We start from the raw sequence: 55,312 nt of genomic DNA on the forward strand, positions 1-55,312 counted from the left end.
AACCTGGGCGCGACCGGTACCCACGCCCTGACCGTGGGCGGCACGGTCCAGCCGGCCACCCTGGGCTGGACCGCCTCCTTCCCCGGCCCCGGCTGGGCGCACCTGGCGGGCTTCGGCGGCTATGTGATGTCGGGTTCGGGCACCTTCCGGGCGCTGCGGGAGGCCCGCACGGGCCGGTGGAGCGACATCAACCGGGGCTCTTCCACCACGGCCCTCACCCGGCGCTATCTGACCCTCTGGTACGACCACGGGACGAACCCGTCCGCCGGGAGCTACGTCTACCAGCTGATGCCGGGCGCCTCGGCCGCCCAGACCTCGGCCCGGTCCGCAACCACCGGGTGGCTGACGGTGCTCGCCAACAACACGACCGCACAGGGAGTGGCGGTGGGCTCGCTCGGCTTCACCGGGGTGAACTTCTGGCAGCCCGCCACGGTCGGCGCCCTGCAGTCGAGCGCGCCGTGCTCGGTCACGGTGCGGGAGCCCGGCGACGGCACGGCCGTGGTCTGCGTCTCGGACCCGACCCGCACCCTGACGGGACTGACCCTCACCTGGAACCGGCCCGTCAGCCAGGTGCTGTCGCAGCCCGCGAGCGTGGTCTCGGTGAGCACCGGGGCCGGGCTCCAGCTCGGCTTCGGCAGCCTCACGGCCCTGGAGGGGGCGAGCCAGGTGGTGAGGGTGAGGCTGGGGTGATCTCCGGAGATCCCGCGGGGCGGTAAAAGCGGAGCCCACAGCGTGACATAGCGTGCCCTGTATGGATCAGGAGCACATATCCGGGGACGGGAACGGGACCGGGAACGGCGAAGGCGCGGGCAGGCGGCGGTTCCTCGCCCTGGCGACGGTGGCGGCCACCGCCGCCGGGCTGGGAACCGTGGCCGGCTGCGCGAACGGGGACGGCGGGGAGGCGGACGGGGCGGGGCCCGGGGAGAGCCCGGCGCCGTCCGGCTCCCCCGCGAAGAAGGACGGGCCGCAGGGCTTCGACGTCCGGGCCGAGAACGCCCGCCCCGGGAACGCCGACTGGCAGGTCACCAAGGCCGGCCCCGCCCGCGCCATCGAGGGCTTCGCCGACCGGGTCAGCGTGCTGCCCGGCGAGTCCTTCGGCCTGCACGTCTCCACCACCGCGCCCCGGTTCACCGTCTCCGCCTACCGCATGGGCTGGTACGGCGGCGCCCGGGCCCGCCTGGTCTGGCGCTCCGAGGCCCTGCCCGGGGTGCGCCAGCCCGACCACACGGTGGACACCGCGACCCGTACGGTCCGCACCCGGTGGGCCCGTAGCACCACCGTCGAGACCAAGGACTGGCCCGAGGGCTGCTACCTGCTGCGCCTCGACGCGCAGGGCGGCGAGGGCCAGCGGTTCGTCCCCGTCACCGTGCGCTCCGCCGCCACGGCCGGGCGTACCGTCGTGGTCAACGCCGTGGCGACCTGGCAGGCGTACAACCGCTGGGGCGGTTACGGCAGTTACGACGGTCCGAGCGGCGGGTACGCCTCGCGCTCCCTCGCCGTGACCTTCGACCGGCCCTACGAGTACGACGACGGCGCGGGCCTCTTCCTCGTGTACGAGGCTCCGCTGCTCGCGCTCGCCGAGCGGCTCGGCATCCCCCTGGCGTACACGACGACCACCGACGTGGCCCGGGAGAAGCGCCTGCTGGAGGGAGCCTCCGCGGTCCTCTCCCTCGGGCACGACGAGTACTGGTCGCCCGAGCAGCGCGCGCACATCACGGCGGCCAGGGACGCGGGCACCAACATCGCGATCCTGGGCGCGAACTGCTGCTACCGCCGGATCCGGCTGGAGGCCTCCGACCTCGGACCGGACCGTACGGTGGTCTGCTACAAGTCCTCCTACGCGCAGGATCCCGGCTTCAAACGCGGCCACCCCGCCACCGTCGACTTCCGTTCCCCGCCGGGCGCCGACCCGGAGAGCTCACTGCTCGGCGTGATCTACGACGGCTACCCGGTGGACGCCCCGTACGTCGTGACCCACCCGGGCCACTGGCTCTTCGAGGGCACGGGCGCGAAGGCCGGCGACAGCTTCCCGCACCTGGTCGGCGTGGAGTACGACAAGGTCAACACCGGTTTCACGACCCCGCGCCCGATCGAGATCTTGGCCCACTCCCCCGTGGTCTGCGACGGCCGCCCCAGCCACCAGGACACGGCGTACTACACGACGCCGAGCGGCGCCGCCGTCTTCGCGACGGGGACGATGCGCTGGGTGGAGGCCCTCGACGCGACGGGCGACGGCAGCAGCAAGGCCAACCACGGCCTGGACGCGCGCTCGGGCGCCCTGACCACCCGGGTGACGGAGAACCTGCTCCGCGCCTTCGCGGCCGGCCCGGCGGGACGGACGCATCCGGCGCAGGACAACGTGAAGGCGGTGTACGGCGGGTAGGCTCCCACCAAGCCGGTCCAGGGCCTACCCGAACACCAGGTCGCCCCAGCCCGCGGCGATGTCCGCTTCAGCAGCCTGCTCGTTCCCCATCCTCCGGAAGGTAGACGATGTTCGGCGCGCCGGTCGTCGGGTGGGGGGCGATGCGGGTGCGGACCCCGTAGACCTCGGCCAGCAGCTCTTCCGTCAGGACCTCCGCCGGGGTGCCGGAGGCGGCCACGCGGCCGCCCGCCAGGACGTACAGGCGGTCGCAGTACATCGCCGCCAGGTTGAGGTCGTGCAGGACCAGCAGGGTGGTGGCCGGCAGCGCGCGGACCAGGCCGAGGACCTCCAGCTGGTAGCGGATGTCCAGGTGGTTGGTCGGTTCGTCCAGGGCGAGCAGGCCGGGGTCCTGGACGAGCGCGCGGGCCACCAGAGCGCGCTGGCGCTCGCCGCCCGACAGCCCGTCGAACCGGCGGCCCGCGAGGGCGGCCGCGCCCACGGTGTCCAGGGCCCGCGCGACGCGGCGTACGTCGTCGGGTCCGTCCTGCTCCCAGAACCGCTTGTGCGGGCTGCGCCCCATGGCCACCACCTCGCGCACGGTCAGCCCGAAGGTGCCGGCCGCGTCCTGGGGCACCACCGCCACCCGCCGGGCGCGGTCCTTGACGCCCAGCGAGGCCGCGTCCACGCCGTCCAGCAGGACGCGCCCGCCGGTCGGACGCAGGGTGCCGTAGACACAGCGCAGCAGCGTCGTCTTGCCGCTGCCGTTGGGGCCGACGACTCCGACCGTCTCGCCGGGGCGGGCGGTGAGGTCGATCCCGTGCAGCAGCGGCTGCCCGTCGATCTCGTAACGCACGGCCTCGACGGCGAGTTCCGCCGGTTCCGCCGGTCCCTTCGCCACCGTCGGTCCCTCCCTTCCCGCCGTCATCCCACGACTCCTTCGGTACGGGTGGACCTGCGCAGCATCCACAGGAAGAACGGCCCGCCCACGAGCGCCGTGACCACGCCCACCGGGATCTCCTCCGGCGCCGCGGCGGTACGGGCGATCAGGTCGGCCAGGGTCAGGAACACCGCCCCGCCCAGCGCGGCCACGGGCAGCAGCGCCCGGTGCCCGGCGCCGACGACCATCCGGGCGGCGTGCGGGACCATCAGCCCGACGAAGCCGATCGCCCCGCTGTAGGCCACCAGTACGCCGATGACGAGCGAGGTCAGGACGAACACGGCGGCCCGGAACCGGCTCGTGTCCAGGCCGAGGGTCTGGGCTCCCTCCTCCCCCGCGAGCAGCAGGTCCAGCGGCCTGGCCAGGGCGACCAGCAGTCCGGTACCCAGGACCAGCGCCCCGGCGGGAAGGGCCAGTTCGCTCCAGCGCGCGCCCCCGAGCCCGCCGAGGGTCCAGAACAGCACGCTGCGGATCTGGTCCGGGTGCGCGGCCAGGACCAGGACGAGGCTGGTCAGGGCGGACAGGACGTACTGGACGGCGACTCCGGCGAGGATCAGCCGGCCGGTGGTCATGACCCCGCCGCGCCGGGCCATCGCGTAGACGGCGACGAGTGCGCCCATCGACCCGGCGAACGCGGCGAGCGGTACGGCTGTTCCGCCCGCGAAGCCGAGGAATCCGGCGCCGAAGACGATGACCACGACCGCCCCGGCCGAGGCCCCGGAGGAGGCCCCGAGCAGGAAGGGGTCGGCGAGCGGATTGCGCACGAGGGCCTGGAGCACGGTTCCCGCGACGGCGAGTCCCGCGCCCACGACGGCCCCGAGCAGGACGCGCGGCATGCGGACGTCCCACACGATCGCCCCGAAGGCGCCCGATCCCGCCCGGGGCCCCGGTCCGGCGAGCACGATGTCGAGCACCTGTCCCGGGGGGATCCGTACCGGCCCCAGGGCCAGCCCCGCCAGGGCCGACGCGGCCAGGGCGGCGGTGAGCAGGGCCAGTACGACCGGGGTACGGGTGAAGGCGCGGGCGACGCGAAGCCTCACGCGGCGTCGGGGTGGAGCTGGCCGCCGAGCGACTCGACGGCGTCTGCGACGCGTACGCCGAGCACGGCGGAGGACAGCGGCAGCACGACGAACCGCTGGTTCTTGATCGCGGGTACCTGGGCCAGCGCCGGGTCGTTCAACAGGCGCTGCTTCTTGGCCTCGACGGTGGTGCCGCCGTAGTCGTAGATGAGGACGACCTCGGGCTTGCGCTCGATGACCTTCTCCCACGACACGTCGCCGAAGGTGTCGTCGAGGTCGGCGAACACGTTCGTCCCGCCCGCCAGCGAGACGATCTCGTTGCCGATGCCGCTGCCGCCCGAGGTGGAGGCGGAGTCCTCGCCCGCGTCGTAGACGAAGACGGCGGGCTTGGCCTTGTCCTTCACGCGGGCGCCGACGGCTTCGATGCGGCGCTGCTCGTCCGCGAGGAGCCGCTCGCCGCGCTCGGGCACGCCGAAGGTCCGGGCCACCTCGGTGATCTCGGTCCTGAGCTGGTCGAGGCCGACCTTGCCCTCGGTGCAGTACTCCACGCTGAGGCGGGAGTTGATGCCGGACTGCGCGAGCCCCTCGCGGTCGCGGCCCTGCGCCTTGTCGAAGGCGCTGGAGTAACCCCCGTACACGAAGTCGGGGTTGGCGCCGAGGAGGATCTCCTTGGAGGGGTACTCCTTCGCCAGCACCTTGATCTTGTCGTAGGCGGGCCGGTAGGCAGGCAGGACGGCGTCGTCCAGGTAGGCCGTCCCGACCGTCCGCCCTTCCAGCCCGAGGGCCAGGAGGATCTCGGTGGCGTGCTGGTTCATGGCGACGGCGCGCTGCGGCGGCGCCTGATAGGTGCTGGTGACACCGCAGTTGGTGACCGTGTACGGGAAGCCGGGAGCCGCTCCCGCCGCCGCCTTGCCGTCCTGGGGTGTGGGCGATCCCCCGCACGCGGCCAGCGGCATCAGGAGGGGGAGGGGCAGGAGCGCGCGCAGCAGCGCACGGCGGTACGAAGGCATGGTGGAGCCTCTCCGGGGGATCCGCGTCCCCTGGTCGAAACGAAAGAGGCGGTGCGTCAGTGTCTGACTCCCGGGTCCCCGCACGGGGACGTCCGGTCACAGTGGCGGGACCGCACCGGATTCACACCGGTTTCCTGTCCTGCACCGCCTGGATGGTCCGGCCAGTCTGCCAGAAGCCCCGCGGCGTCAGCGCGCCGGGCTTCTGGCAGCTCCGGCCGCCCTCCCCCTCCGTCCCGTCCGGGAGGCGAGGGTCCGCAGGGCCGCGTCCGACGAGGACCCCGGCTCGGCCGTGTAGAGGTAGAGGGTCTGGTCGGGGTCGTCCGGGAAGGCCAGGGACTCGTACTCCAGGGCCAGTTGACCGACGCCGGGGTGCTGGAAGCGCTTGGTGCCGTGGGTGTGCTCGAGCACGTCGTGGCCGGCCCACCAGCGCCGGAAGTCCCGGTCGAGCGCGGCCAGTTCCTCGACGAGCGGGCTCAGACCGGGATCGTACGGGTGCCGGCCCGCATAGAAGCGCAGCGCGGCGACGGCTGCGCGTGCGGCGCTCTCCCAGTCGGCGAAGAGCGCACGGGCGGCGGGCTCGAGAAACACGAACCGCGCGAAGTTGCGCCGCGGCCGATCCGGCGCGTCGGCCTCCCCCTCGCCCGCCTCGGGGGCACCGAAGCCGGCGTACAGGGCCTCGGCGAGCCGGTTCGCGGCCAGGACGTCGAGCCGACGCCCCATGATCATCGCCGGGGTGCCTTCGTCGAGGGCGTCGAGCACCCGGTACAGCCCTGCCCGCACCAGCTGCGGGCCGCCGGCTCCCACGGGGCCGGCTGCGTCGACCCCACGCCCGGCTCCGGGGGTGCGCTGCGGCCGGGCCAGGTCGAAGAGGTGGGCCCGCTCGGTGGCGTCGAGCCGCAGCGCCCGGGCCACGGCGTCGAGCACCTCCGCGGACACCTGCAGGGTCCGGCCCTGCTCCAGCCGGGTGTAGTAGTCCACGCTCACCCCGGCAAGCTGTGCCACTTCTTCCCGCCGCAGCCCGGGCACCCGCCGCCTCCCGGGATGAGCGGCGACCCCCACCTCCTCAGGACCGATCCGGGCCCGGCGGGAACGCAAGAAGTCCCGCAGCTCGACACGGGGCTCCCGCCCGGCACTGGCACTCATCCCCCCAGGCTAGGCGCTCCTCCCGCCTTCCCCCGGCAACTCCGCCCCGGGTCGGGCCGGGTCGGACCGCAACGCCCTTCTCGATCAGGGCGTGGCCGAATCCGGCGCGCCTTCTTCGGTCTTGAAGGTGCGGAACCCGCGCCGGTGGTAGTTGGGCAGCGCGTTCGGATGGTCCGCCGTCGATGTGTGCAGCCATACGCGGCGCACGCCCGGCACCAGTGCCCAGCCCTGCTGGATCGCGAGCGTCAGCGCACGACCGCCGAGCCCCTTCCCGGTGAACTCCGGCAGCAGACCGAACGTCCTGATCTCGACGTCGGCACCCGGGTGGAGGTCGTAACAGACCACCCCGACCGGCTCGTCCGCCCAGGACAGGAGCCGGCACGTCCGGTCCTGGTGCTCGGCGAACCACGTCCGCCACTCTCCCGGGCCACGGCTCGCACTGCGCCACTGGTACGGCGCACCGATCCTGGCCATCAGGTCGGGCACCAGCGACAGGTCCCCGCCCAGGGCGACGAGTGCGAGGCCTGGAACCGGAGTCCCGGGAACGAGCTGACCCGCGTCGGTCATCTCCACGTACGTCACGGTCTTCGTCATCCGGAAAAGGCTACGTCCGCCGGGACTCTCGTGGCCCCGGGACAGCGAAAAGGGACTCCCGGAGAGTTGTCCGGGAGTCCCTTGTCCGTGAAATGCCTGGTCAAGCCTGGCAGGGGTGGCAGGGCTCGAACCTACGACAACCGGTTTTGGAGACCGGTGCTCTACCAACTGAGCTACACCCCTTCGGTGGGACCAACCATGTCATGGCGCACGCCGAAGATCCACTGAATTCGATGATCAACCGCGGGGAATTTCCTCCCGGGTCCGCGCGCCGGCGGATCCGAGCCAGTCGATGAGCGGGCCGTCTTCGCTGGTCAGGGCGATGTCGAGCGGGGTCAGGCCGCCGTGGCCGATCCAGTTGATGTCCGCCCCTTGAGACAACAGGTATTGGGCTGTGGACAGTTGGCCCCCGTGGCACGCCCCCCAGAAGGCGCTGGTGATCTCCTCGGGATCCGCGCCCGCGGCGACCGACTCCTCGACCGCGGCGAGCAGTCCGAGGGTGGCCGCGTCCTGGAGGGTGGGGCGGGCGCCGAGTTCGAGGAGCCGGCGGGCCGCCCGCCACTGTCCGAAGCCGGTCGCGTCGGCCAGTGGGGCACCGCCTCCCAGCACCGAACCCGGGGCCTCGATGTCGGCCCCGGCCCCGATCAGGGCGTCGATCGCGGCGACGTCGTCGTTGCTCGCGGCCCAGTGCAGCGGGGTCTCCCGGTGCGCGCCGACGAAGCGGGCCGCCGGATCGGCTCCGGCCTCGACGAGGGTACGGATCACCTCCGCGGTCCGCGGGTAGTGCCCGGGCCAGTCCACGGCGACGTGCAGCAGGCTCCGCTCGCCCGCCGCCTCACCCCGCTTCACGATCCGGCCCCCTGCCAGCCCGGGGTGCGCGGCCAGCAGCCGCCGGAGTCCGTCGAGGTCACCGCCCCGGATCGCGGCCGTGACGGCGGTGGCGAGCGGGTCGTCCGACGCGAGGGAGAGCATGCGGCCCAGCCTACGATCCCCACCCGGCCGGCCCGCCGACGACGCGGGCCACAGCCCCAAGGCGCGGGTCCCAGGCCTCGGGGCGCAGGCCTCGGGCCTCGGGCCTCGGGCCTCGGGCCCCAGGCCTCAGGTCGCGGGCCTCAGGTCGCGGGTCGCGGGTCGCGGGGCCGTCCTCCGCGGAGGATCGTGGACGGGGTGAAGGACGGTGCGGCCTCAGCCTCAGCCTCGACCTCGGGTTCCGTCCGGCGGGGCGCGGACCGGCCGGGCCCCGCCGGACGCCGGTCGCGTCCGCCCGCCGTCCTCGCTGTCCTCGCCGTCCTCGCCGTCCTCGCCGCGCTGCTCCTCGGCCCCGCCCTCCCGGCCGCCGCCGGCCACGGCCCCGACGCGTCCGGTGAGACCGTCTCCCTCACCGGGACCGCCCCCGGCGAGCGGCTCGACGTGACCCTCACGCGGGTGGTCGATCCGGCGGGCCCGGGCCCCGGGCCGACCCCGGGCCCCGCGCCCGGCGACGCCGACCGGCTGGTCTCCGTACAGCTGCGTCTGGAGAACACCGGGACGGCCGTGTACGAGGATTCCCCGGCCGCCTCCACCCATCTGCTGGACTCCGAGGGGCGCCGGTTCGACGGGGGCGCTCCCGCGGAGGCCGGTGCCGCCTTCGCCGGCACGGTCACCCTCGGCCCCGGCTCCGCGGTGACCGGCTCGGTCGCGTTCAGGGTGCCGAAGGACGCGGAGCTCGCCGCGGTCCAGTTCGCCCTCGACGGCGGCCTGGCCAACGACGTCGGCCAGTGGAGCCTGCCCTGAGAGCCGGACGCCCGACGCCCTCCCGTCCGTACCGACTTGCCCAACCCCCTTGACCCGCTCTGGTCCAGACCAATAGTTTCCGCATGCACAGCGCACGCGCCCCGGCACCACTCACCGCATCCGCAAAGGAAGCCCATGCGCCGCAGCATGCTCGGCAGGCTGGCCGTCGCCGCCTGCTCCCTCTCCCTGCTGACCGCCTTCGCCCCCGCCCACGACGGCTCCGCCCACGACGGCTCCGGCCACGGCGGCTCCGGGCACGGACGCTCGTACAAGAAGGTCGGCTACTTCACCCAATGGGGCGTCTACGGACGGGACTTCCAGGTCCAGGACCTGGAGAAGAACGGCAGCGCGAGCAAGCTCACGCACATCAACTACGCCTTCGGCAACATCAGCGCGGACGGCAAGTGCTTCACCGGCAACATCCCCGGTGAGGCCGACGCCTGGGCCGACTACGTGCGTCCGCTGGACGCCGAGAACTCGGTGGACGGCATCGCCGACGACTGGGTGCAGCCGCTCGCCGGCAACTTCAACCAGCTCCGCGAGCTCAAGGCCAAGCACCCGAACCTCAAGGTGCTCATCTCGCTGGGCGGTTGGAGCTGGTCCACCCACTTCTCGGACGCCGCGCTCACCCCGGCCTCGCGCAAGGCCCTCGTCTCCTCCTGCATCGACCTGTACATCAAGGGCAACCTCCCTCAGGACGGCAGCCGCGGCGGCGCCGGTTCGGCCGCCGGTCTCTTCGACGGGATCGACCTCGACTGGGAGTGGCCCGGCTCCTCGGGCGACACCGACACCAAGTTCCGTCCCGAGGACAAGAAGAACTTCACCGCGCTGGTCGGCGAGTTCCGCACGCAGCTCGACGACTACGCCCGCAGCCAGAAGCGCAAGGCGAAGTACGAGCTGTCCGCCTTCGTCCCGACCGCCCCCGCCAAGATCGACGCGGGCTTCGACGTCCGCCGGATCATGCGGGACCTGGACTTCGTGACCCTCCAGGGCTATGACTTCCACGTCTCCGGCGAGTCCACCACCGCCCAGCAGTCCGCGCTGTACGCGAGGAACGACTTCAGCGTCGACGGCACCGTGGACGCCTGGAAGCGGCGCGGCGCGCCCGCGCACAAGCTCGTGATGGGCATGCCGTTCTACGGGCAGGGCTGGACCGGCGTCAGCGGCGGCGGGGACGGCATGGGCCAGCCCGCGACCGGGCCGGCGCCGGCCGCCTGGGCCAACGGGTACGCGGACTACAAGGAGTTGAAGGCGCTCGAGGCGTCCGGAACGTACAAGCTGCACCGGGACCGCCGCAACGGCCACGCCTGGCTGTTCGACGGGACCACCCTCTGGACGTACGACGACCCGCAGGTGCTGCGCGCCAAGACCCGGTACATCCGCGAAGAGGGCCTCGGCGGCGCGATGTTCTGGTCCCTGGACGCGGACACGGCCGACGGCGAGCTGATGACCGCGGTCGACGAGGGCCTGCGCGGCCGCCACTGACGGCCCTGCCCCCGAACAGCGCCGCCGGGCCGCGGAAGAACGACCCGGCCCGGCGGCGCCCCAACCCTTACGATCCCCCGCATGAAGACGCAGACGGTACGAGCGGTCAACGCGCTCACCTCCCACTGGGCCGGGCACGCGGCGGCGGACGGAACGGGCACGGTGTTCACGGCCGCCGGCGTGTGGCCGCTGCTGGCCCTGCTCGCCGACGGTGCCGCAGGCCCCGCCCGCACCGAGCTGGAGGAGGCCCTCGGCATACCCGCCGACACGGCTGCCGGGGCTGCCCGGGAGCTGCTGACCGCCCTGGACGGCGTACGGGGCCTGCGCGCGGCCACCGGCTTCTGGGCCGCGCGGGACGTCCTCCTGGAGGAGGCGTGGTCGGCCGGGCTCCCCGCCGGGAACCGGGGCACCCTCACCGGCGACGAGGACACCGACCGCAAGGCCCTGGACGCCTGGGCCTGCGAGCACACCGACGGCCTCGTCGAGAAGATGCCGGTCCCCCTCGACGAGGAGACGCGCTTCGTGCTCGCCTCCGCCCTCACCCTGCGCACCCGATGGATCCAGCCCTTCGAGGCCTGGCCGACCGAGATCGGCGAAGGCCCCTGGGCGGGTCGGGAAGTGCAGGGCCTCGTCCGCAGTACGGCCCTCCTCGACCGGGTCCGCGTGGCCCGGGCGCCCGGGGGCCCGGTGACCCTGCTGGAGGTGGTGGGCGACGGCGGGGTGGACGTGCACCTCGTCCTGGGCGAGCCGCAGGCCCCGCCGGGCCGAACCCTCCGGGCGGGCATCGCGGCCGTCACCCGGGAGATCCCGTCGACGGACGCGAGCCTGCTGCCCGAGGGGAACCCGGGGCCGGGACTGGAGATCCGGAGCGTCCGCTCGGAACACCGCGAACACCGGCTCGTCGTCCGCACCGTGGCCTTCGAGGTGGAGGCGGAGCACGATCTCCTCGACCGGGCCGCCCTGTTCGGCCTGGAGACCGCCCGCGACATCCGCACCGGCCACTTCCCGGGCATCAGCGCCGAGCCCCTCGCCGTCGGCTCCGCCCGGCAGTCGGCCGTGGCGCGCTTCCACTCCGAGGGTTTCGAAGCCGCCGCCGTGACGGCCTTCGCGGCTGCCGCCGGCGGCGCGATGCCCCGCGAGAGGTACCGCGTCCGGCAGGCCGAGGTCGGCTTCCACCGCCCCTTCGGCTTCCTCGCCGTCCACCGGACCTCGCGCCTGGTGCTCGCCGCGGGCTGGGTGGCGGACGCCCTCCCGTCCGAGGAGCTGGACGACGCGGCGAAGGAGGCGGAGGAGGCTGCGGCCTGGGCGGAGCTCGATGCCGAGGAACGGGATGGAGAGGAACGGGGTTGAGTCGCTCCCGCTCCGCCCGGCCCTCCCCCGTACGCTCCGTTCCATGGACAACTCGACGGTGGAGGCGGTCAACCGCCTGACGGCACGGTGGGCGGCACGATGGTCGGCGCAGGCCGCGGACACGGCATCGGCCACGGGCGCCGCCGAGGGCACGGTGTTCACGGCGGCCGGGGTCTGGCCGCTGCTGGCCCTGCTCGCGGACGGCGCCGACGGCCCGGCCCGCACCGAACTGGCCGAGGCCCTCGGCATACCCGCCGGCGGGGCGGCGGAAGCCGCCCGGGAACTCCTGGCCGCGCTGGACGGCGTACGGGGCCTGCGCGCGGCCACCGGCGTGTGGGCGCGGCGGGACCTCCCGCTGGAGTCGGCGTGGTCGGCCGGGCTCCCGGCCGGGACCCGGTCCGTCCTGACGGGGGACGGGGACGCCGACCGCAAGGCCCTGGACGCCTGGGCCTGCGAGCACACCGACGGCCTCGTCGAGAAGATGCCGGTGGAGGTCGGGCCGCACGTCGACCTGGTGCTCGCCTCCGCGCTCGCGCTTCAGCTGACCTGGGAGCAGCCGTTCGCCGAGCAGTCCGTGCGACCCGCGCACGGCCCCTGGAACGGCCGATCCCTGCGCGGGCTTGCCGTCACCCATGCCTTCCCCGAGCGGATCCGGGTGGCCCGGGGGCCCTCCGGCCCCGTCACCCTGCTCTCCGTGCCGGGCGCGCCCGGCGCCCACGGCGCGGACGTGCACCTGCTGCTCGGAGAGCCCGGGGCCGCCCCCGCCGACGTCCTGACGGCCGGGATCTCCGAGGTCACCGGGGCGCTGGCCTCCTCGGCCGCGGGGGAGCTTCCCGACGGCGCGGCGGGACCCGGACTGTCGCTGAGCACGGTGGACTCGACGAGCCCCCGACCCGTGGTCCGGATCCGCACGGTGGCCTTCGACGTCAGCGCCGAGCACGACCTCCTGCAGGACGCCGGGCTGTTCGGGCTCGCCTCCGCGGCCGCCCGCCCGGGCCACTTCCCCGGCATCTCCTCCGTCCCGCTGGCCGTCGGCTCCGCCCGCCAGTCGGCGGTGGCCCGCTTCCACGCCGAGGGGTTCGAGGCCGCGGCGGTCACGGCCGTCGGCATGCTGCGCGGGGCCGCGAGGCCGCGGTCGTACCGGGTCCGGCAGGCCGAGTTCGAGGTGGACCGGCCCTTCGGGTTCCTGGCCGTCGACCGGGAGTCGGGGCTCGTGCTGTTCGCGGGCTGGGTCACCGACCCGGATACCCTCACCCGATGACCTCCGACAAGATCACCGCGACCGACTCCGGCACCTGGCTCCTCGGCGACCTCCCGGTCCGCCGCATCGGCTTCGGCGCCATGCGCCTCACGCACCTCGCCGACGGCACCCCCAGCGACCGGGACCGGGTGACCGGCGTCCTGCGGCGGGCCGTCGAGCTGGGGGTCAACCACATCGACACGGCCGCCTTCTACTTCTCCGCGACCCGGTCCGCGAACGAGCTCATCAACCGGGCCCTCGCCCCGTACGCCGACGAGCTGGTCATCTCCACCAAGGTCGGGCCGGGCCGTGACGCCGCCGGCGAGTGGTGGTGGGCCGAGCCCGGGCAGCTGCGCGGGCAGGTCGAGGAGAACCTGCGCCAGCTGGGCCGCGACCACTTGGACGTGGTCAACCTGCGCGTCCCGCGCCAGGCGACGACCGGTTCGATCGCCGAGCACTTCGGGGCCCTCGCCGAGCTGCGCACGGCCGGCCTGATCCGCCACCTCGGGGTGTCCAACGCACGGCCGGACCACCTCGCTGAGGCCCGGGCCATCGCGCCCGTGGTCTGCGTGCAGAACCCGTACGGCATCGGTTCGCCCGCCGAGGAGCACGCGTTCCTCGACGCGTGCGGCGAGCAGGGCATCGCCTACGTCCCCTTCTACGCGATCGCGGGCGCGGGCAAGGAGGCCGGCGGGGTCGCCGAGGAGGGCCCGGCAGTACCGGGCCTCGCGCGGGAGCGGGGCGTGTCCCCGGCCCAGCTCCGCCTGGCGTGGACCCTGAGCCGGGGCCCGCACGTGCTGGCCATCCCGGGCACCGGGAACCCGGAGCACCTGGCCGAGAACGTCGCCGCCGGGGCGCTGCGGCTGTCGCCCGAGGAGACGGCCCTGCTCGAAGCCGCGTAGCCGGACGTACGGCGGCCCCGGCCGGGGAGCATGCCCGGCCGGGGCCCGCGCGCAGCACCGTAGGCCGCGGTGGCCGTCACGAAGCTCGTGGGAGCCGAGTGGGAAGCCGGCTGTCCACAGTGCTCATGTCTTCGCCGTTCCTGTGCCGGGGAGCTGGTCGCGGTGGGCGGCCGCCAGGGCGGCCGTCTCGGTGAAATCGGGGATGCGTCCGGTGCCGCCGCGGCCGGACACGGAGAGGGAGGCGGCGGCCGTCGCGTAGGCGACGGAGTCCGCGAGGCTGTCGCCGAGGGCGAGCCGGGCGGTGGCGGTGCCGGTGAAGCAGTCCCCGGCGCCGGTCGCGTCGACCGGGTCGGGGTTGAGGGGGACGGGGAGGTACGCCGCTTCGGTGCCGTCGTCCAGCAGGAGCCGGTCGGCGCCCGCGGTGACGGCGACGGTACGGGCGCCCAGGGCCCGGTAGCGTGCGGCGGCCTCAGCGGGGTCGTCGGTGTCGACCATGGCCAGCGCGTCGGCCGGGCAGGAGGTCTTCAGCAGTCCGGTCAGCGGGGCGATGCGGGCCAGCAGGGTGCGCGCGTCGCCCCGACTGGTGAGGCGGGAGCGGAAGTTGGGGTCGTAGGAGAGGTGCCCGCCGGCTCCGTGCACGGTTTCGGCGGCGAGCAGGACGGCTTCGCGGCTGCTCGGCGACAGGGCGCCGGCGATGCCGCTGGTGATGAGGGCCCGGGAGCTCGTCAGCAACTCCCGCCAGGCTTCGACGTGTTCCACCGAGAGGGTGGAGCCGGCGCTGCCGGTGCGCCAGTACACGAACTCACGGTCGCCCTCGGTGTCGGCGCAGAGCAGATAGGCGCCGTTCGGGCGCGGGGAGCGGCGTACGTGGGAGACGTCCACGCCGAGCTCGGCGGCGCGGGCCAGCAGCGGGACGCTCAGCTCGTCCTCGCCGACGACGGCGAGCAGGGCGGTGCGGGCCCCGGCGGCGACGGCGGCGGCCGCGGCGTTGAGGGCGTCCCCGGAGAAGGAGACGCGGGCCGCGGTGCCGTCGGCGGCGTCCCGCAGGGCGGTCTCGGCGTGGATCTCGACGAGGACCTCACCGAGGACGAGCACGTCATACCCCTGCGTCCCTGCCGCTGCCCCGGTCACGCCCGGAGCTCCGTGTCCGCGCAGTCGCCGCAGCAGGGCCGGGCGAGGTCGGCGAAGACGGCGGCCAGTGCGCCCGGGTCGGCCGGCAGGCCGCTGCCTATCCCGACGGCGGCCGCCCCGGCGTCGAGCCAGTCGCGGACCTCGTCCGGCGCGATCCCGCCGGTCGGGATGATCACGGCGCCGGGGAGGACGGCCTTGAGGGAGCGGACGAAGGCCGGTCCTCCCACGTGGGCGGGGAACACCTTCGCCGCACCGCCGGACCGGACCGCGGAGGCGATCTCGCCGGGGGTGAAGCCGCCTTCGATGAAGACGGCCCCGCGCTCCCGGGCCACCTCGCGGACCTCGGGGGCCGGGTACGGGGAGATGAGGAAGGCGGCGCCCGCGTCGAGGGCGGTCCGCGCGTCCGCCGCGGTGGTGACGGTGCCGACTCCGATGAGGGCGGTCCTGCCCCGCGCGTCGGTGAGCGGCACGGTGCGGGCCACGGCCTCGGCCCAGCCGGGGGTGGAGGTGGTGAGTTCGACGGCGCGGCAGCCGGCGGCGAGCAGGGCGGTGGTGTGGCGGACGGCCTCGTCCGCGTCGGCGTTGCGCAGGACCGGCAGCAGGCGCTGCGCGGTGATGACCGCGTACGGGTGACAGGACAAAGGATCCTCCATTTGTTCCACGTACTGGAACTTGGTATCGTGTAACGGAACTTCTGTTGCAGACCATACCCACCTTTGGAGATCCCTTGTCCACGGACGGAAGGCCCGGGAACGCGGAGGCCGAAAGCACCGGCCGCGGTGGCCGGACCTCCGCCGCGGGTACGGCGCTGGAGAAGTCGATGCGGATCCTGGAGGCCGTGGCCGCGCCGGGCGGCCCGCACCGGCTCACCGATGTCATGGCGGCGGCGGCCGTGCCGAAGTCGAGCACCTTCCGCATCCTGGCCTCGCTGATCGAGCAGGGCTTCGTACGCTCCGAGGGCGAGAGCCGCTACGGCGTCGGACCCCGGCTCCGCGGGCTGTCCGCCCTGGTCAGCGGCGGGGAACCGGCCAGCATCGAGCGGATCATGCGGGAACTGCAGGAGGCCACCGGACAGGCCATCCATCTCGCCCTGCACAGCGGGGAGACCATCACCTACATCCGGAAGCTGGAGAGCGAGCAGCCCTTCCAGACCGCCTCCCGGGTCGGCATGCGGATGCCCCTGCACACCACCGCGATCGGCAAGAGCATCCTGGCCCTGCTGCCCGCGGCGGAGGCCCGCGCGCTGATCGCCGCGGCCGGGCTGCCGCGCCGCACGCCGAATACGCTCACGACCGAGCGGGCCCTGGAGGAGGAGCTGGAGGCCGTGCGGCAGCGGGGGTTCGCCCTGGACGACGAGGAGAACGAGGCGACCATCCGCTGCATCGGCGCCGCGATCCAGGGCGCCGACGGCCGCCCCGTCGGCGGCGTCAGCGTCACCACCGTCACCTTCCTGGTCTCCCGCACGGAGATCGAGGCCTACGCGCCCGCCCTGCTCTCCGCCACCCGGGCCCTGGCCCCGCTGCTCTAGCTGCTCTGGGCCGCCCCGGGCCGGCCGCCGGCCCGGGCCAGGAGTTCCCGGGCCGTCCGCAGGTGCCGGTGGCCCGGTTCGAGGACGGACTCGGCCCGCGCCAGAGCTCCGGTCAGCACTGCGGCCGCCTCGGCGGCCCGGTCCCGGGCGAGCAGGGCGCGGGCCCATTCCAGGCGGGAGTAGAACGCGTGCGGGTGGTCCTCGCCGAGCACCCTGGTCCGGTCCGCGGTGAGCTCCGCCCAGGCCCCGGCGGCTTCGGCGGTGCGCCCCGCGCGGGCCGCCAGCGCCGCCATGCTGCTCCGGACGGCGAGCGTGTGCGGATCGTCGGGCCCGATCCCCTCGGCGGCTTCCGCTTCGGCCAGGAGCTGCCTCAACTGGGCCTCCGCCCGGGCCGGTTCCCCCGCCCCGAACCAGATCAGGCTGCGCCGCGTGGCCAGCACCTGCGGATGGCCGGCGCCGTCGACCCGTAAGCGGTCGGCCAGCAGCGCCTCCAACTGGCGGGCGGCCGCGCGGTGATCTCCGCCCTCCCCGGTGAAGTAGGCCAGTTGGTGGCGGGCCGCCAGGGTGTCCGGGTGGTCGGGCCCCAGCACCTCGGCGACGTCCCGCAGCAGTTCCGCGAACTGGGCCGCGGCGGCGCGGTGGTTCCCCGCCTCGCCTACGAAGAAGGCCAGTTGATGCCTGGCCGCCAGGGTGTCGGGGTGCCGGGGCCCGAGCCGGTCGGCCCGTCTGCGGGCGATCCCTGCGAGATCGGCGGCGGCCCGGCGCGGCCGGCCGGAGTCCCCGACGGCGATGGCCAGCGGCAGTTCGGCGCCGGGAACCCCGCCGCGCGAGGCCAGCCCGAGGGCTTCGACGGCCCGCGCGAGGCGGCCCTCCTGATGGGCGACCAGCCCCATGTCGTAGGCGTCGGCGGGCTCCACCAGGGGCAGCAGCCCGCGCCACAGGTGGTCGGGCACCGGACCGTTGCCCGGCGCGTTCAACAGGTAGTCGAACGCGGTGAATCCGGCTCCGAAGTTGCCGATGAGCAGTCCGCTCGTGGCGTAGGCGGCCGCGCAGGCCCAGTCCATCGCCTCGGCGAACGGCTCGGGCTGGAGGTCCCCGCCGCCCCGGGCCGCCAGATAGGGGGCGTGCAGCTCGCGCAGCCATGCGCGGCTCACCGGGCGGCGCAGTCCGGCCCGGCGGCAGTCCACCGCCGCCGCGACCACGGCCGCCCCGCGCGGATTGGCGCCCGGGGCCCAGGCGTTCTCCCAGGCAGCCAGGAGTTCCGGACCGGCCGCCAGCACCTCGGCGACCCCGAACCGCTCGCCCGCGCGCAGCGCGGCCCGGATGCGCGGATCGTCCCGGTGGGCGGCGGCCCGGCCGCGCTCCGCCCCGGACCAGTGCCGGGGCAGCCTGATGACGGCCGCCCGGTGGAGCAGGTCGCGCTGGGCCCGCCAGGCGTCCCGGTCGGAGCCGGTGAGCCGGCTCTCCTCGCGGGCGTCGTAGCGCCGGTACTCCTCGGCCCGCATCGTGGCGATGACCACCGCGCCGCTCAGGGAGACCAGTTGGGCGGCGCCGAGGCCGCCCGCGCCGAGGTAGTCCTCCAGGTCGTCCAGCCACAGCACGGCGCGGCGCCGCCGCCCGGCGATCCGTACCGCTTCGGGCAGCGCGGCGCGGGAGAGCGGGCGGACGAAGGCGTGCCGGGGGTAGCGGGTGCGGGCCACCTCGTAGGCGAGCCGGGTCTTGCCCGCCGTGGACTCCCCCACCACGAGGACGAAGCGGGTCCGCTCCAGGGCGGCACGCAGCGCCGGTTCGGCGTCGCGCCGGATGTACGCGGGCGGGGCCGCGGGGGCCTCGGCCGGGTGGGCCCCGGCCAGTTCGGGGCGGTCCACCTGCCGCAGCAGCGGGATCCGGCCCGACGCGGTGCGCAGCACCTCCCCGGCGGTGCGGGGATCGGCCCCCTCGCCGGAAGGCCGCATCAGCTCGGCGGCGAGTCCGGACAGCGTGGTGACGGCCGCGCCGATCCCGGCGGCCCAGGGCCCCGAGGTCCAGACCGTCGCGAGCGCCACCGCTCCCGCTCCCAGTCCTACCGAACCGAGGTATCCGGCCCAGCCCCGCGCCCGGCCGGATCCCCTCAAGAGCAACGCCGACATGCCGCCCCCAACACGTCCCGTGGGAGGCCCATTGTCACCCCGGACCCGGCCGGGGGAACCCCAACGGAGCTACGTACGGCGGATGTTCGTCAGTACGTGACGAAGACGCGACGGGCCGGGCCGTCCACCCGGACCCGCCCGCCGACGGGGATCACGAGCTGCGGGTCGGTGTGCCCGAGGTCCACGTCGAAGACGGCCATGGTGGCGGGGGCGTACTCGCCTAGGGCCCGCAGGACCGCCTCGCGCTGCTCGCGGCGGTAGTGCTCCCGCTCCGCGGCGTCGAAGCGCTTCTCGAAGGACCAGCTCTTCGCCCGGCCCATCAGGAGGGCGGGGAACTGCCGGAGCAGTCCGCGCTCCCCCATGCTGCGCAGGATCCAGTAGACGTCGTGGGCGCGCGGCATGTCCTCCGAGGTCTCCAGGAAGAGCACCCCGCCGGCGTACTCCTCGACGGGCCGCACGGCGCGGTCGGCCATCAGGAGCCAGGAGATGATCTCCAGGTTGCCGCCCCAGCTGGTGCCCTCGACCACCCGGTCGGCGTTGTGCCAGGTCCAGCCACCGGCCGGTTCCAGTTCCGGTTCGGCGTCAAAGGTGCGGGGGTCGTCCCAGGGGCCGTTGACGTCCCCGCTGGCGTCGGCGGCGATCAGCTCGTACTCGCCCGAGGTGAACAGGGCCGCGCGCAGGGACTCGGCCGTGCGGGGGTTCAGGGCGCCGGGGCGTCCGAGCTCGACCATCACCGAGCTCCCGTGATAGCCGACCAGGCCCAGATCGCTCAGGTGCAGGAGCAGGTTGGTGTTGTCGCTGTAGCCGAAGAACGGCTTGGGGTGGGCGCGCAGGAGATCGGCGTCGAGGTGCGGGAGCAGCGTGATCTGGTCGTCGCCGCCGATGCTGGCGATCACCGCCTTGATCTCCGGATCGGCGAAGGCCGCGTGGAGGTCGGCGGCCCGCTCCTGCGGGGTCGCGCCCATCTTCCGGGTCGTCGGGTACTCGACCGGCTCCAGCCCGAACTCCTCCCGGAGCCGGCGCAGGCCCAGCTCGTAGGGCTGCGGGAAGAGCTCGGGCAGACCGGCCGAAGGGGAGAGCACCGCGACGCGGTCTCCGGGGCGCGGCTTGGCGGGGTAGCGGGGGTCCGTCATCCGATGATCCTAGGAGCGGCTCCGGTCGAAGCCGAACCGGTTTTCCGGTGTCGCCCGGGCGCGATTCCCTAAACTTCCCTATCAGCCCTCATCTGCATCTCATGGAGTAGGATGCGGAAGCATGAGTGACGAAGAACGCGAGCTCTACTCGGTCGGCGAGGTGGCCGAGATGCTCGGGCTGCACGTCCGCACCGTCCGGAACTACGTGCGCGACGGCCGGCTGAAAGCCGTCCGGATCGGCAAGCAGTACCGGATCAGCCGGGCGGACTTCGAGGCCCTGACGAGCCTGCCCGACCCGGACGCCGGGGATCCCTCCGCCGCCGGGGAGGCGCCGCGGCGGCACCTGGAGGTGTCGAGCATCGTGCAGGTCGACGTGATCGGCCCCGATGCGGCGAGCCGGCTCGCGAACCTCGTCACGGCGAGCGCGCAGTCCCCCCGGGCCACCCCGGCCGCGCTGCGCGTCCAGACGGTCTACGACAAGGAGCGGGAACGGATGAAGATCGTGATCCTCGGCGACGCCGCCACCACCGCCGATCTGCTGCACCTGATCGACGGGGTGCTCGGCCCCGGCAACGGCATGGGGGCGACGCACCATGGCTGACCTCCTCGTGGACCACCACGGCGTGCCGGTCCTGGTCTGCGCCGCCGACGGCCCGCCGGTCGCCACCGAGCAGGACGCGCTCGACCAGCTGATCGGCGGCGCGTTCTACCGGACCGACATCGTCGCCGTCCCGGTGGAGCGGCTGGACACCGCCTTCTTCGACCTGCGCAGCGGGCTCGCCGGGGCGATCATGCAGAAGTTCGTGAACTACCGGGTCCGCTTGGTGGTCGTGGGCGACCTTTCGCGGCACCTGGAGGAGAGCCGGGCCCTGCGCGATCTCGTACGGGAATCAAACGAGGGCCGCCACATCTGGTTCCTGCCGGATCTCGACGCCCTGTCCGCCCGCCTCGCCCCGGACGCCACGGACACGCCGGACGCTCCACAGGCTCCGGACGCCGCGGATTCCGCATCCGTGGAAACGTCCGGCGGATAAGCGTTATCGAAGTCCCCCTCGACGGTCTCCCAGGTATTGGGCATCATCGAGCGCCGGTACGGACAGGGACTTTTCTATGAGCACTCAGCACACGGCAGCACTGGTGGCCGCGGCCCGCGCAGGCGATCCCCGCGCACAGGACGACCTGGTCAGCGCCTATCTGCCGCTGGTCTACAACATCGTCGGACGGGCCCTGAACGGGTCCGTCGACGTGGACGACGTGGTCCAGGACACGATGCTGCGGGCCCTGGACGGACTGGGCGGCCTGCGCGACGACCACAGCTTCCGGTCCTGGCTGGTCGCGATCGCCATGAACCGGGTGCGCGCCCACTGGCAGGCCCGCCGGAGCGCCCCCGGCGAGAGCGGCCTGGAAGCCGCCTGGGAGCTCGCCGACCCGGGCGCCGACTTCGTGGACCTGACCGTCCTACGGCTCCAGCTGGACGGCCAGCGGCGGGAGACGGCCCGTGCCACGCGCTGGCTGGAGCCCGACGACCGGGCCCTGCTGTCCCTGTGGTGGCTCGAGTGCGCCGGGGAGCTGACGCGCGCGGAGATGGCGCAGGCACTGGAGCTGTCCCCGCAGCACACGGCCGTACGGGTGCAGCGGATGAAGGCACAGCTGGAGGCGGCCCGGGTGGTGGAGCGGGCGCTCGCCGCCCAGCCGCCCTGCGAGGACCTGCGGGCCGTGGCGGCGAGCTGGGACGGCCTGCCCTCGGCGCTGTGGCGCAAGCGAATAGCCCGGCACGCCCGTGAGTGCATGCGGTGCGGCGGGCTGTGGAACGGCCTGGTCCCGGCCGAAGGGCTGCTGGCCGGGCTGGCGCTGCTGCCGGTCTCGGCGGCGCTGCTCGCGGGCGTACGGGCGGCCCTGGACTCCGGCTTCGCCCCCGCGGGCCTCGCCGCCACGACCGCCGCGGCGTACGGCCCGGCCGGCCACGGTGCCGGCGCCAGTGCCGATGCCGGCGCCGGCGAGGCGCAGTTCGCCGCGGCGGGTCTCCCCGGGGACGGGCGCGCCTCGCTGCGCAAGCAGCGGCGCACCCGCGACCGGCGCCGGGTGATCGGTGGCGCGGTGCTCGCCGCCTGTGTCGTGGGCGGCGGGCTGACCTACCTCGCCACCCGCCCCGGCACCGGCGCCCCCGAGGCGCCCCCGGCCGCCCTCGTGGCGCCGCAATCGGGGACCGCGGTGCCCCCCGAGGCGGCCTCCCCCGCTCCGAGCCCCTCGGAATCCGCCTCCCCGAGCGCCTCGCCGAGCCCCAGCCCGACCCCGACTCCGACCCCGAGCCCGACCCCCACGCCCACCCCGAAGCCGAGCCCCAAGACCACCCCGCCGAAGAGCCCGGCCCCCGCCCCGGCCCCGCCGGGCGGCAGCACCGCCGCACAGGTGATATCCCTGGTCAACTCCGAGCGTGCGAAGGCCGGTTGCGGCCCGCTCAAGGAGGACGCGCAGCTGCGTACGGCCGCCCAGGGCCACTCCGACGACATGGCGCGGCGGAACTTCTTCTCGCACACCAACCCGGACGACGCGGACCCGGGCAAGCGGACCACCGCCGCCGGGTACCGCTGGTCCACGTACGGGGAGAACATCGCGCGGGGGCAGCGGACCGCGGCCTCGGTCATGGATTCCTGGATGAAGAGCCAGGGGCACCGCGACAACATCCTCAACTGCTCCTTCAAGGACATCGGCGTGGGCATCCACCAGGGCCCCGGCGGCCCGTGGTGGACGCAGAACTTCGGTGCCCGGATGTAGGGCCTCCCGCCACTCCCTCCGCTCGATCTCCCCCTCAATGATTCAAAATGGGGGCAAGATAGGAGCTGGAAGCAAACCGGCAGATCACGGCGGAGGTGGGGCGCATCAGCAGGCAGAGGCTCCGTCCGCACCAGCGCGAGGCCGTGGACGCCGCGGTGCGGGCGCTGGAACTGCCCGCCGGGCGCAGGGTCCCACGAACCGGGCTCCGTACGCAGGTGATCATGGCAACGGGCTCCGGCAAGTCGCTGGTCGCCGTCCACACGGCCGAGGAACTGCGGGCCGGCCGGGTCCTGGTGCTCGTGCCCTCCCTGGACCTCCTGGTGCAGACCGCGGCGGCCTGGCGCGCGGGCGGCCGGTCCGGCCGCGCCTTCGCCGTCTGCTCGTTGCGCGGCGAGGACGCGGGGATGCCCACCACCACCGACCCGGCCGAGCTGGCCGGCTGGGCGGGCCCGTCCGTCGACCGGGTGACGGTGTACGCCACGTACGCCTCACTGGGCCTCGGCACCATCGAGCGCGCGCACCGCGAGGGGCTGCCCGGCTGGGACCTGATCGTGGTCGACGAGGCGCACCGGACCTCGGGGCGGATCGGCAAGCCCTGGGCGGTGGTGCACGACAACGTCCGGATCCCGTCGGTCCGCCGGCTGTACATGACAGCCACGCCCCGGGTGTGGCAGGACGGCGAGGCTTCCGAGCCCGCCGAAGGAGCCGAGCGAGCCGAGGGCCCGGAGGGGCCGCGCGGCGGGGGCGGCCTCGTGGCCTCCATGGAGGACGACCCGGACGGGCCGTTCGGCGCGCGCTGCTACACCCTCACCCTCTCGGAGGCCGTGGACCGGGGCATCTGCGCGCCCTACCGGGTGGTCTGCGTGGACGTCAGCGATCCGGAGTTCCAGGCGGCCGTGCTGCTCGGACCGGACGGGCGCTCCGACTCCGTGCGCGGGGTGCGGCTGGCGGCGCTCCAGACGGCGCTGGTGACGGCGGCCGTGCGGCAGGGGTTCCGGCGCACCCTCGTCTTCCACCACCTGACCAAGGAGGCCGAGGCCTTCGCGGCCGGTCTGCCGGCGGTCGCCGCCCGGCTGCGCGCCACGAGCTGGGCCCCCCGGCCGGTCTACCCCCGTACCGTCTGGGCGGACTGGCTGTGCGGGCAGCACACGGTGGCGCACCGGCGCCGGGTGCTGGGCGCCTTCGCGGACGACCGGGTCGCCGACAAGGCCTTCCTGGGCAGTGTCCGGGTGCTGGGCGAGGGCGTGGACACCAAGGAGTGCGACTCGGTCTTCTGGGCCGACGTACGGGGTTCCATGCCCGACCTGGTGCAGGCCGTCGGCCGGGCGCTGCGCATCCGGCCCGGGGAGGGCAAGGTCGCCTCCCTCGTGGTGCCGGTGCTGCTGGGACCCGGGGAGTCCCCCGAGACGATGCTGACCTCACGGGCGTACGGGGACCTCGCGCGGCTCCTGGAGGCGCTGCGGGCCCACGACACCCGGCTCGTGGAGTCCCTGGCCCAGCCCCAGGCCCCGAGCCGGCGCGCGGCACCGGGCGCGGGCGGCGCGGAGTCCGTGGGCGGCTCCGGGCTGCGCGGCGGCGCGCAGTCCCTGCTGAGCTTCTCCACCCCCCGCGACCCTGCGCTGCTCGCGGCCTTCGTCCGGCTGCGCGTCCTGCACCCGGAGCACGAGCACTGGCGGCGCGGGGTGGAGGCCGCCCGGATCTACGCCGGGCTCACCGGGGACCTCAAGGTGCCGTTCGCCTTCAAGGTGCCCGGACCGGCCGGCTCCGGCCCGGAAGCCCGCCCGGGTTCGGGCGCGGCCGCCGTGGAGGGCGGGGGGTCCGAGAACCGGTGGCCGCCCGGCCTGGCCCGGTTCCCGCTCGGCCAGTGGATCGCCGATGCCCGTCGCACGCACCGCCGCGGGGCGCTCGGCCACCGTCGGGTGGAGCAGCTCGACGAACTGGGCATGGTGTGGAACCACTTCGACGTGGCGTTCGCGGAGGGGCTCGCGGCGGCGAGCGGCTGGGCGGCCGAGCACGGTCACCTGCTGCCTCCGGTGGACGCCACCTGGCGCGGGGCCCCGGTCGGGGTCTGGGTGAAGAACCAGCGGGCGGCGGCCCGCCGCGAGGGCCCCGGGGCGCTGTCCGAGGAGCGCCGGGAGGCCCTGGAGGCCATCGACGCCTCCTGGTGTCCTTCCTGGGACATCTCCTGGCAGCGGGCCTTCCACCTGACCCGGGTCCACCTGGACGCGGGCGGCCGGCTCCCGGTGCGCGCCGGGGAGGCCGTGGTCCAGGGCGAGGACCTCGGGGTGTGGCTGCGCGGCCAGCGCGCGGGCTGGGAGCGGCTCGCGTGGGCCCAGCGCTGGCTGCTGGAGCACACCCTCGGGGTGACCCCGGCCGAGGGCGCGGACCGGCCGAAGCCCCGGGTCAAGCACGCCGACGCCTGGGCGGCGCACTTGGAGGCGGCCCGCCGGTTCCACGAGCGCGAGCGGCACCTGCGGGTGCCGCGCACGCACGTGGAGCGGGTCGGTGACCGGGAGCTGCGCCTCGGTTCCTGGATCGCCAACCAGCGCTCCCGCGCCGCGTCCCTCACCCCGGAGCGGACGGCCGCGCTGACGGAGCTGGGAATGCGCTGGCCGGCGCCCTGAGCGCCGGGCCCTTCCCGGCGGACCGGGACGGGCCCGCCCGGGCCGGGCCCTGACGCCCGGTCAGTGGTGGAAGCCGGACCGGGGCGGGGCCGCGGGGACGGGCTGCGGGTGCGCGATCAGGTGTTCCACGGCGCTGCGCAGGTCGGAGACGAGCAGCGCGATCTGGTCCCGGGTCACCCCGTGCCGGATCAGGACCCGCTGGATGACGGTGTCGTCCCGCTCGGCCGGCAGCGGGTACGAGGGCACCTGCCAGCCGCGCATCCGCAGCCGGTCGGAGAGGTCGTAGAGGGTGAAGCCCGCGCCCTCCGGGTCGGTGAGCCGGTAGGAGACGGCGGGCAGCGCTCCCTGGCCGTCGTAGAGGAGGGTGAAGGGGCCGATGGTCTCGATCTCCCGGGCCAGGTACTGGGCGGTGTCGGCGCAGGCCTGCTGGACCCGGCGGTAGCCTCCCCGGCCCAGGCGCAGGAACAGGTAGTACTGGGCGATGATCTCGCCGCCCGGCCGGGAGAAGTTGAGGGCGAAGGTGGGCATGTCCCCGCCGAGGTAGTCCACGGAGAAGACGAGGTCGGCCGGGAGCAGGTCGGCGGTGCGCCAGACGATCCAGCCGACGCCCAGCGGGGCGAGGCCGTACTTGTGCCCGGAGGTGTTGACGGAGGCGACGCGCGGCAGCCGGAAGTCCCAGACCACGTCGGGGTGGAGGAAGGGGGCCACGAAGCCGCCGCTGGCGGCGTCGACGTGGATCGGGATGTCCCAGCCGTGCTCGGCCTGGATCCGGTCGAGTTCGGCGGCGATCGCGGCAACGGGCTCGTAGACGCAGGTGTAGGTGACCCCGAGGATGGCGACGACGCCGATGGTGTTCTCGTCGACGTTCGCGGCGAGCTGTTCGGGGCTCAGGCCGGTGGCCCCGGGCAGCAGGGGGAGCTGGCGGAGCTCGACGTCGAAGTACCGGGCGAACTTCTCCCAGCAGACCTGGACGGGCCCGCACACCAGGTTCGGCCGGTCGGTGGGCAGTCCGGCGGCGCGGCGGCGTTCGCGCCAGCGCCACTTGAGGGCGAGCCCGCCGAGCATGGCGGCCTCGCTGGAGCCGGTCGTGGAGCAGCCGGTGCCGGTGGTGCCGGCGGGGGCGTTCCACAGGTCGGCCAGGATGTTGACGCAGCGGGCCTCGATCTCGGCCGTCTGCGGGTACTCGTCCTTGTCGATCATGTTCTTGTCGAGGCACTCGTTCATCAGCCGGTGGACCCCGTCGTCCGACCAGGTGGTGCAGAAGGTGGCCAGGTTCTGGGCGGCGTTGCCGTCGAGGAGCAGCTCGTTGTGGAGGAGCTGGTAGACCACCTCGGACGGCGAGTGGTCTTCGGGCATCCGGTACTTGGGGAGGATCTCGCCGCTGAGGGCGGACGCGAACACGTCCGTCTCGGCGTCGCGGGCACGCAGGTCCTTCGTCTCATGGAGAGCCATATCGGGACTATAACGGGACGGAAACGGATAGAACCTTCCAGATCGCCTCGAACTCCACTCCGGAACACCCCCGGACCGGCTCGCGGAGGCGGTTCCGGCCGCAGCTTCCGGCCGACTCCGCGATGTGATCCCTTCCATAGCCACCCCGCGCGACCGCAGGATTTCCTGTCGCTTAAGCTGTTTCACACAGGTCTTCCCGTCCGGGTGGTTGGAGCCAGTCCGGACGGGAAGATCATCCAATTAGTTCGACCGGCAACTTATCCGCGGATGTCCGGATAACAGCCCTCCGTTCTCCGCGCCCTGATACCTCTTCGGGCCATGAACAAGATCACCCGCCGACAGGCCTTAAGCGCCACTGCCGGCGCACTCACCGCCCTCGGCCTCGCAGGCGCCACCGCGCACGCGGCCGTCACCGGATCCCGTTCCGCCGCACCCGCCACACCTGCGGGCACCGTCGACGAGGTCTACCAGGGCCGCCGCATACGGATAGTCCCCGCCTCGGACAGCGGCGGCGGGCACGGCGGCCACCACGGGGGCCACCAGGCCCCCGGCCAGCCGACCGTCTTCATCGACGGCCGCGAACTGCACGTGATGCGGAACGCCGACGGCAGCTGGATCAGCGTGGTCAACCACTACGAGACCTTCTCCGGCCCGCTCCCGCTGGCCCGCGCCGCCGTGCGCGAACTCCAGGGCGCCGCCCTCGTCCCGATGGGCGGCATGTGATGACCATCCGCAAGAACCAGGCCGCGCTGACCTCCGAGGAGAAGCGGGCGTTCGTCGCGGCGCTCCTCGAACTGAAGCGCACCGGCCGCTACGACCGCTTCGTCACCACGCACAACGGCTTCATCATGAGCGACACCGACTCGGGCGACCGGGTCGGCCACCGCTCCCCCTCCTTCCTGCCCTGGCACCGGCGGTTTCTGCTGGAGTTCGAGGCGGCGCTGCAGGAGGTGGATCCGGCGGTGGCCCTGCCGTACTGGGACTGGACGGCCGACCGGACCGCCCGCTCCTCCCTCTGGGCCGCCGACTTCCTCGGCGGCACCGGACGGGCCCGGGACGGGCAGGTGCTCGACGGACCGTTCGCGTACGCGGCGGGCAAGTGGGAGATAGCCGTACGAGTGGACGGGCGCTCCTATCTGCGGCGCGCGCTCGGCACCGGCGTGGCCCAGCTGCCGACCAGGGCCGAGGTGGACGCCGTCCTCGCGATGCCGGTCTACGACGCGGCGCCCTGGAACAGCTCCTCGGCCGGCTTCCGCAACAACCTGGAGGGCTGGCGCGGGGCCAACCTGCACAACCGGGTGCACGTGTGGGTGGGCGGCCAGATGGCCACCGGGGTCTCCCCCAACGACCCGGTGTTCTGGATGCACCACGCCTTCATCGACAAGCTGTGGGCCGACTGGCAGGCGCTGCACCCGCAGTCGCCGTACCTGCCGGCCGCCGGCACCGCGAACGTGGTGGACCTGAACGACACGATGCGGCCGTGGAACGACGTGACCCCGGCCGACATGCTGGACCACCGGAAGTTCTACACCTTCGACACCGAGCCGGCCCCGGTGCCGGCCGGGGCCGCCGCCAGCCAGCGGTAGTGCAGTTCGGGGCGGCCGACCTGGCCGTACCGGGGGGTCCGGTCCGCGCGGCCGGTGTCCACCAGGTGCTCCAGGTACCGGCGGGCGGTGATCCGGGAGATCCCGGCCGCCTCGGCCGCCCCGCCCGCGGTCAGCCCCTCCGGGGCCGCCCGCAGCAGCGCGGCGACCCGGTCCAGGGTCGGACCGCCGATGCCCTTGGGGAGTTCGGCCGGCCGGGGTGAGCGTAGGGCCGCCATCGCGCGGTCCACATCGTCCTGGCCGGCCGCCTCGCCCGCCGCCGTCGCGCGGAACTCGGCGTAGCGCAGCAGCCGTTCGCGCAGGGTGGGGAAGGCGAAGGGCTTCAGTACGTACTGCACCACCCCGAGCGAGACGCTCTCGCGGACGACCCCCAGGTCCCGCGCCGAGGTCACCACGATCACGTCGGCGGGGTGGCCCGCCGCCCGCAGGCCGCGGGCGAAGCGCAGCCCGTGGCCGTCGGGCAGGGTCAGGTCGAGCAGCAGCAGGTCGATCCGGGTCCGCTCCAGGACCCGGGTGGCCTCGGCGAGGGAGTGGACGGCCGCGACGGCGGTGAAGCCGGGCACCCGCCCCACGTAGAGCGCGTGCGCGTCGGCGGCCACCGGATCGTCCTCGACGACGAGGACCCGCACCTCGGGCGTGCTCATGCCTCCACCTCCCCGCGCGCCGGCAGCCGTACGGTGAACCGCGCTCCTCCGTCCGGCAGTTGGTCGGCGTCCGCGCTCCCGCCGTGCCGGTGGGCCACCTGCCGCACCAGCGCGAGGCCTAGGCCCCGCCCCTCCCCCTTGCCCGACCAGCCGCGCCGGAACACGTCGGCGCCCTCGGGAAGTCCGGGGCCGTTGTCGGCCACGCCGATCAGCACCCCCTGCCCGTGGGGTCCGGCCGGGCCGTCGGGGCGGATGGTGACGGAGATCCGGCCGCCGGGCACGCCGGTGAGGGCGTCGACGGCGTTGTCGACGAGGTTCCCGAGGACGGTGACGAGGTCCCGGGCGGGCGGACCGCCGGGCCCGGCGCCGATGGCCCCGCTGTCCGGGGTGACCACCAGCTCGACCCCCCGTTCGTGGGCCTGCGCGGCCTTGCCGAGCAGCAGGGCGACGAGCACGGGTTCGCCGACGGCGGCGATCACCTCGTCGGTCAGGGCCTGGGCGAGGGAGAGTTCGGCGGTGGCGAAGTCCACCGCCTCCCGGCTGCGGCCCAGTTCGATGAGGGAGACCACGGTGTGCAGCCGGTTGGCCGCCTCGTGGGCCTGCGCGCGCAGCGCCCGGGTGAACCCGCGCTCCTGGTCCAGTTCGCCGGTCAGCGACAGCAGTTCGGTGTGGTCGCGCAGGGTGACCACGGTGCCCTGGCGGCCGCCGCCCGCGACGGGGGCGCTGTTGAGCACGAGCACGCGGTCCGCGGTCAGGTGGACCTCGTCCACCCGCGGCCGGTCGGCGAGCAGGGCCCCGGTGAGCGGGGCGGGCAGTCCGAGGTCGGCGACGGCGGTCCCCTTGATCTCCCCGCGCAGGCCGAGGAGTTCGCGGCCCGCGTCGTTGACGAGGGTGATCCGGCGCCGGCCGTCGAGCATCAGCAGTCCTTCGCGGACCCCGTGCAGGGCGGCCTGGTGGTAGTCGTACATCCGGCTCAGCTCGGCCGCGTTCATCCCGTGGGTGTGGCGGCGCAGCCGGGCGTTGATGACGTAGGTGCCCGCCCCGCCGAGGGCGAGGGCCCCGCCGGCCACCCAGGCGAGGTCGGAGAGCCGCGCGGCGAGGCGGGCGCTGACCGCGCGGACGGTGATCCCGGCGGCGACCATGCCGATGACCCGGCCTTCGTCGGTGATCGGGGTGACCACGCGGAGGGAGGGGCCGAGGGTGCCGGTGTAGGTCTCGCTGAAGGTCTCGCCGCGCAGGGCGGGGGCGGTGTTGCCGAGGAAGGGTTCGCCGATGCGCAGCGGGTCGGGGTGGGTCCAGCGCCGTCCGTCCGGAGCCATGATCGTCACGAAGTCCACGCCCGAGTCGACGCGGACCCGCTCCGCGTAGGGCTGCAGGGCCGCGGTGGGCCCGCCGGGGGCGCGGGCGCCCTCCTGCTGCTCCTGGCGCGCCGCGTCCCGTACCGACGGGGAGTCGGCGACCGCGCGGGCCACCGCTCCGGCCTGGCGCCGGGCGGCCTCCTCGGCCTGGCCGCGGGCGGTCGCGTACGCGAAGACGGCGCAACCGGCGACGACCGCGGCGACCAGCACCACCTGCATGGCGAAGAGCTGGCCGGCGAGGCTGCGCGGCGGCCGGGGGAAGCGGAACATGGCGCTCAGTGTGCACCGGGGCGTGAACTCAATGAACGCAAGGGTGACCGGGGTCACAGCTGCGGGCGATGGTCCTCCCGGGACGCCTTCGCCATCAGGGAGGCGAAGGGCACTACCGGGAGGCATCGTGGCCGCCAGGCGCGACAAGACGCATTATCTGTACATCGCGGTGATCGGGGCGGTGCTGCTCGGCATCGCCGTCGGGTTCGCCGCACCCGGCACGGCCGTGGAGCTCAAGCCGCTGGGCACCGGGTTCGTCAACCTCATCAAGATGATGATCTCTCCGGTCATCTTCTGCACGATCGTGCTGGGCATCGGCTCGGTCCGCAAGGCCGCCAAGGTCGGCGCGGTGGGCGGGCTGGCGCTCGGCTACTTCATGGTGATGTCCACGGCGGCGCTGGCCATCGGGCTGGTGGTGGGCAACCTGCTGGAGCCGGGCAGCGGGCTGCACCTGACCGAGGCGGCCCGCAGCGCGGGCGAGGCGCAGGCCAAGGCGGGCGGGGCCGAGAGCACGCCCGAGTTCCTGCTGGGGATCATCCCGACCACGCTGGTGTCGGCCTTCACCGGGGGCGAGGTGCTGCAGACGCTGCTGGTGGCGCTGCTGTGCGGGTTCGCGCTGCAGGCCATGGGCGCGGCGGGCGAGCCGGTGCTGCGCGGGATCGGGCACGTGCAGAAGCTGGTGTTCCGGATCCTCGCGATGATCATGTGGGTGGCGCCGGTGGGTGCCTTCGGCGCGATCGCGGCGGTGGTCGGGGCGACCGGGATGGACGCGCTGAAATCCCTCGCGGTCATCATGATCGGCTTCTACACGACCTGCCTGCTCTTCGTCTTCGTGGTCCTGGGCACGCTGCTGCGCCTGTGCACGGGGATCAGCGTCTTCGCCCTGCTGCGCTACCTGGGCCGGGAGTTCCTGCTGATCCTTTCCACCTCCTCCTCGGAGTCGGCACTGCCCCGGCTCATCGCGAAGATGGAGCACGTGGGCGTCTCGCGGCCGGTGGTCGGCATCACGGTCCCGACGGGCTACTCCTTCAACCTGGACGGGACCGCGATCTACCTGACGATGTCCTCGCTGTTCGTCGCGGAGGCCATGGGCAAGCCCCTGGCGCTGGGCGAGCAGATCTCCCTGCTGCTGTTCATGATCGTGGCCTCGAAGGGGGCGGCCGGGGTCACGGGCGCGGGACTCGCCACGCTCGCCGGAGGGCTCCAGTCGCACCGGCCTGAACTCGTCGACGGCGTCGGCCTGATCGTGGGCATCGACCGGTTCATGAGCGAGGCGAGGGCGCTGACCAACTTCGCGGGCAACGCGATCGCGACCGTGCTGATCGGTACCTGGACGAAGGAGTTCGACCGGGCCCGGGCCACCGAAGTCCTCGCGGGACGGTTGCCGTTCGACGAGAGCACGCTCACCGACGACGGACACGGCCAGGCCACCGAGGTACCCACCCAGCCGGACGGCTCCGCGCCGGAGCGCGCCGAGGCGGGCAGCACCAAGGACGGCGTCACCGTCTGACGGTGACGCCCCGCGGACCGGCCGGGCAGGGCTCGCCCCCACGGTGCCCAGCCCGGCCGGTCCCAACACCTCGGGCGGGAGTCATTTTTCAGCCAAGATCGTATGAACGGTCTAGCTGCAAAAGGTACTTCCATATCGGGGCACGCTTCTGACATCTTGCGTCCACCACTCGTTTCGTACGGACCGGTAGGTGCCACCCGCACCGCAGGACCGTCTTCGGAGGACGCATTGATACCCCACATATCCAGCCGACCTCGACGCACCCTCGTACTGGCGGCCGCCCTGGGCGCCCTGGCCTTCGGGGCCCCGGCCGCGCTCGCGGGCACGGCGCCCGTCTCCCCGGCCGGAGTCCCCGGAACCTCCGCCCCTTCCGCCGCCAAGGCCCAGGCCCCGGCGCCGACTTCCCAGAGTGCGACCTGGGCTGCCGGCACCCGCGCCTACGTGGTGATCACCGCGGCCGGTGACAGCTCCGCGGTCCGTTCCGCCGTCACGGCGAACGGCGGCACGGTCTTCTCGTACTTCGACCAGATCGGCGTGATCGTCGCCCACTCGACCTCCACGACCTTCGCCGCCACCATGCGCGGGGTCAGCGGGGTCCAGAAGGTCGGCGCGACGCGCACCTCGGACGTACCGGCCGACGCCTACAACCCGGCGCTGCCCGCCAACCCGTCCCAGTCGACGACCCCCGCGGGCGAGCCCGCACGCGTCGACATGACCCAGATCAAGGCCGACCAGGCCTGGGCCGTGAACCCCGGCTCGGCCTCCGTCAAGGTCGGCATCCTGGACACCGGCGTCGACGACCAGCACCAGGACCTGGCGCCGAACTTCAATGCCGCGGACTCCGCCTCCTGCGCCTACGGCAAGCCGGACACCCGCGCCGGCGCCTGGCGCGACGTGGGCACCCACGGCACGCACGTCGCGGGCAGCGTCGCCGCCGCCAAGAACGGCAAGGGCGTCGTCGGCGTGGCCCCGGGCGTGAAGATCTCCTCGGTCCGCGTGGCCGAGCCGGGCACCTCGCTGTTCTTCGCCGAGAACACCATCTGTGCCTTCGTCTGGTCCGGTGACCACGGGTTCAAGGTCACCAACAACAGCTATTACACGGACCCGTGGCAGTTCAACTGCCCGGACAACATCGACCAGGCCGCGATCATCGAGGGCGTCAAGCGCGCCCAGGAGTACGCGGAGAGCAAGGGCTCGCTCCAGGTCGCCGCGGCGGGCAACGAGAACTACGACCTCGCCAACAAGACCACCGACTCGGCGAGCCCGAACGACTCGACGCCGGTCACCCGCACCATCACCAACGCCTGCCTCGACATCCCGACCGAGCTCCCGGGCGTGGTCACGGTCGCCGCCAACGGCACCGGTGTCACCAAGGCCTCGTTCTCCAACTTCGGCCAGGGCGTCATCGACGTCGCGGCGCCGGGCAGCAACGTCTACTCCACCGTGCCGGGCGGCGGCTACAGCACGATGAGCGGTACGTCGATGGCCTCCCCGCACGTCGCGGGCGTCGCGGCGCTCATCGCCAGTGCCAACCCGACCTTCACGCCGGCGCAGATCCGCACCGCGCTGGCCACCCAGGCCAACGACACCGCCTGCCCGTCGGACAGCCGCTGCAAGGGGACCACCGCCAACAACGGGTTCTTCGGCGAGGGCCAGGTCGACGCGCTGAAGGCGGTCGGGGGCTCGACCCCGCCCCCCGGCAAGTACTTCGAGAACCTGACCGACGTCGCGATCGCCGACAACGCGACCGTGAACAGCGCCATCACCGTCAGCGGGGTGACCGGCAACGCCCCGGCGACCCTCAAGGTGGGCGTGGACATCAAGCACACCTACATCGGTGACCTCAAGGTCGACCTCGTGGCTCCGGACGGCTCCGTCTACGTCCTGAGCAACCGTGCCGGCGGCAGCACGGACAACATCGTCCAGACCTTCACGGTCAACGCCTCCACCGAGGTCGCGGGCGGTGTCTGGACGCTGCGCGTGAACGACAACGCCAACCAGGACACCGGCAAGATCGACGCCTGGAACCTGACCTTCTGACCCGCGGGCCCTCGGGCCTTCTGATCAGTGGCGCCATGGGCCACCGGGGAGCGGTACGACCGCACCCCGGTGGCCCTTCCCGTTCGTTCTGCCGCTTCGCTACCGGGTGCGCAGCACGCAGTCCCCGCAGAGCCCGCCGCCCGGCACCTTGTAGTAGAGACAGCAGCTCCGGCGGACGAAGGCCACCCCGAGACCCGGCTCGTGGACGAAGGTGCCGGTCCCGCCGAGCGGGCCGCCGTCGGCGAGCAGTCCGGCGGCGAGCTCCGCCGCCGCTTCCCCCGGCACCCGGTCCGTGAGCACCCGGACGGCGCCGACCAGCCCGGAGGCGGCATTTCCGCGCAGCACCCGGGGCGAGACTCCGAACCGCTCGCGCAGGGCCGTGTCGAGCACCGCGAGGTGGCCGAGCACCGTGTCAGCGAGGGCCTCCGCCGGGGTTTCCCCGGGGTGCTCGGCGGGCTCGGGCAGCCACAGCTCCAGCGAGCCCGCGCCGGGCAGCCGCCACCACAGGCGGCCGGGACCGAGGTCCGGCACCCGCCCGGAGAGCACGGCGCAGCCGAGCCCGAGCGACCAGAGCCGCGAGACGATCCCGAACTGCGCGGTCGAAGCCGCCACCCGGCCGGGTCCGCTCCCGATGCGCCGGCCGACCTCTCCCACGTAGCCCGCGAGCTGCTCCCCGTACAGCTCCTCCAGCGGCCGGAAGCCGGGCCCGGGCGGCTCCTTCCCGTACGCCACCGTGAAGAAGGGGCCGACGGAGCCCAACTGCCGCAGTACGCCGTCCACCCCTGGCTCCGTTCCCCGTGAAGGGCCCCTCGTGCGAGGGGCCCTTCCGGTGATGATCTCAGGGTGGCCGGGGTGCCGGTGGCCGGGGTGCCGGCGCCCGGGGTGCGGTGGCCCGGCTACCCGGGCTCAGCCCTGGGTGAAGGCCGCGACCTCGAAGTCGGACATGTCGAGGCCGCCCTGCTTGGTGTCGTCGTTGGCGAAGACGAAGGACTCGATCGGGACGTCCCGCTCGGCGCTCAGCTGGGCGACCAGTTCCTGCAGGACCACCGTCTCCAGGACCACCCGGACCGCGTCCGGGACCTCGGGCAGGCGGACGACGGACAGGCTGTCCGCCGGCTCCACCTCGGCGGTGGTCATCAGCAGCGTGAGGTGGCCGGCGCCCGCCAGCGAACGGGCCAGCTCGATCTCGCGGCCGTCGCCGTAGACGAGGTGGAGGGTGTTGCCCGCCGACTCCATCTCGCCGTGCAGGTAATTGCGGGTCGCCGAGTGGGCCGCGGTCATCCGCACCACCTCGCGCAGCAGCAGCGAGCCCTCCTCGGCGGAGGCCCGGGAGGCCCCTGCCGCCACGCCGTCGGAGGCGATGCAGCGGGCACCTCGCTCCCGCAGGCCGGCCACGACCTCGGTGGCCTGCTGGTGGACCGCAGTGGTCTGCTCGGCGATGTCGCCCCACGGATCGCCGTCCCGGCCCGCGACGGCCCCGGCGATCAGGTCGAGGGCCACGACGGTGCCGGTGTAGCCGATGGTCGAGGCGTACGAGTCGGGCTCGTTGCCGAGGTCCACCGTGAGGTCGGCAAGGTCGCCGAGCGGCGAGGGGACCACGTTGAGCAGCGCGGTCTTCGTGATGCCGGGGGCGGCGCACTCGAAGGCGGCGATGGTCTCGGAGCTGCGGCCGCCCTGGGAGACGGCGATCAGGCAGTCGGTGTCGAAGCCGGCGGTGCCGGTCTCGATCTCGCTGGACAGCACGCGCTGGGTGACGATCCCGGCCTCGCGGAGCTGCTGCACGGGGACGGCGAGGGCGGCGTACGAGGCTCCGATGCCGGTGAACAGGGGGCGCTCGGCGGCGCACAGCCCGGCGAGCTCCGGGGAGGCGAGCTGGGTGCGGACGCGCTCGGCGATCCGGGCGAGGGCCGCGCCCTGGCCGGCCTGGCCTTCGAGGAAGGTGATGCGGGATCCGGACATGGTGGGAGGTCCTTTGCGAAGTCTGGGGGCCCGCCCCCGCCAGTGCGGACGGGGGCGGGCGGTCTTGCGGGGCGGGGCGGTCGGGCGGGGCCGGTCGGGAGAGCCGTCGGCCCGGGCTCAGGAGGCGTCGGCCTTGGTGAGCGGGTTGCCTTCCTCGTCGCGTTCGCGGCCCGGGGTGGGGAGGTCGAACTTGACGATCGCCCAGCGGAAGAGCACGTAGTAGATGGCGGCGAAGGCCAGGCCGATGGGTATGAGCATCCAGGGCTTGGTGGCGATGCCGTAGTTCACGATGTAGTCGATGGCGCCGGAGGAGAAGCCGAAGCCGTCGCGGATGCCGAGGGCGTAGCAGACGGCCATCGAGACGCCGAAGAGGAAGGCGTGGACCGCGTAGAGCAGCGGGGCCACGAACATGAAGGCGAACTCGATGGGCTCGGTCACGCCGGTGACGAAGGAGGTCAGGGCGACGGAGATCATCATGCCCTTGACCATGGTGCGGTTCTCGGGGCGGGCGGTGTGCGCCATGGCCATGGCGGCGGCCGGGAGCGCGAACATGTAGATCGGGAAGCCGCCGGTCATGAACTGGCCCGCGGTCGGGTCGCCGGCGAGGAACCGGGCGATGTCCCCGTGCACCTCGACGCCGGTGGTCGGGTTGACGAAGCTGCCGGCCTCGAACCACGGGAAGACCGAGAAGAAGTGGTGCATGCCGATCGGGATGAGGGCGCGGACGACGAGGCCGAAGAGGCCCGCCCCCCAGGCGCCGGTGCCCACGAGCCACTCGCCGAAGTGGAAGAACCACCCGCCGACGGTGGGCCAGACCACTCCGAATACCACTCCGATGCCGACGCCCGCGAAGGCGCTCAGGATGGGCACGAGCCGGCGTCCGCCGAAGAAGCCGAGCCACTCCGGCAGCTTCGTGCGGCTGAAGCGCTGGTAGAGGAGGGCCGCGGCCAGGCCCATCACGATGCCGCCGAGGACCTTGGCGTCGAGCGGCTCTCCGTCCACGCCCTTGGGGAAGGCGGGGCTGGCGAGCACGGCCTTGAAGACCAGGTAGCCGACCACCGCGGAGAGGGCGGTGGAGCCGTCGGCCTTCTTCGCGAAGCCGATGGCCACGCCGACCGCGAAGAGCAGCGGGAGGTTGGCGAAGATCGTGTCACCGGCGGCCGCCAGCACCATCGCGAACTTCTGGATGATCACCGGGAAGTTCTCGCGGCCCAGCAGGTCGTGGCCGCCGAGGCGGGTCAGCAGCGCGGCGGCCGGAAGGGTGGCCACGGGCAGCATCAGGCTGCGGCCGATGCGCTGCATGACCGGCATGATCCGGCCCGGCTTCTTTCCGGCGGCCGGTGTGACCGCGGCGGTGGCCGTACTCATCGTGGTGCTCCTCGTCGAGCGGGGGGTGGGGACGACTCGAAGGTAGCCAGTGGTTTTGGATTGGTCAACGGTGGTCTGCCGTGGTCTTTAAGAAAACATCAACATGAGGCCTTAGGTCCCGTGAACGCACGGCCGGAAGCCCGATCAAGTGGTAGCAAGTGGTATGGTCGCCCCCATGACCGACGACGCTGCCATCGCCGACGCCGCCCTCGCTGACGCCACCTCCTCGACCGCCCGCGCCGCGGACCCCCTGTGGGCCCAGGCGGCGGACCGGATCCGCGAGGAGATCGCCCGCCGCGGCCTGTCCGCGGGCAGCAAGCTGCCGCCCGAGCGCGAGCTGTGCACCCGGCTGGACGTCTCGCGCGTCACCCTGCGCCGCGCGCTCGCGCACCTCGTCGAACAGGGCCTGGTCACCGCGTCCCACGGACGCGGGTGGTTCGTCGCGGCACCCGTGGCCCCCGCGCCCGCCCGCGAGTGGCCCAAGGACCTGGAATCCTTCACCGCCACCGCGCGGCGCAAGCACATGCGCGCCAGCTCGGTGGTCCTGCGCCACGACACCGTCACCGCGTCCCTGGACGACGCCGACCGCCTCGACGTGCCCGCCGGCACCCCGCTCCTGCGCCTGGAGCGGGTCCGGCTGCTCAACGACGTCCGGATCGCCGTCGACCGGACCCTGGTCGTCGCCGAACTCGCGCCCGACCTCGCCCGCACCGACTTCCGCGAGACCTCCCTCTTCGAGGAACTGCGCCGCTGGGGCGTCGAACCGGACCGCGCCGAGGCGACCATCGAGGCGCGCAACGCCGACGGGGAGCTCGCCGGGCACCTGGGCATCGCCGAGGGCGCGCCCGTGCTCGTACTCGACCAGACGGTGTACACCAGGGACCAGCGGCCGCTGCTGCTGTCCACCGTGGAGTACAGCGGGGACCGCTACCGGCTGCGCACCACCCTGCAGACAGACTGACACCGCCCGTCCGGGGCCCGGTAGCCCCGTTCGTCACCCGTCCGGGAGTCCCGTTCGTCACCCTCCGGGCAGCCGAAAGCCCCGGCCCGGGCGGTCGTCCGCCCGTCCGGGGCCCGGCGGGTCCGTGCGGCGGCCGTGCGGCGGCCGCGGGCTGCGGTCAGATCCCCGCGAGGAACTCCAGCAGCGCCCGGTTGAAGGCCTCCGGCTGCTCCACGCCCGGCAGGTGCCCGGCCCGCTCCACCACGGCGAGCACCGAGTGCGGGACCAGCGCGTGCAGGGACTCGGCCTCGGCGACCGGGGTGTAGACGTCGTCCCGGCCGACCACGATCAGGCAGGGCACCCCGGCCGGCAGCGCCGCGAGCACCGGGGCGTAGTCGGGCCGCTCGGCCCGCCCGCGCAGGGCGGCGGCCGCGCCCTCGGGTTCGGTCGCGTACATCATCCCGGTGACCTTCGCCGCCGCCTCGGGCATGCCCGTCACGTTGTAGGGCGCGAGCATCTTGTCGATCACCTCGTCGGTATAGGGCTTCATTCCCTCCGCGAGGAGCCGCTCGGCGAGGTTCCGGCGGAAGGTTTTGCCCTCTTCCGTTTCCGGCGGGGCGGAAGTGTCGGAGAGGACGAGGGCCCGCACCCGGCCCGGGTGGCGCAGCCGCATCTCCATGGCGATCTGGCCGCCCATGGACACACCGCCGACGACCGCCTGTTCGACGCCCAGACGGTCGAGCAGGGCGGCCAGATCATCCGCGAAGTCCGCGAGCAGAGTCTTCCCGGGCAGCACCGGACTTTTCCCGTATCCCCGCAGGTCAGGGGTGATCACCCGGTAACCCGCCGTGGTCAGTGCGGCCGTCTGGGGGGCCCACATCGAGTGGCTGAACGGATGTCCGTGGATCAGGATTACGGGAGCTCCGCCGCGGGGACCCAAGTCCTCGAAAAAGAGTGTCACGCCATTGCCAATTTGGGGGTTCATGGAAGGACTCTAAGGGGCTACATTGAGCCACTCGCGTTCACCTGACAGCCCGTTGCCTTTCACCCGTGTTTTGCACTGGGGGCGACGTCAGGGACGCAGACTGTGCAACCACCCCACCGCCCAGAAGGACCGAAGGCTCCGTGCCCGTACCCGTACTCCTCGCCGGCCGCTCCGTGCGGCTTGAGCCCCTCGCCCCCCACCACACCGAGGCCTTGGCCCTGGCCGGGGCCGAGGATCGTACGACTTACGCCTTCACCCCCGTACCCCACGGGTTGCAGGCGTCACACGAGTACATCGACCGTGCCCTCGCCGATCAGGCGGCGGGTCGATCGCTCCCGTTCGCGGTGGTCAGAGCCACCGACGGTCGGGTGGTCGGTTCGACCCGGTTCCTGGAACTCGATTACTGGCAGGGGCCGCTGGTGTGGCCCGCCGTGCCGGGGGTCCCGTTCGGCGATCCGGCGACGGCGATCCCCGATGCCGCCGAGATCGGCAATACCTGGCTGTCCCCCGCGGCCCAGGGCACCGGCATCAACACCGAGGCGAAGCTCCTCATGCTCCGCCATGCCTTCGAGACCTGGGGCGTCCGGCGGATCTCGCTCCGTGCGGACGCCCGCAACGGACGCTCGCGCGCCGCGATGGAACGGCTCGGGTTCACCAGTGAAGGGGTCCGCCGGGCCCATTCGCGGGGCCTGGACGGCGCCGTGCGCAGTACGGCCTTCTACTCGATCCTCGACGAGGAGTGGCCGGCCGTGCGGTCCGTCATCGAGCTGCGGCTGTCGGCCGCGGCGCAGCGCAAGCGGCGCCGCAAGACGCTCATCCCGGCGTAACGGTCCTTCTCCGCGGAACCGCACGTCCCGCCCCCGCCCCCGCCTTCCCGGTCTCAGCCGAGGAAGGCCGGGGCGAGGGCCGCGGTCATCAGCCGGGCCGGGGCCCCGCCGCCGTCGGCGGGCAGGGAGTACAGGTCGGCGCCGAAGTCCCCGGGCAGCGAGTAGACGACGGTCCGGTCGTCGGCCCACACCACCTGGTCGTCGACGCTGCGCTCCTCGGCGAGCGGGGCCTCGGCCATCGTGGCGAGGTCCAGGACGTACAGCCGCCACGGCGCGTCCGGCGACAGGCCCGGCACCCGCTTCTTGAACACCAGCCGGGTCCCGTCGGGTGACAGGGACGGGCATTCCAGGTTCTCGCGCAGGGTGGTCACCGTGCGCGCCGCGAGGTCGCCGCGGACCAGGTGGGTGCGGCCGCCGGTGGCGAGCGTCGCGTAGAAGGTCCGCTCGTCGGCGGCGAAGGTGACCCCCCAGAAGTTCACGTCCGCGTTGCGGTAGGTCCTGCCGTCCTTGTGGATGGTGAAGTCCTCCAGCGAGGCGTCGTACGTCCCGCTGCGCAGGTCGAGCAGGGAGGTCCGCGTCGAGAAGTTCGTACCGGCGTAGGAATCCCCGCCCACGAAGACCGTCCAGGCGACCAGGTGGCCGCCGGGCGAGACCCGGGCCCGGGTCGGGATGCCGGCCAGCGGGCGGGCGGCGACCTCCTTCAGCCGGGCGTCGAGCACGACGGCCTTGTAGCTCTCCTGCACCCCGCCCTTGTCGGCCTGGAGGCAGATCCCGGTGCCGGCGGCCGCGTGGAAGCGCAGGCAGCTGACCCCGGAGGCGGTACGGGGTCCTTCGGGCGCGCCCGCCGCGGCGGTGGCGAGCTCGTCGCGGTGCGGCCCCCAGGCCATGCTCCGGAAGACGATCCGCCGGCCGCCGGCGTCCGGGTCGAGGGACACCTCGCCCCGGGTGACCCCCGGCCCGCCGGCCTGTACCCGCTCCTTCTCCCCGGCGCGCGCGGAGGCCCGTACGACGGCGAGCGCGCCGACGACGGCGAGCAGGACGACCGCGGAGACGAGGATCAGGATCCGGCGCTGCAGGGGCATGGGTGGGAGCCCTTTCGGAGGGGGCGGGGCTGCGCGGAGGTACCGTACCGAGCGGCCTGTGCACAGGCCAGGGCCGTGCCGGGCAACGTGCTCCCCTTCTGAACACCAAAAGACGTAAAAGTCGGGAACCCGTGAGCACGTACGCTCATCTTTCGATCGAAAGCAGTCCGACCCCGCCCCCACGGGGCAGCACCAGCCGGAGAGCCACCGCACATGTCGTACGCACCCGACGGGCAGCAGCCGTACCGCACCGAGGAGCCGCGCCGCCGGCCGTCCCGGGTCCGGCGGTGGGTGATCGCGGGTGCCTCCGTGCTCGCGCTCTCGGCCGTCGCCTCGCTCGTGATGAGCCACTACGAGATACCGCCCTTCACCGACAAGGGCGACTCGGTCTCCTTCGGCAAGCTGCCGTCCGGATCCACCGGGGGCGACACGGGCGGTACGGCCGCCACGCAGCCGGCGCACTCGAAGATGGCGATGCCCACCGGTCCGGCGGCCGACTTCAAGAACGCGATGACCCTGTCCGACGGCACGCACGTCGCCGTCACCACGATCACCGGCAAGAAGTCCGGGTTCAAGGGCAAGGTCTGGGTGTGGGCGCCCAAGGAGTACAACGACCCCAAGTTCGCCAAGAGCGGCTTCCCGGTCATGATCGCGCTGCCCGGCGGCGCCGGATACCCGAACAACTACTGGATGGGCACCGACATGGGCCTCCAGACCAGCATCAGCAAGTGGTACAGCGAGGGGAAGAGCAAGCCCTTCCTGCTGGCCATGCCGGTGCTGAATCCGGGCCCGGACGACAAGGGCATCTACTGGGACGCCTCCGACATCCCCGGCCAGCCCAAGATGGACACCTGGCTCACCGACGACGTCCCGGACCTGATGCGGGAGAACTTCCGCACGATCAAGTCCCGCGACGGCTGGGCCTACATGGGCTCCTCCACCGGCGGCTTCGCCAGCCTGAAGGCCGTGCTGAAGTACCCGGAGAAGTTCAAGGCCGCGATCTGCTCCGGCCCCGACATCGTCCCCGACTCCCCCCTGTGGAAGGGCCACGACAAGGAGAAGGCGGAGAACAACCCCGAGCTGCTCGCCAAGGCGCTGATCGACAAGAAGGGCAGCCCGGACGTCTACCTGGCCTTCCAGGTCGGCACCGACGAGAGCAACAAGAACACCCTGCCGAACGTGCAGAAGTTCGTCGCCACCTACGGCAAGGGGCCCGTCCACACCGAGCTGAAAATCATCCCGGGCGGCAAGCACAACGCCAAGACCTACGTGCCCAACATGGGCGAGGGGCCGATCCAGTTCATCAGCAAGGTCATGGAAGGACCCGTCGAGTAGCAGCCCCGCCGACCGGCACCGGCTGCGCGTCCGCAGGCTCCCGTCGCTCCGGCCCGCCGAACACCTTCGGCGGGCCGTCGCCGTTCCAGGGACTCCAGCCGGGATCCCCTTCGACGGCGAAGCGCACCCAGGCCGCGTGCATCTCCGCGGCCAGCTCCCGCGGGGTGTCCGGCCCGGCGAGCCAGGAGGCCTCGGGCACGTCCAGGGTGTCGAAGACGAAGCCCAGCTCCAGGGCGTGGCAGGACCCGAGGCCCGGAATCCCGGACGGCCAGGCGAACTCGTACACGAAGCCCGGGGCGCTCCGCCCGGCCGCGCCCGCCAGGGCCCGCAGCGGATCGCGCAGCAGCCGGTCGGTGAGCAGGTGGCCGAGGAGGTCGGCCGGTCCCGCGCCGGGCCGCTCGGCGCGCAGCGCCCGTACGGCGGCCCGGTCCTTGCCGGAGCGCGCCCGGCCCAGGGCCACGGTCAGCGCCCCCAGCCGGTCCAGCGTCCGCATCGCGCCGGTCGGGGCCAGCCAGAGCCGGTACTCCTCGGCGGTCCAGCCCAGCAGCAGCGGTACGTCGCCCCGCGCGGCCGCCGCTGCGAGCGGATCGGGCGGCAGCGTCCCGGGGTCGGCGACCAGTCCGAAGGCGGGGCCGCCGAGCAGGGGTGAGGAGCGGCGCAGTACGGCCGCCTGGGCGGCGAGCAGATCGGGCAGGGCAGTCCCGGCGAAGGCTCCGGCGGTGGCGGGGACCTTCAGCAGCGCGGCCATCCGTCGGACCATGGTGCGCACCCGGTCCCGGGGCAGCACCTCGGGGGCCCCGCTCTGCAGGACGGCCTGCCGGAACAGGCCCGCGGCGGCGGGTGCGGCGAGCAGGGCGCCGATGCTGATGGCTCCGGCGGACTCGCCGAAGACGGTGACCCGGCCGGGGTCGCCGCCGAAGGCCGCGATGTTGTCCCGCACCCAGGTCAGGGCGGCGATCTGGTCGAGCAGCCCGCGGTTGGCGGGGGCGTCGGGGAAGAGGCCGTATCCGAGGACGCCCAGGCGGTAGTTGACGGAGACGAGCACCACCCCGTCGCGGGCGAAGGCGGAGCCCTCGTAGACGGGCACGGCCGAGGAGCCGCGGGTGAGGGCGCCGCCGTGGATCCAGACCATGACCGGCAGCCGGGCCCCGGGGGCCGGGTCCGGGGTCCACACGTTGAGGTTGAGGCAGTCGTCCCCGGGGACCTCGGGGTCCGGCAGGAGCGCGGCGAACGCCGGGGGGTAGGGCACCTTGGGCGCGGTGGGGCCGTACGCACCCGCGTCCCGCACCCCGTCCCAGGCCTCGGGCGGCGCGGGCGCTGCGAACCGGCGGGCTCCGACGGGCGGGGCGGCGTAGGGGATGCCCCGGAAGACGGCGATGCCTCCCGGCCCGGTCCTGCCCTCGACCTCGCCGAAGGCGGTCCGGACCCGGGGACGGCCCTGGGTCCGGTCCTGGCCCCGGTCCGGGGTCCCGCTCGCCGCTGCGGCCATCACGTCCTCCTGGTGTCGGGGCTCCCGGGACCCCTGGTTCCGGTGTCCCGCAAGGCTAAGGCTGCGCCGTCGCACAGGCATGCGCGGGGTGACAGGGCGTGACCCCGCCCGGGGCGCACCGGGTTGGGCCGGGCATGCGATCCCACTCCCTCCCCCACACCCTCCACGGCCTGCGGAGCCTCGTCCGGGCCGGATCGGTCCCCGTCCTGCTGCTGGCCGTGACCGCCGCGGCCGGGGCGGCGGCCGGAGGCAGCGCGTACGCGGCCGACGGCCCGACCGCCGCCCTCGGGACCCCGACGGCCGTCGGGCCCGCCTTCCAGTACCTCGGCACGGACGACCGCCCGCACGGCATCGACTCCCCCAAGGGCTGCGTGGAGGCCCTGGGCGGCGGTGGGCGGGCGGTGACGAACAAGACCGGGAGCTCGGTGGCCCTGTACCGGGAGCCGGGCTGCGTGGGCGCCCCCGTGGCGGTGCTGGCGCCGGGCGCGGTCACGCCCGTGCGCCCGTACTTCTCCTCCGCCCGCTTCCGCCCCGCCCCGTAGGCGGTTCGAGATCACCGGCGGCCCAGCGACCGTGACCCTTGGGCGCTCGCCGCGTTGTATGCCATGTCAAACGCCGCAGCTTTGTTTTCCTGCGGCACCCCCATTCCTCTCTAGGAGATCTTGATGTCGCGTATCGCGAAGGCATTCGTCATCACCGCTGCCGCCGGTAGCGCCCTGGCCGCCGGCGCGGGTCTGGCGGCTGCCGATGCCGGAGCGCACGGTGCGGCGGTCGGCTCCCCCGGTGTCCTCTCGGGCAACCTGCTCCAGGTTCCGGTGCACGTCCCGGTCAACGTCTGCGGCAACACCGTCAACGTGATCGGCCTGCTGAACCCGGCGTTCGGCAACACCTGCGTCAACGCCTCCGGCGGCGGCGACCACCACACCGAGGGCAACTACGGCGGCTGATCGCCTGGTGACCCGAAGGGCCCCCGCCGGACGGCGGGGGCCCTTCCTCGTGCGCCGGCCTCCTCGCACGGAGGCCGCCGGGGCTCATTCGTAGCGGTAGAGGCCCTGGTGGCCGAGCATCTCGCGCGGGGTGACGTCCCACGGCGGCATCGGCTCGTCGAGGGCGATCACCCGGCCGCGCTGGAGGTCGCCGAGGGCGGGCGGGACGGCGGGCAGGTAGCCGGAGGCCGGGTGGCGCTGCTGCCAGCGGTCCCAGAGCAGGTCCACGAAGGCGTGGTGCAGCCAGAAGGCCGGATCGTTGGGGGCCGTGCCGCCGGTCATGTGGCCGCCGATCCACTGGTGCACCTTGTTGTGGTTGCGCCACCGCTCGCTCTTCGGGGCGGCCCAGCCCTCCAGCTTGTTGCGGAAGCCGCCGCGCCCGGCCGTCGAGTCCCAGGGCGAGCTGTCGTACAGCGGGTCGTCGAGCGCCCACTGGAGTTCGGCCGGGGTCGGCAGGCTGATCGGGTTCCGCGGCCGGCCGAGGTTCCGGGTGAGGAAGCGGGCCTCCGTGATGCCGACCGTGATCGTCCAGTTGCCCTTCTCGTAGGCGAACGGGCCGGTCATCACCTGGCGGTCGCTCTCGCGGCCGGTCCCGCCGAGGAAGTCCTCCGCCCACAGGGAGGAGACCGGACTGGTGTCGGTGGTCCAGTCCCAGTACGGGATGGTGACGCCGGGGTCCACCGTCTGCAGCTGGCGCTCGAACTCCAGCAGGTAGCGCCGGTGCCAGGGGAAGAAGGAGGGCGACATATGCCCGACGCGCAGTTTGCGGTCCCGGTCGGGGACGAAGTACTTGTCGTGGGTGCGGACGAACGCGTCGTAGGTCCCGTTGCGCTTGAGCTCGATCACGGCCGCCGTGAAGCGCTTCTTCTGCGCACTGGTCAGGTTCTTCTGGTTCTGCCGGGTGTACACGCCCTGCTACTCCTGTCGCCCGTGGTGCGCTGCGCCGAACGCCAGCTGGGTGGTGCCCAGTTCGTCGACGGCCGCGCGGGCGAGCTCCAGCGGGGTCGCGTAGGACTGGAAGTGGTTGATCCCGCTCAGGTACGTGCCGTCGGAGCGGCGCATCACGTGCAGGGCACGGCCGTCGATGCGGACGCTGCTCCCCGCCGCGTCGACGGCGATGTGCCGGCCCCGGTACGTCTCCTCGCCCGCCGGGGTCAGCGGGGCCGGCGTGAGCGTCTGCCGGGGACGGCGGGCGCGCAGGAGGGGGGCCAGCGCCGCGGCCGTGCCGGCGAACACGGCCGCGGTGAAGGCCGTACGGAGGACCGCGCGGCGGGTGAGTGGTGCGGCGGGTGCTGCGTACATACGGTCTCCCTCGCTCGGTGGCCGGTGGCTACGGGTCTAACGCGGCGCGGCGGGCGAGGTCACCGGGGAGCCCCCTACTGGACGGTGTGTTTGTAGTAGAGGGTGGTCGCCACGAGACGGCCGACCGGGTCGGTGGCGTAGTCGGGGATGGATCCGGCCTCGGTCCATCCGGCGGCGCGGTACAGCCGCTCGGCCGGACTGCCGCTCTCGGTGTCCAGGAACAGCAGCACCACCCCGGCGCGGGCCGCGGCGGCCTCGGCCTCGGCGAGGAGCGCGCGGCCGGTCCCGCGGCCGCGGGCCCCGGGGTGGACCATGAGCTTGCGCACCTCGGCGCGGTGGCGGCCGTTGGGCTTCGTCTCCCGGCTCCAGCTGACGGTGCCGTCGACCCGGCCGTCCGGCCCCCGGGACACCCACAGGGCGAGGGTGCCCTCCTCGACGGCGGGCAGCAGGGAGTCCCACCAGGCCGCGGCCTCCCGCTCGTCGAGGCCGGCGAGGAAGCCGATGGAGGAGCCGCCGCGCACGACGGCGAGGAGCAGGGCGGCGAGCTCGTCGCGGTGTGCGGTCAGGGCGGCGGAGTCGTCGATCCGGGTGAGGAAGGGGGTCATGCGCCGAGGATAGGGATCATGCACGGGTGCGCTGGAGGCGGGGCAGGTGCGGATCGCTCCGCCGACGGTGGGGGTCAGGCCGTGGTGCGCTGGAGGCGGGGCAGGTGCAGATCGCGGAAGACCGCGGTCATGCGCAGGGCGAAGACGAGGGCCGCCGACACGACGATGTTGGCGGTGTCCGGGACCCCGGCCCCGTGCAGGCCCAGGTAGCAGAGGGCCCCGGCGAGCGCGGCCGTCGCGTACACCTCTTCGCGCAGGAGCAGCGGCGGGAACTCCCCGCAGAGCACGTCGCGGACGACCTCGCCGGTGACGCCCGTCAGGACGGCCAGGATGAGCACGGCGACCGGGGTGACGTGCGCGTCGATGGCGGCGCGGGCGCCGATCACGGTGACGACCGCGAGGCCGACGGCGTCCACGACCATGAGCGCGCGGTGCGGCAGCTCGCGGCGGCGCAGGTACAGCATGGTCGCGACGGCGACGGACCCGATGAGGACGAGCAGCAGCCAGTCCCGGGTCCAGTAGAGCGGGTGCCGGCCGAGGATGAGGTCGCGCAGGGTGCCGCCGGAGATGCTGGCCGCGAAGGCGAGGACGAGTCCGCCGAAGGGGTCCATGTTGGCGCGGTGCGCGGCGAGGACGCCGGAGGCGGCGAAGGCGGCGATGCCGAGGAGGTAGAGGGCGTGCAGCATGGCGCCTCCTTCGAGGGACGGAGCGGGGGTCCCGTAGAGGCTGCCGGATCCGCCCGGTCCCCCGCATCGGCCGTTCGGCCGGAACGGCGGCGCCGCCTCCCGCCCGCCCTTCAGGACCCGGCGCCCAGGTGGTCGCGCTGGATGCGGTGGGCGAGGGTGCGGCGTACGGAGGGCGGGGTGTCCGTGGTGGATCCCGAAGGGAGGTCGAGGCCGCGGCTGATCGTGTCGTACGCCTCCTGGTAGGCGGGGGGCAGTTCCTCGCGGTGCAGCCGCAGGTCCTCCTCGACGAGGCGCCGCAGTTCGTCCACGTCCCGGGGCGTGAACCGCTTCTTCCCCCGGGCGATGGCATCGACGTGCCGGGCACAGCGCGCGGTGTCCGGGTGCGCCCGGGCGATCTCCTCGGCCAGGCCCCACAGCCGTCCTTCGAGCCAGGGCGCGTCGCTCTGGTCGAGGGAGAGTCCGATCGGCGCCGGAGGCTCCTCCGCCTTGTACTTCGCCACCTGCTTGGACACGGCGGGCTGGCTCATGTCGGTGAGCCGGGCGATCTTGTCCTGCGTCCAGCCGAGGCCCGCGAACACCTTGATCATCTCGGTGCGCAGCTTCCGCATCTCCTCGCCGGCGCGGATGACCTCGTTCATCTCCGCGAGCATCCGCCCGGCCTGCTCCTCGGTCAGCGACTCGGGGATCCCGAGTCCGCCCTCTCCGCCTGCTCCACCTGTCATAGCTCGGTTATACACCGAGGTCGTGGCGCGGCGACAGTCATTCATAACCGGGTTGTACAACCAGGTTATGAATGGCAGGCTGCACCCATGCCCACCTTCTGCGCACCCGATGGAACCCGGCTCGCCTACCGCACGATCGGCGACGGAGCCGGCGACCCCGTCATCTGCATCCCCGGAGGCCCTGCGGACTCCCGCTACCTCGGCGACCTCGGCGGCCTGTCCCGGCACCGCCGGCTGATCCTCCCCGACCTGCGCGGCACCGGCCGGTCCGCGGTTCCCGAGGACACCGCCTCCTACCGCTGCGACCGGCTCGTCGACGACGTGGAGGCGCTGCGCGAACACCTCGGGCTCGCCCGGACGGACCTGCTCGGCCACTCCGCCGGGGCGAACATCGCGATGGGGTACGCGGCCCGGTACCCCCGCGCCCTCGGCAGGCTCGCCCTGATCGGCCCCGGCACCCGGGCCGTCGGGATCGACGTCAGCGGGGACACGCGGCTCGAACTGGCCCGGCTCCGCGCGCGGGAGCCGTGGTTCCCGGCGGCGTTCGCCGCCCTGGAGGCCGTCTGCGCGGGCACCGGCGGCGACTGGGACGCCATCGCCCCCTTCTTCTGCGGCCGCTGGGACGACGCGGCCCGCGAGCACCACGCCGCCGGCCGGCCCGCCAACCCGGAGGCCGTGGCCCGCTTCGGCGCCGACGGCGCCTTCACCCCGGAGGCCACCCGGGCGGCGCTCGCCTCCTTCGGGGCACCCGTCCTGCTGCTCACCGGGGAGTTCGACCTGAACAGCCCCCCTCGCTCGACGGCCGAGCTCGCGGGGCTGTTCCCCGACGCCACCCTCGCGGTGCAGCCCGGAGCGGGCCATTACCCCTGGATCGACGATGCCGGGCGGTTCACGGAAACCGTCTCGGCGTTCCTGGGGCAATGACCTCCGACGCCACCTCCTACGGCGCCGGGAGTTCAGCGAAGTCCGCGACCAGGCCCCGGTGGTGGCCGGCCGTGCCCAGCGCCAGGGAGTCCGCCTTGGCCCGCTTGAGGTACAGGTGGGCCGGGTGTTCCCAGGTCATGCCGATGCCTCCGTGGAGCTGTACGCACTCCTCGGCGGCCCGGACCGCCACGCCCGAGCAGTAGGCCTGGGCCACCGCCACCGTGAGCGGCGCGTCGGCGGCTCCGGTCGCGAGGGCGTCGGCCGCGGCGCGGGCAGCCGCGCGGGCGGAGGCCACGTCGAGCCACAGCCGCGCGAGGCGGTGCTTGAGGGCCTGGAAGGAGCCGAGGGGGCGGTTGAACTGGTGGCGGGTGCGCAGGTGCGCCACCGTCTCCGTCAGGCACCACTCGGCGATCCCGAGCTGTTCCGAAGCGAGCAGCCCCGCCCCCGAGAGCAGGGCGCCGGCGATGGCCGCGCGGGCGGTGGCCGGGTCGGCGAGCAGGGTTCCGGCGGCTCCGTCGAGGGTGACCCGGGCCAGCGGGCGGGTCAGGTCCAGCGCCACGAGCGGGGTCCGCGAGACCCCCGGCGCCCCGGCCGGGACGGCGTACAGCCCGGTGTCGGCGAGCACCAGCAGCACGTCCGCGCCGACGGCGTCGGCGACCGGGCCGGCGCTCCCGCCGAGCGAGCCCGCGCCGGAGTCCCGGAACGGCGCCGGGAAGGGCGCCCCCGGGGCCAGCGTCAGGGGCAGGGCGGGCACGCAGACGCGGCGGCCCGCCGCGAGTTCCCGCAGGAGGTCGGCGGACTCCGCGCTTTCGCAGCCGAGCAGGATCTCCGTGGCCAGGACCGCGCTCGTCAGGTACGGGACCGGCGCCGCGGCCCGGCCGAGCTCCTCCAGGACCACGGCCGCCTCCCGGTGGCCCGCCCCCTGCCCGCCCAGCTTCTCCGGTACGAGGAGTCCCGCCGCGCCGATGCCGGCGGCGAGCACCCGCCACAGTTCGGGGTCGTGGGGGCGGTCCCCCTCGATCCGGGCGAGGACGGCCGCTGAATCGCAGCGGGCTGCGAGCAGGGACCGTACCGCCGTGCGGAGTTCCTCCTCGGTCTCGGAGTACAGCAGGTCCAGCGGCGCTGCGGCGGGAGAGCTCATCGGGCCAGGTCCTTCCAGGCGAGGTCCTTGTCGTCGCGCGGCTCGGCGGGCAGGCCGAGGACGCGTTCGGCGACGATGTTGAGGAGGATTTCGCTGGTGCCGCCCTCGATGCTGTTGCCCTTGGCGCGCAGGTAGCGGTAGCCGGCGTCGCGGCCGGTGAAGTCGACGATCTCGGGGCGGCGCAGGGTCCAGTCCTCGTACAGCAGGCCTTCATCGCCGAGGAGTTCCACCTCCAGTCCGCTGATCTCCTGGTTGAGGCGGGCGAAGGTCAGCTTCATCCCCGAGCCCTCGGGGCCGGGCTGGCCCTGGGCGAGCTGCTGGCGCAGCCGTTCCCCGGTCAGCCGGGCCACCTCGGCCTCGACCCACAGTTCCAGCAGCCGCTGGTGGAGGTCGTGCGTGCGCAGCTCCGGGCGCTCGCGCCAGGCGGCGGCGACCTTGGCGATCATTCCGCCCTCGCGCGGGATCCGCATGCCGCCGATGGAGACGCGTTCGTTCATCAGGGTGGTGCGGGCCACGGCCCAGCCCTGGCCCACCTCGCCGAGGCGGTGGGAGTCGGGGATCCGGACACCGGTCAGGAAGACCTCGTTGAACTCCGCCTCGCCGGTGATCTGGCGCAGCGGGCGCACCTCGACGCCGGGGGCGGTCATATTGCACAGGAAGTAGGTGATGCCCTGGTGCTTGGGCAGCGCCGGGTCGGTGCGGGCGATCAGGATGGCCCAGCGGGCGGTGTGGGCGCTGGAGGTCCACACCTTCTGGCCGTCCACCACCCAGTCCCCGCCGTCCGCGGGCTCGTGGACCGCGCGGGTTCCGAGGGCGGCCAGGTCGGAGCCGGCGCCCGGCTCGCTGAAGAGCTGGCACCAGACTTCCTCGCCGAGCCACAGCGGGCGCAGGAAGCGCCGCTTCTGCTCCTCGGTGCCGTACGCGAGGATCGTGGGCGCGGCCATCCCGAGGCCGATGCCGATCCGGCGGGGGTCGTTGTCGGGGGCTCCCGCCGCCTCCAGTTCGGCGTCCACCACGGCCTGCAGGGAGCGGGGCGCGCCAAGGCCGCCGAGCCCTTCGGGGTAGTGGACCCAGGCCAGTCCGGCGTCGAAGCGGGCCCGCAGGAACTCGTCCGGGGCGGTGGTGGCGGGCGGGTGCGCGGCGAGCAGTTCCCTCGTACGGGCACGCAGGCCGCCGGCGTCGGGGGTGGTGGCGGCTGTCATCGGGAGCCCCCCTCGGGAGTGCCGGGCCGTGCGGTGTCCAGGGCCTCCAGTGCCGGTACGACGACCAGCCGGCCGGTGGTGGTCCCGTCGGCCAGGCGCTGCACGGCGTCCGCGGCTCCGGCGAGCGGTACCCGCTCGCTGACCAGCGGTTTGATGGAGCCGTCGGCGGCGAGCCGGGTGAGCTCGGCGTGGCAGGCGGCGATCGCGGCCGGGTCCTTGGCCGCGTAGAGGCCCCAGTGCAGGCCGAGGACGGCGTAGTTCTTGACGAGGGCGTGGTTCAGCGCGGGGGCGGGGATGGTGCCGCTCGCGAAGCCGACCACGACGATCCGGCCCTCGAAGGCCACGCACTTGGCGGAGGCGGTGTAGGCCTCGCCGCCGACCGGGTCGTAGACCACGTCGGCCCCGCGTCCGCCGGTGAACTCCTTGACGCGGGCAACCAGTTCCTCGCTGGTGCGGTCGATGACGAGATCGCAGCCGAGCTCCTCGGCGACACGCGCCTTGGCCTTGCCGCCGACGACCCCGATGACGGTGGCCCCGGCGGCCTTGCCGAGCTGGACGGCGGCGCTGCCGACCCCGCCGGCGGCGGCGTGCACGAGGAGGGTCTCCCCGGCCCGGATCCCGGCCCGGCGGTGCAGGCCGAACCAGCCGGTCTGGTAGCCGATGTGCAGGGCGGCCGCCTCGGCGTCGTCGAGGGTGTCGGGGGCGGGGAGCAGGGCGCGCGCGGGGGCGGTGACGTACTCGGCGAAACCGCCGTGCGGCAGGCTCGGGTTGGCGATGACGCGGCGGCCGTCGTCGGTCTCGCCGCAGATCTCGACGCCGGGGGTGAAGGGGAGCGGCGGGCGGATCTGGTACTGGCCGCGCACGAGCAGCGCGTCGGGGAAGTTGACGTTGGCGGCGAGCACCCTGAGCCTCACCTCGCCCTCGCCGGGGACCGGTTCGGGAACCTCTTCGAGGCGCATGGCCTCGCGGGGCTCGCCGGGGGTATGTACTCGCCATGCCTGCATCCGGGGCCTCCAGCCGCCGACGGGAACCACGCCTCGCGGGGCATACTAAGCGGTCGCTTGCGCTGCTGTGAACCGGTGGGGACCCAGCAAACGCGCCCCGTGCCCCGATTCGTGGCGCCGTTTCGCGACGACCGTGTTCCGGCCATGGCGCTCTGAGCGTCCGCACGCTATCGATGGCCGCATGGAAAACCCGCCGCGCGGTCTGCCCGCGCCCCCGCCGCTCGGTTCCGCCGCCCTGCCGCCCGGCACGTTCACCGGCCGGGCGGTGCTCGTGACCGGCGGCGGGACCGGGCTGGGCAAGGCCATCGCCACCGAGTTCGCCCGGCTCGGAGCGGATCTGGTGATCGCGGGCCGCCGGATCGAGCAGCTGAAGTCGGCCCAGGAGGAGCTGGCGGCCGTCCCCGGCGCGGGCCGGGTGACGGCCGCCGTCTGCGACATCCGCGACCCCGAGCGGGTCGCCGAGGTCTTCGACGCCGCCGGGGCGGCCCTGGGCGGGGTCCCGGACGTGCTCGTCAACAACGCGGCCGCCAACTTCCCTTGTCCGGCCGAGGACTTGTCCCCCAATGCCTGGCGGGCGGTGGTCGACATCACCCTGACCGGCACCTGGTTCGTGACCCGGGAGTTCGGCCGCCGCCACCTCGCCGCGGGCAGCGCCGGGTCCATCGTGAACATCGGCGCCTCGTACGCCTGGACCGGCGGACCGGGCTACGCGCACAGCGCCGCCGCCAAGGCGGGGGTGAAGAACCTCGTCGAGACCCTCGCCGTCGAGTGGGGCCCGTACGGCATCCAGATCAACGGCCTGGTCCCGGGACTCTTCCCGCACGCGGACATGACCGAGGACATCCGGGGCGGCCTGGAGCGGGCCGCCCCGGACGACAAGGCGACCCGGCAGCCCGCCCTGCGGGTCGGCGCTCCGCGCGAACTCGGCTGGGCCGCCACCTTCCTGGCCTCGCCCTACGCCCGGTTCATCACCGGCCACACCCTGGTGGTGGACGGGGCGAACTGGCAGCGCCGCTCGCTGGTCAACCCCGAAGTGGTAACGGTGCGCGACCAGTTGGGCCGGGGGCCGTTCAGCCCCTGACCCGGCGCCGGGAGATGCCGGCTTCCGGGCCCGGCCCGTTACGTCATTTCGTCACGACACGCCAGCGTGCGGTCGTGTGGCACATTGGCCCAGTCCACAGCCCCCGTCCACCCCCTTGGAGGTCTTGCGGTGAGCACGGCAAGCACGGGCCGCCCTTCGTTGACGGCACGACGCAGGGAGGCCACCTGGTACGAGATCGCGGAGGCGGCTGCCGACCTGTTCTCCGAGCGGGGGTTCGAGGCCACGACGGTCGACGACATCGCGCGGGCGGCCGGCATCTCGCTGCGCACCTTCTACCGGTACTGCCCGACGAAGGAGGACGCGCTGACCCCGGTCCTGACCGCCGGCGTCTCCACCCTGGTCGAGGAACTCGCCCTGCGCCCCGCGTCGGAACCCCTCACGGAAGCGGTCCAGGCCGCCTTCGTCACCGCCACGGCGGGCACCCGGTACGAGGGGCCGGGGCAGACGGCCCGGCTGATCCAGGTGATGGGTGGCGTCCCGGAGATCCGCATGCGCTGGCTCTCGGCCGCGCGGGCGATGCAGGACCGTCTGGTGCCGGTGCTCTCGGTCCGCACGGGGCGTCCCGAATCGGCCCTGGAGACCCGGGTCCTGGCGGCCGTCCTCATCGACGCGGTCACCGTCGCCCTGGAACACTGGGCCGCCGAGGGCGGGCACGAACCCCTGCCCGCGGTCTCGGCGCGCGCGCTGGCCCTGCTGCGCCTGGAGGAGTAACGGTGCGGCGCACCCTGGGCCGGAGGGGCCCGGGGGCCGGCGGCGCCAGGGCGGGGGCCCGGTTGTCAGTGGTCCGGGGCACCATGGAGCGCATGTCCCACGCTGATCTGACCCTTGACCGGTGGCGCGCGTTCACGCTGCCGGACGTCCACCGGTTCGCCCGGGAAGCCGCCGGCCTGGCGGGCGCCCGGGTGAGCCTGATCGATGCCGTCCCGCACCTCGGCGGCCCTCTCCACCGCGTGTTCGTCGAGCGGGACGGACGGGAGTTCGCCCTGATACCCGGGGGAAGCATCCGGCTCGGGTTCGATCTGGACGCCTGGGAACCGACGCCGGAGCAGACCGCCGACTTCGAGCGGAGCCTGGCCGAGGAGTACGGCTACGGCCCCGACCTGAAGTCCCACCTCGCCGAGTTGCTGAGCCCTCCCCGGACCGTCACCCTCCCGACCGTGTTCATGGCCGTGGAGGACGAGCCGCTCGAGGAGCCCCCCGCCGACATGCCCGCGGTGCTGGCCGGGAGCGGACTGCGGATGCCGGGCTCCGACGAGTGGGAGCACGCCTGCGGGGCCGGGGCCCGCACCCTCTTCCGGTGGGGCGACACCTGCCCGATCGGCGAACCCTCCTACGGCAGTGGCACGTTCGCCCCGCGGTGCGAGCCCAACGCCTTCGGCCTGCGCATCGCCTACGACTCCTACTCCGCGGAGCTGAGCGGAGATCGCGGCGGCGTCCACGGCGGAGACGGCGGCGAGTCCGTGTGCGGCGGGTACGGGGACCTGTGGGCCTGGCTGACTCTGGCCACGGCGAACCGCAACCCGCCGATGGCCGAGTTCCTGTACGGACCGGAGGGCGAGTCCGCCTGGGAGGCCTTCTCCGTCCGGCCGGTGCTCAGCCTCCGGTGAAGTGCGGGGGACGGCGCTGCGCCTTGGCGGTGT

Annotated in this window: 53 protein-coding genes, 1 tRNA gene and 1 riboswitch (2 of these 55 running past the window's edge); of the genes, 25 read left to right on the forward strand and 29 right to left on the reverse strand. The window is 73.7% G+C overall.

Translation table 11 applies throughout. The features are described 5' to 3' along the window. On the forward strand, positions 1–690 hold the 3' end of the coding sequence (locus tag NLX94_RS00490; protein ID WP_254380492.1) for a polysaccharide lyase 8 family protein. It extends 1,704 nt beyond the left edge of the window; only the last 690 of its 2,394 coding nucleotides appear in the window; its start codon lies off the left edge, out of view; its stop codon occupies positions 688–690. Positions 691–751: 61 nt separating this feature from the next. Continuing rightward, positions 752–2,383, forward strand: a complete 1,632-nt coding sequence (locus NLX94_RS00495) for a N,N-dimethylformamidase beta subunit family domain-containing protein (protein ID WP_254380493.1) — start codon at positions 752–754, stop codon at positions 2,381–2,383. Between the two features lie 67 nt (positions 2,384–2,450). Here the strand turns inward: NLX94_RS00495 and NLX94_RS00500 are convergent, their stop codons facing one another. The 7 genes from NLX94_RS00500 to NLX94_RS00530 form a co-directional block, all read right to left on the reverse strand. Next, on the reverse strand, positions 2,451–3,287 hold the full coding sequence (locus NLX94_RS00500) for an ABC transporter ATP-binding protein (protein ID WP_254380494.1): 837 nt from the start codon (positions 3,285–3,287) through the stop codon (positions 2,451–2,453). Continuing rightward, positions 3,284–4,339, reverse strand: a complete 1,056-nt coding sequence (locus NLX94_RS00505) for an iron ABC transporter permease (RefSeq protein WP_254380495.1) — start codon at positions 4,337–4,339, stop codon at positions 3,284–3,286. The genes NLX94_RS00500 and NLX94_RS00505 overlap by 4 nt, the downstream gene beginning before the upstream one ends. Further along, positions 4,336–5,328, reverse strand: coding sequence for an ABC transporter substrate-binding protein (locus NLX94_RS00510; protein WP_254380496.1), 993 nt, complete (start codon positions 5,326–5,328; stop codon positions 4,336–4,338). Before NLX94_RS00510 ends, NLX94_RS00505 begins: the two co-directional genes overlap by 4 nt. Before the next feature lie 36 nt (positions 5,329–5,364). Then, a riboswitch (cobalamin riboswitch) is annotated at positions 5,365–5,506 on the reverse strand. Positions 5,507–5,514: 8 nt separating this feature from the next. Then, a complete protein-coding gene (locus tag NLX94_RS00515; RefSeq protein ID WP_254380497.1) occupies positions 5,515–6,471 on the reverse strand; it encodes a helix-turn-helix domain-containing protein in 957 nt (318 codons plus the stop codon). 84 nt (positions 6,472–6,555) lie between these two features. After that, complete coding sequence (locus tag NLX94_RS00520; protein ID WP_254380498.1) at positions 6,556–7,065, reverse strand: GNAT family N-acetyltransferase; 510 nt, start codon at positions 7,063–7,065, stop codon at positions 6,556–6,558. Between the two features lie 107 nt (positions 7,066–7,172). After that, positions 7,173–7,248: transfer RNA gene (locus NLX94_RS00525), tRNA-Trp, on the reverse strand. Between the two features lie 54 nt (positions 7,249–7,302). Next, positions 7,303–8,037, reverse strand: coding sequence for an ankyrin repeat domain-containing protein (locus tag NLX94_RS00530; RefSeq protein WP_254380499.1), 735 nt, complete (start codon positions 8,035–8,037; stop codon positions 7,303–7,305). A 186-nt stretch (positions 8,038–8,223) separates the two neighbouring features. Between NLX94_RS00530 and NLX94_RS00535 the strand changes: the two genes are divergently transcribed. The 5 genes from NLX94_RS00535 to NLX94_RS00555 all read left to right on the forward strand — a co-directional run bounded on the left by NLX94_RS00535 (position 8,224) and on the right by NLX94_RS00555 (position 13,815). Then, positions 8,224–8,838, forward strand: a complete 615-nt coding sequence (locus NLX94_RS00535) for a DUF4352 domain-containing protein (RefSeq protein ID WP_254380500.1) — start codon at positions 8,224–8,226, stop codon at positions 8,836–8,838. Between the two features lie 135 nt (positions 8,839–8,973). Then, the gene (locus tag NLX94_RS00540) at positions 8,974–10,323 is read left to right on the forward strand and encodes a glycoside hydrolase family 18 protein (protein ID WP_254380501.1); all 1,350 of its coding nucleotides are present in this window, start codon (positions 8,974–8,976) and stop codon (positions 10,321–10,323) included. Positions 10,324–10,404: 81 nt separating this feature from the next. Further along, complete coding sequence (locus NLX94_RS00545) at positions 10,405–11,673, forward strand: serpin family protein (RefSeq protein ID WP_254380502.1); 1,269 nt, start codon at positions 10,405–10,407, stop codon at positions 11,671–11,673. 43 nt (positions 11,674–11,716) lie between these two features. After that, positions 11,717–12,934, forward strand: coding sequence for a serpin family protein (locus NLX94_RS00550; RefSeq protein WP_254380503.1), 1,218 nt, complete (start codon positions 11,717–11,719; stop codon positions 12,932–12,934). Continuing rightward, on the forward strand, positions 12,931–13,815 hold the full coding sequence (locus NLX94_RS00555; protein ID WP_254380504.1) for an aldo/keto reductase: 885 nt from the start codon (positions 12,931–12,933) through the stop codon (positions 13,813–13,815). The genes NLX94_RS00550 and NLX94_RS00555 overlap by 4 nt, the downstream gene beginning before the upstream one ends. 123 nt (positions 13,816–13,938) lie before the next feature. On the opposite strand, the gene NLX94_RS00560 is transcribed toward NLX94_RS00555, so the two are convergent. Both NLX94_RS00560 and NLX94_RS00565 read right to left on the reverse strand, forming a co-directional pair. Continuing rightward, a complete protein-coding gene (locus tag NLX94_RS00560; RefSeq protein WP_254380506.1) occupies positions 13,939–14,946 on the reverse strand; it encodes a sugar kinase in 1,008 nt (335 codons plus the stop codon). Then, positions 14,943–15,587, reverse strand: a complete 645-nt coding sequence (locus tag NLX94_RS00565; RefSeq protein WP_254380508.1) for a bifunctional 4-hydroxy-2-oxoglutarate aldolase/2-dehydro-3-deoxy-phosphogluconate aldolase — start codon at positions 15,585–15,587, stop codon at positions 14,943–14,945. Before NLX94_RS00565 ends, NLX94_RS00560 begins: the two co-directional genes overlap by 4 nt. Before the next feature lie 86 nt (positions 15,588–15,673). Here NLX94_RS00565 and NLX94_RS00570 point away from each other — a divergent pair, with 86 nt between their 5' ends. Then, positions 15,674–16,474, forward strand: a complete 801-nt coding sequence (locus tag NLX94_RS00570) for an IclR family transcriptional regulator (RefSeq protein ID WP_254380510.1) — start codon at positions 15,674–15,676, stop codon at positions 16,472–16,474. Here the strand turns inward: NLX94_RS00570 and NLX94_RS00575 are convergent. Beyond that, a complete protein-coding gene (locus NLX94_RS00575; protein WP_254380512.1) occupies positions 16,471–18,519 on the reverse strand; it encodes a tetratricopeptide repeat protein in 2,049 nt (682 codons plus the stop codon). The genes NLX94_RS00570 and NLX94_RS00575 overlap by 4 nt on opposite strands. A 173-nt stretch (positions 18,520–18,692) precedes the next feature. After that, complete coding sequence (locus tag NLX94_RS00580) at positions 18,693–19,736, reverse strand: S66 peptidase family protein (protein WP_254380513.1); 1,044 nt, start codon at positions 19,734–19,736, stop codon at positions 18,693–18,695. A 121-nt stretch (positions 19,737–19,857) separates the two neighbouring features. Between NLX94_RS00580 and NLX94_RS00585 the strand changes: the two genes are divergently transcribed. The 4 genes from NLX94_RS00585 to NLX94_RS00600 all read left to right on the forward strand — a co-directional run bounded on the left by NLX94_RS00585 (position 19,858) and on the right by NLX94_RS00600 (position 25,135). Continuing rightward, positions 19,858–20,337 (forward strand): helix-turn-helix domain-containing protein, encoded by a 480-nt coding sequence (locus tag NLX94_RS00585; RefSeq protein WP_254380515.1) that lies wholly within the window; start codon positions 19,858–19,860, stop codon positions 20,335–20,337. Further along, positions 20,330–20,770: a DUF4180 domain-containing protein gene (locus tag NLX94_RS00590; RefSeq protein ID WP_254380517.1), complete on the forward strand. Its 441-nt coding sequence runs from the start codon at positions 20,330–20,332 to the stop codon at positions 20,768–20,770. Before NLX94_RS00585 ends, NLX94_RS00590 begins: the two co-directional genes overlap by 8 nt. Before the next feature lie 76 nt (positions 20,771–20,846). After that, positions 20,847–22,511 (forward strand): sigma-70 family RNA polymerase sigma factor, encoded by a 1,665-nt coding sequence (locus NLX94_RS00595; RefSeq protein WP_254380518.1) that lies wholly within the window; start codon positions 20,847–20,849, stop codon positions 22,509–22,511. A gap of 104 nt (positions 22,512–22,615) precedes the next feature. Next, entirely contained in the window at positions 22,616–25,135 is a 2,520-nt protein-coding gene (locus NLX94_RS00600) for a Helicase associated domain protein (protein WP_308402366.1), read from the forward strand. Positions 25,136–25,195: 60 nt separating this feature from the next. On the opposite strand, the gene NLX94_RS00605 is transcribed toward NLX94_RS00600, so the two are convergent. Next, positions 25,196–26,587 carry a glutamate decarboxylase gene (locus NLX94_RS00605; RefSeq protein ID WP_254380520.1) on the reverse strand — a complete coding sequence of 464 codons (1,392 nt, stop codon included), beginning with the start codon at positions 26,585–26,587 and terminating at the stop codon, positions 25,196–25,198. Between the two features lie 318 nt (positions 26,588–26,905). Between NLX94_RS00605 and NLX94_RS00610 the strand changes: the two genes are divergently transcribed. Both NLX94_RS00610 and NLX94_RS00615 read left to right on the forward strand, forming a co-directional pair. Continuing rightward, positions 26,906–27,310: a tyrosinase cofactor gene (locus NLX94_RS00610; protein WP_254380521.1), complete on the forward strand. Its 405-nt coding sequence runs from the start codon at positions 26,906–26,908 to the stop codon at positions 27,308–27,310. After that, positions 27,310–28,173: a tyrosinase family protein gene (locus NLX94_RS00615; protein ID WP_254380523.1), complete on the forward strand. Its 864-nt coding sequence runs from the start codon at positions 27,310–27,312 to the stop codon at positions 28,171–28,173. The genes NLX94_RS00610 and NLX94_RS00615 overlap by 1 nt, the downstream gene beginning before the upstream one ends. On the opposite strand, the gene NLX94_RS00620 is transcribed toward NLX94_RS00615, so the two are convergent. Together NLX94_RS00620 and NLX94_RS00625 are read right to left on the reverse strand one after the other, a co-directional pair. Then, positions 28,113–28,835: a response regulator gene (locus NLX94_RS00620; protein ID WP_254380524.1), complete on the reverse strand. Its 723-nt coding sequence runs from the start codon at positions 28,833–28,835 to the stop codon at positions 28,113–28,115. The two genes, NLX94_RS00615 and NLX94_RS00620, sit on opposite strands and share 61 nt — an antisense overlap. Further along, on the reverse strand, positions 28,832–30,463 hold the full coding sequence (locus tag NLX94_RS00625) for a sensor histidine kinase (RefSeq protein WP_254380526.1): 1,632 nt from the start codon (positions 30,461–30,463) through the stop codon (positions 28,832–28,834). The genes NLX94_RS00620 and NLX94_RS00625 overlap by 4 nt, the downstream gene beginning before the upstream one ends. Positions 30,464–30,590: 127 nt before the next feature. On the opposite strand from NLX94_RS00625, the gene NLX94_RS00630 reads away from it, so the two are divergent. Both NLX94_RS00630 and NLX94_RS00635 read left to right on the forward strand, forming a co-directional pair. Continuing rightward, positions 30,591–31,973 carry a cation:dicarboxylate symporter family transporter gene (locus tag NLX94_RS00630; RefSeq protein ID WP_254380528.1) on the forward strand — a complete coding sequence of 461 codons (1,383 nt, stop codon included), beginning with the start codon at positions 30,591–30,593 and terminating at the stop codon, positions 31,971–31,973. Positions 31,974–32,201: 228 nt separating this feature from the next. Beyond that, the gene (locus NLX94_RS00635) at positions 32,202–34,013 is read left to right on the forward strand and encodes a S8 family serine peptidase (protein ID WP_254380529.1); all 1,812 of its coding nucleotides are present in this window, start codon (positions 32,202–32,204) and stop codon (positions 34,011–34,013) included. Positions 34,014–34,112: 99 nt separating this feature from the next. Here NLX94_RS00635 and NLX94_RS00640 read toward each other — a convergent pair whose 3' ends face one another. The 3 genes from NLX94_RS00640 to NLX94_RS00650 form a co-directional block, all read right to left on the reverse strand. Then, on the reverse strand, positions 34,113–34,793 hold the full coding sequence (locus NLX94_RS00640; RefSeq protein WP_374683879.1) for a (2Fe-2S)-binding protein: 681 nt from the start codon (positions 34,791–34,793) through the stop codon (positions 34,113–34,115). A gap of 126 nt (positions 34,794–34,919) precedes the next feature. Beyond that, positions 34,920–35,972: an SIS domain-containing protein gene (locus NLX94_RS00645; RefSeq protein ID WP_254380530.1), complete on the reverse strand. Its 1,053-nt coding sequence runs from the start codon at positions 35,970–35,972 to the stop codon at positions 34,920–34,922. 117 nt (positions 35,973–36,089) lie between these two features. Then, the gene (locus NLX94_RS00650) at positions 36,090–37,340 is read right to left on the reverse strand and encodes a PTS transporter subunit EIIC (protein ID WP_254380531.1); all 1,251 of its coding nucleotides are present in this window, start codon (positions 37,338–37,340) and stop codon (positions 36,090–36,092) included. A gap of 175 nt (positions 37,341–37,515) precedes the next feature. Here NLX94_RS00650 and NLX94_RS00655 point away from each other — a divergent pair, with 175 nt between their 5' ends. Further along, complete coding sequence (locus tag NLX94_RS00655; protein ID WP_254380532.1) at positions 37,516–38,301, forward strand: GntR family transcriptional regulator; 786 nt, start codon at positions 37,516–37,518, stop codon at positions 38,299–38,301. A gap of 157 nt (positions 38,302–38,458) precedes the next feature. Here NLX94_RS00655 and NLX94_RS00660 read toward each other — a convergent pair whose 3' ends face one another. Further along, positions 38,459–39,265: an alpha/beta fold hydrolase gene (locus NLX94_RS00660; protein ID WP_254380533.1), complete on the reverse strand. Its 807-nt coding sequence runs from the start codon at positions 39,263–39,265 to the stop codon at positions 38,459–38,461. A 140-nt stretch (positions 39,266–39,405) separates the two neighbouring features. On the opposite strand from NLX94_RS00660, the gene NLX94_RS00665 reads away from it, so the two are divergent. Next, positions 39,406–40,092 (forward strand): GNAT family N-acetyltransferase, encoded by a 687-nt coding sequence (locus tag NLX94_RS00665; protein ID WP_254380534.1) that lies wholly within the window; start codon positions 39,406–39,408, stop codon positions 40,090–40,092. A 53-nt stretch (positions 40,093–40,145) separates the two neighbouring features. On the opposite strand, the gene NLX94_RS00670 is transcribed toward NLX94_RS00665, so the two are convergent. Next, the gene (locus NLX94_RS00670; RefSeq protein WP_254380535.1) at positions 40,146–41,174 is read right to left on the reverse strand and encodes a hypothetical protein; all 1,029 of its coding nucleotides are present in this window, start codon (positions 41,172–41,174) and stop codon (positions 40,146–40,148) included. Between the two features lie 213 nt (positions 41,175–41,387). On the opposite strand from NLX94_RS00670, the gene NLX94_RS00675 reads away from it, so the two are divergent. After that, entirely contained in the window at positions 41,388–42,509 is a 1,122-nt protein-coding gene (locus NLX94_RS00675; protein ID WP_254380536.1) for an esterase family protein, read from the forward strand. Here NLX94_RS00675 and NLX94_RS00680 read toward each other — a convergent pair. Continuing rightward, positions 42,487–43,998: a carboxylesterase/lipase family protein gene (locus tag NLX94_RS00680; RefSeq protein ID WP_254380537.1), complete on the reverse strand. Its 1,512-nt coding sequence runs from the start codon at positions 43,996–43,998 to the stop codon at positions 42,487–42,489. The genes NLX94_RS00675 and NLX94_RS00680 overlap by 23 nt on opposite strands. Before the next feature lie 134 nt (positions 43,999–44,132). On the opposite strand from NLX94_RS00680, the gene NLX94_RS00685 reads away from it, so the two are divergent. Both NLX94_RS00685 and NLX94_RS00690 read left to right on the forward strand, forming a co-directional pair. Continuing rightward, positions 44,133–44,540, forward strand: a complete 408-nt coding sequence (locus tag NLX94_RS00685; RefSeq protein WP_254380538.1) for a hypothetical protein — start codon at positions 44,133–44,135, stop codon at positions 44,538–44,540. A gap of 123 nt (positions 44,541–44,663) precedes the next feature. Further along, entirely contained in the window at positions 44,664–44,945 is a 282-nt protein-coding gene (locus tag NLX94_RS00690) for a chaplin (RefSeq protein WP_254380539.1), read from the forward strand. Between the two features lie 84 nt (positions 44,946–45,029). Here NLX94_RS00690 and NLX94_RS00695 read toward each other — a convergent pair whose 3' ends face one another. The 5 genes from NLX94_RS00695 to NLX94_RS00715 form a co-directional block, all read right to left on the reverse strand. Beyond that, on the reverse strand, positions 45,030–45,893 hold the full coding sequence (locus tag NLX94_RS00695) for a tyrosinase family protein (RefSeq protein WP_254380540.1): 864 nt from the start codon (positions 45,891–45,893) through the stop codon (positions 45,030–45,032). Positions 45,894–45,899: 6 nt separating this feature from the next. Continuing rightward, positions 45,900–46,286, reverse strand: coding sequence for a tyrosinase cofactor (locus NLX94_RS00700; protein ID WP_254380541.1), 387 nt, complete (start codon positions 46,284–46,286; stop codon positions 45,900–45,902). A gap of 74 nt (positions 46,287–46,360) precedes the next feature. Beyond that, positions 46,361–46,891, reverse strand: coding sequence for a GNAT family N-acetyltransferase (locus NLX94_RS00705; RefSeq protein ID WP_254380542.1), 531 nt, complete (start codon positions 46,889–46,891; stop codon positions 46,361–46,363). A 74-nt stretch (positions 46,892–46,965) separates the two neighbouring features. Further along, complete coding sequence (locus NLX94_RS00710; RefSeq protein ID WP_254380543.1) at positions 46,966–47,577, reverse strand: trimeric intracellular cation channel family protein; 612 nt, start codon at positions 47,575–47,577, stop codon at positions 46,966–46,968. Positions 47,578–47,687: 110 nt separating this feature from the next. Then, positions 47,688–48,299, reverse strand: coding sequence for a sigma-70 family RNA polymerase sigma factor (locus tag NLX94_RS00715; RefSeq protein WP_254380544.1), 612 nt, complete (start codon positions 48,297–48,299; stop codon positions 47,688–47,690). Between the two features lie 87 nt (positions 48,300–48,386). Here NLX94_RS00715 and NLX94_RS00720 point away from each other — a divergent pair, with 87 nt between their 5' ends. Next, entirely contained in the window at positions 48,387–49,223 is an 837-nt protein-coding gene (locus NLX94_RS00720) for an alpha/beta fold hydrolase (RefSeq protein ID WP_254380545.1), read from the forward strand. Positions 49,224–49,239: 16 nt separating this feature from the next. Here NLX94_RS00720 and NLX94_RS00725 read toward each other — a convergent pair whose 3' ends face one another. The 3 genes from NLX94_RS00725 to NLX94_RS00735 are packed head-to-tail and all read right to left on the reverse strand — an operon-like array spanning position 49,240 to position 52,570. Continuing rightward, the gene (locus tag NLX94_RS00725) at positions 49,240–50,364 is read right to left on the reverse strand and encodes an acyl-CoA dehydrogenase family protein (protein WP_254380546.1); all 1,125 of its coding nucleotides are present in this window, start codon (positions 50,362–50,364) and stop codon (positions 49,240–49,242) included. Continuing rightward, on the reverse strand, positions 50,361–51,566 hold the full coding sequence (locus NLX94_RS00730; protein WP_254380547.1) for an acyl-CoA dehydrogenase family protein: 1,206 nt from the start codon (positions 51,564–51,566) through the stop codon (positions 50,361–50,363). Before NLX94_RS00730 ends, NLX94_RS00725 begins: the two co-directional genes overlap by 4 nt. Next, entirely contained in the window at positions 51,563–52,570 is a 1,008-nt protein-coding gene (locus NLX94_RS00735) for an NADPH:quinone oxidoreductase family protein (protein WP_254380548.1), read from the reverse strand. The genes NLX94_RS00730 and NLX94_RS00735 overlap by 4 nt, the downstream gene beginning before the upstream one ends. Before the next feature lie 181 nt (positions 52,571–52,751). Here NLX94_RS00735 and NLX94_RS00740 point away from each other — a divergent pair, with 181 nt between their 5' ends. The 3 genes from NLX94_RS00740 to NLX94_RS00750 all read left to right on the forward strand — a co-directional run bounded on the left by NLX94_RS00740 (position 52,752) and on the right by NLX94_RS00750 (position 55,279). Continuing rightward, positions 52,752–53,651: an SDR family oxidoreductase gene (locus tag NLX94_RS00740; RefSeq protein ID WP_254380549.1), complete on the forward strand. Its 900-nt coding sequence runs from the start codon at positions 52,752–52,754 to the stop codon at positions 53,649–53,651. Between the two features lie 129 nt (positions 53,652–53,780). Continuing rightward, positions 53,781–54,383 carry a TetR family transcriptional regulator gene (locus NLX94_RS00745; protein ID WP_254380550.1) on the forward strand — a complete coding sequence of 201 codons (603 nt, stop codon included), beginning with the start codon at positions 53,781–53,783 and terminating at the stop codon, positions 54,381–54,383. 92 nt (positions 54,384–54,475) lie between these two features. Then, on the forward strand, positions 54,476–55,279 hold the full coding sequence (locus NLX94_RS00750) for a hypothetical protein (protein WP_254380551.1): 804 nt from the start codon (positions 54,476–54,478) through the stop codon (positions 55,277–55,279). Here NLX94_RS00750 and NLX94_RS00755 read toward each other — a convergent pair. After that, a protein-coding gene (locus tag NLX94_RS00755; RefSeq protein WP_254380552.1) for an enoyl-CoA hydratase/isomerase family protein crosses the window boundary here: on the reverse strand, positions 55,266–55,312 show its 3' end. 787 nt of this gene lie beyond the right edge of the window; only the last 47 of its 834 coding nucleotides appear in the window; its start codon lies off the right edge, out of view — the gene reads right to left on this strand; it ends in the stop codon at positions 55,266–55,268. The two genes, NLX94_RS00750 and NLX94_RS00755, sit on opposite strands and share 14 nt — an antisense overlap.

The sequence above is a fragment of the Streptomyces sp. TBY4 genome, from assembly GCF_024213195.1.
GTDB lineage: Bacteria > Actinomycetota > Actinomycetes > Streptomycetales > Streptomycetaceae > Streptomyces.

Bases quoted from the DNA above. Each gene is read 5' to 3' on its own strand.
- NLX94_RS00735 (WP_254380548.1), bottom strand. From the start codon at position 52,570: ATGCAGGCATGGCGAGTACATACCCCCGGCGAGCCCCGCGAGGCCATG.
- NLX94_RS00750 (WP_254380551.1), top strand. From the start codon at position 54,476: ATGTCCCACGCTGATCTGACCCTTGACCGGTGGCGCGCGTTCACGCTG.
- NLX94_RS00555 (WP_254380504.1), top strand. From the start codon at position 12,931: ATGACCTCCGACAAGATCACCGCGACCGACTCCGGCACCTGGCTCCTC.
- NLX94_RS00595 (WP_254380518.1), top strand. From the start codon at position 20,847: ATGAGCACTCAGCACACGGCAGCACTGGTGGCCGCGGCCCGCGCAGGC.
- NLX94_RS00605 (WP_254380520.1), bottom strand. From the start codon at position 26,587: ATGGCTCTCCATGAGACGAAGGACCTGCGTGCCCGCGACGCCGAGACG.
- NLX94_RS00675 (WP_254380536.1), top strand. From the start codon at position 41,388: ATGTCGTACGCACCCGACGGGCAGCAGCCGTACCGCACCGAGGAGCCG.
- NLX94_RS00500 (WP_254380494.1), bottom strand. From the start codon at position 3,287: ATGACGGCGGGAAGGGAGGGACCGACGGTGGCGAAGGGACCGGCGGAA.
- NLX94_RS00740 (WP_254380549.1), top strand. From the start codon at position 52,752: ATGGAAAACCCGCCGCGCGGTCTGCCCGCGCCCCCGCCGCTCGGTTCC.
- NLX94_RS00610 (WP_254380521.1), top strand. From the start codon at position 26,906: ATGAACAAGATCACCCGCCGACAGGCCTTAAGCGCCACTGCCGGCGCA.
- NLX94_RS00515 (WP_254380497.1), bottom strand. From the start codon at position 6,471: ATGAGTGCCAGTGCCGGGCGGGAGCCCCGTGTCGAGCTGCGGGACTTC.
- NLX94_RS00730 (WP_254380547.1), bottom strand. From the start codon at position 51,566: ATGACAGCCGCCACCACCCCCGACGCCGGCGGCCTGCGTGCCCGTACG.
- NLX94_RS00715 (WP_254380544.1), bottom strand. From the start codon at position 48,299: ATGACAGGTGGAGCAGGCGGAGAGGGCGGACTCGGGATCCCCGAGTCG.
- NLX94_RS00625 (WP_254380526.1), bottom strand. From the start codon at position 30,463: ATGTTCCGCTTCCCCCGGCCGCCGCGCAGCCTCGCCGGCCAGCTCTTC.
- NLX94_RS00710 (WP_254380543.1), bottom strand. From the start codon at position 47,577: ATGCTGCACGCCCTCTACCTCCTCGGCATCGCCGCCTTCGCCGCCTCC.
- NLX94_RS00510 (WP_254380496.1), bottom strand. From the start codon at position 5,328: ATGCCTTCGTACCGCCGTGCGCTGCTGCGCGCGCTCCTGCCCCTCCCC.
- NLX94_RS00650 (WP_254380531.1), bottom strand. From the start codon at position 37,340: ATGAGTACGGCCACCGCCGCGGTCACACCGGCCGCCGGAAAGAAGCCG.
- NLX94_RS00615 (WP_254380523.1), top strand. From the start codon at position 27,310: ATGACCATCCGCAAGAACCAGGCCGCGCTGACCTCCGAGGAGAAGCGG.
- NLX94_RS00520 (WP_254380498.1), bottom strand. From the start codon at position 7,065: ATGACGAAGACCGTGACGTACGTGGAGATGACCGACGCGGGTCAGCTC.
- NLX94_RS00660 (WP_254380533.1), bottom strand. From the start codon at position 39,265: ATGAACCCCCAAATTGGCAATGGCGTGACACTCTTTTTCGAGGACTTG.
- NLX94_RS00545 (WP_254380502.1), top strand. From the start codon at position 10,405: ATGAAGACGCAGACGGTACGAGCGGTCAACGCGCTCACCTCCCACTGG.
- NLX94_RS00585 (WP_254380515.1), top strand. From the start codon at position 19,858: ATGAGTGACGAAGAACGCGAGCTCTACTCGGTCGGCGAGGTGGCCGAG.
- NLX94_RS00540 (WP_254380501.1), top strand. From the start codon at position 8,974: ATGCGCCGCAGCATGCTCGGCAGGCTGGCCGTCGCCGCCTGCTCCCTC.
- NLX94_RS00645 (WP_254380530.1), bottom strand. From the start codon at position 35,972: ATGTCCGGATCCCGCATCACCTTCCTCGAAGGCCAGGCCGGCCAGGGC.
- NLX94_RS00590 (WP_254380517.1), top strand. From the start codon at position 20,330: ATGGCTGACCTCCTCGTGGACCACCACGGCGTGCCGGTCCTGGTCTGC.
- NLX94_RS00720 (WP_254380545.1), top strand. From the start codon at position 48,387: ATGCCCACCTTCTGCGCACCCGATGGAACCCGGCTCGCCTACCGCACG.
- NLX94_RS00550 (WP_254380503.1), top strand. From the start codon at position 11,717: ATGGACAACTCGACGGTGGAGGCGGTCAACCGCCTGACGGCACGGTGG.
- NLX94_RS00680 (WP_254380537.1), bottom strand. From the start codon at position 43,998: ATGGCCGCAGCGGCGAGCGGGACCCCGGACCGGGGCCAGGACCGGACC.
- NLX94_RS00690 (WP_254380539.1), top strand. From the start codon at position 44,664: ATGTCGCGTATCGCGAAGGCATTCGTCATCACCGCTGCCGCCGGTAGC.
- NLX94_RS00725 (WP_254380546.1), bottom strand. From the start codon at position 50,364: ATGAGCTCTCCCGCCGCAGCGCCGCTGGACCTGCTGTACTCCGAGACC.
- NLX94_RS00685 (WP_254380538.1), top strand. From the start codon at position 44,133: ATGCGATCCCACTCCCTCCCCCACACCCTCCACGGCCTGCGGAGCCTC.
- NLX94_RS00670 (WP_254380535.1), bottom strand. From the start codon at position 41,174: ATGCCCCTGCAGCGCCGGATCCTGATCCTCGTCTCCGCGGTCGTCCTG.
- NLX94_RS00655 (WP_254380532.1), top strand. From the start codon at position 37,516: ATGACCGACGACGCTGCCATCGCCGACGCCGCCCTCGCTGACGCCACC.
- NLX94_RS00705 (WP_254380542.1), bottom strand. From the start codon at position 46,891: ATGACCCCCTTCCTCACCCGGATCGACGACTCCGCCGCCCTGACCGCA.
- NLX94_RS00495 (WP_254380493.1), top strand. From the start codon at position 752: ATGGATCAGGAGCACATATCCGGGGACGGGAACGGGACCGGGAACGGC.
- NLX94_RS00620 (WP_254380524.1), bottom strand. From the start codon at position 28,835: ATGAGCACGCCCGAGGTGCGGGTCCTCGTCGTCGAGGACGATCCGGTG.
- NLX94_RS00580 (WP_254380513.1), bottom strand. From the start codon at position 19,736: ATGACGGACCCCCGCTACCCCGCCAAGCCGCGCCCCGGAGACCGCGTC.
- NLX94_RS00530 (WP_254380499.1), bottom strand. From the start codon at position 8,037: ATGCTCTCCCTCGCGTCGGACGACCCGCTCGCCACCGCCGTCACGGCC.
- NLX94_RS00700 (WP_254380541.1), bottom strand. From the start codon at position 46,286: ATGTACGCAGCACCCGCCGCACCACTCACCCGCCGCGCGGTCCTCCGT.